Origin of the sequence: Pseudomonas sp. BN607 (genome assembly GCF_029871175.1) — a bacterium.
Taxonomy (GTDB): Bacteria; Pseudomonadota; Gammaproteobacteria; order Pseudomonadales; family Pseudomonadaceae; genus Aquipseudomonas.
This window is the reverse complement of record NZ_SSOE01000028.1, coordinates 173,015-229,901: the sequence shown is the minus strand read 5'-3', so window position 1 is coordinate 229,901 and position 56,887 is coordinate 173,015. Positions and strand designations below refer to the sequence as shown.

Annotated in this window: 51 protein-coding genes and 1 riboswitch (2 of these 52 cut by a window edge); of the genes, 30 read left to right on the top strand and 21 right to left on the bottom strand. The window is 63.2% G+C overall.

What is annotated here, in order from left to right:
- From E8E68_RS07340 to tkt, 5 genes are all read right to left on the bottom strand, one after another.
- Positions 1-247: the 5' portion of an MliC family protein gene (locus E8E68_RS07340; RefSeq protein WP_266032369.1), read on the bottom strand. It extends 83 nt beyond the left edge of the window; the window shows 247 of its 330 coding nt (coding positions 1-247); the start codon lies at positions 245-247; the stop codon falls past the left edge of the window.
- A gap of 116 nt (positions 248-363) precedes the next feature.
- Entirely contained in the window at positions 364-618 is a 255-nt protein-coding gene (locus E8E68_RS07335; RefSeq protein ID WP_110746585.1) for a hypothetical protein, read from the bottom strand.
- Entirely contained in the window at positions 618-1,781 is a 1,164-nt protein-coding gene (locus E8E68_RS07330) for a phosphoglycerate kinase (RefSeq protein ID WP_110746583.1), read from the bottom strand. Before E8E68_RS07330 ends, E8E68_RS07335 begins: the two co-directional genes overlap by 1 nt.
- Positions 1,782-1,793: 12 nt before the next feature.
- The gene (epd, locus tag E8E68_RS07325; protein ID WP_266032371.1) at positions 1,794-2,855 is read right to left on the bottom strand and encodes an erythrose-4-phosphate dehydrogenase; all 1,062 of its coding nucleotides are present in this window, start codon (positions 2,853-2,855) and stop codon (positions 1,794-1,796) included.
- 151 nt (positions 2,856-3,006) lie between these two features.
- Positions 3,007-5,004: a transketolase gene (gene tkt, locus E8E68_RS07320; RefSeq protein ID WP_266032373.1), complete on the bottom strand. Its 1,998-nt coding sequence runs from the start codon at positions 5,002-5,004 to the stop codon at positions 3,007-3,009.
- A gap of 228 nt (positions 5,005-5,232) precedes the next feature.
- Between tkt and E8E68_RS07315 the strand changes: the two genes are divergently transcribed.
- The 5 genes from E8E68_RS07315 (at position 5,233) to E8E68_RS07295 (ending at position 10,714) form a co-directional block, all read left to right on the top strand.
- The gene (locus E8E68_RS07315; RefSeq protein ID WP_110746577.1) at positions 5,233-6,225 is read left to right on the top strand and encodes a metalloregulator ArsR/SmtB family transcription factor; all 993 of its coding nucleotides are present in this window, start codon (positions 5,233-5,235) and stop codon (positions 6,223-6,225) included.
- A gap of 18 nt (positions 6,226-6,243) precedes the next feature.
- Positions 6,244-7,434, top strand: a complete 1,191-nt coding sequence (gene metK, locus E8E68_RS07310; RefSeq protein ID WP_003249375.1) for a methionine adenosyltransferase — start codon at positions 6,244-6,246, stop codon at positions 7,432-7,434.
- A gap of 308 nt (positions 7,435-7,742) precedes the next feature.
- Complete coding sequence (locus tag E8E68_RS07305) at positions 7,743-8,018, top strand: hypothetical protein (protein WP_266032375.1); 276 nt, start codon at positions 7,743-7,745, stop codon at positions 8,016-8,018.
- A gap of 470 nt (positions 8,019-8,488) precedes the next feature.
- Positions 8,489-10,189, top strand: coding sequence for an NAD-dependent DNA ligase LigB (gene ligB, locus E8E68_RS07300; protein WP_280340404.1), 1,701 nt, complete (start codon positions 8,489-8,491; stop codon positions 10,187-10,189).
- A 132-nt stretch (positions 10,190-10,321) separates the two neighbouring features.
- Positions 10,322-10,714, top strand: coding sequence for a DUF1090 domain-containing protein (locus E8E68_RS07295; RefSeq protein ID WP_280340402.1), 393 nt, complete (start codon positions 10,322-10,324; stop codon positions 10,712-10,714).
- Between the two features lie 188 nt (positions 10,715-10,902).
- Here the strand turns inward: E8E68_RS07295 and E8E68_RS07290 are convergent, their stop codons facing one another.
- A complete protein-coding gene (locus E8E68_RS07290) occupies positions 10,903-11,361 on the bottom strand; it encodes a cytochrome c (protein ID WP_280340400.1) in 459 nt (152 codons plus the stop codon).
- Between the two features lie 119 nt (positions 11,362-11,480).
- On the opposite strand from E8E68_RS07290, the gene E8E68_RS07285 reads away from it, so the two are divergent.
- Positions 11,481-12,632, top strand: a complete 1,152-nt coding sequence (locus E8E68_RS07285) for an MltA domain-containing protein (RefSeq protein ID WP_266032383.1) — start codon at positions 11,481-11,483, stop codon at positions 12,630-12,632.
- 50 nt (positions 12,633-12,682) lie between these two features.
- Here E8E68_RS07285 and E8E68_RS07280 read toward each other — a convergent pair whose 3' ends face one another.
- A complete protein-coding gene (locus E8E68_RS07280; protein ID WP_280340398.1) occupies positions 12,683-13,069 on the bottom strand; it encodes an MAPEG family protein in 387 nt (128 codons plus the stop codon).
- A 26-nt stretch (positions 13,070-13,095) separates the two neighbouring features.
- On the bottom strand, positions 13,096-13,929 hold the full coding sequence (locus E8E68_RS07275) for an EamA family transporter (protein ID WP_266032388.1): 834 nt from the start codon (positions 13,927-13,929) through the stop codon (positions 13,096-13,098).
- 191 nt (positions 13,930-14,120) lie between these two features.
- Here E8E68_RS07275 and E8E68_RS07270 point away from each other — a divergent pair, with 191 nt between their 5' ends.
- Positions 14,121-15,356 (top strand): sodium:proton antiporter, encoded by a 1,236-nt coding sequence (locus E8E68_RS07270; protein ID WP_110746551.1) that lies wholly within the window; start codon positions 14,121-14,123, stop codon positions 15,354-15,356.
- Positions 15,357-15,392: 36 nt separating this feature from the next.
- On the opposite strand, the gene E8E68_RS07265 is transcribed toward E8E68_RS07270, so the two are convergent.
- Positions 15,393-15,794 (bottom strand): hotdog domain-containing protein, encoded by a 402-nt coding sequence (locus E8E68_RS07265; protein ID WP_012274534.1) that lies wholly within the window; start codon positions 15,792-15,794, stop codon positions 15,393-15,395.
- A gap of 178 nt (positions 15,795-15,972) precedes the next feature.
- A riboswitch (S-adenosyl-L-homocysteine riboswitch) is annotated at positions 15,973-16,069 on the top strand.
- 20 nt (positions 16,070-16,089) lie between these two features.
- Here E8E68_RS07265 and ahcY point away from each other — a divergent pair.
- The 5 genes from ahcY to E8E68_RS07240 all read left to right on the top strand — a co-directional run bounded on the left by ahcY (position 16,090) and on the right by E8E68_RS07240 (position 22,673).
- On the top strand, positions 16,090-17,499 hold the full coding sequence (gene ahcY / locus E8E68_RS07260) for an adenosylhomocysteinase (protein WP_110746548.1): 1,410 nt from the start codon (positions 16,090-16,092) through the stop codon (positions 17,497-17,499).
- Positions 17,500-17,665: 166 nt separating this feature from the next.
- A complete protein-coding gene (gene metF, locus E8E68_RS07255; RefSeq protein WP_201202188.1) occupies positions 17,666-18,511 on the top strand; it encodes a methylenetetrahydrofolate reductase [NAD(P)H] in 846 nt (281 codons plus the stop codon).
- Positions 18,512-18,604: 93 nt separating this feature from the next.
- Complete coding sequence (locus E8E68_RS07250) at positions 18,605-19,681, top strand: hypothetical protein (protein ID WP_266032394.1); 1,077 nt, start codon at positions 18,605-18,607, stop codon at positions 19,679-19,681.
- Positions 19,682-19,769: 88 nt separating this feature from the next.
- The gene (locus tag E8E68_RS07245) at positions 19,770-20,558 is read left to right on the top strand and encodes a transporter substrate-binding domain-containing protein (protein ID WP_266032397.1); all 789 of its coding nucleotides are present in this window, start codon (positions 19,770-19,772) and stop codon (positions 20,556-20,558) included.
- Between the two features lie 219 nt (positions 20,559-20,777).
- Positions 20,778-22,673 (top strand): DEAD/DEAH box helicase, encoded by a 1,896-nt coding sequence (locus E8E68_RS07240; protein WP_266032400.1) that lies wholly within the window; start codon positions 20,778-20,780, stop codon positions 22,671-22,673.
- 150 nt (positions 22,674-22,823) lie between these two features.
- On the opposite strand, the gene E8E68_RS07235 is transcribed toward E8E68_RS07240, so the two are convergent.
- From E8E68_RS07235 to E8E68_RS07225, 3 genes are all read right to left on the bottom strand, one after another.
- Positions 22,824-23,402 carry a YceI family protein gene (locus tag E8E68_RS07235; protein ID WP_266032403.1) on the bottom strand — a complete coding sequence of 193 codons (579 nt, stop codon included), beginning with the start codon at positions 23,400-23,402 and terminating at the stop codon, positions 22,824-22,826.
- 32 nt (positions 23,403-23,434) lie between these two features.
- Positions 23,435-23,986, bottom strand: a complete 552-nt coding sequence (locus E8E68_RS07230; protein ID WP_110746536.1) for a cytochrome b — start codon at positions 23,984-23,986, stop codon at positions 23,435-23,437.
- Between the two features lie 190 nt (positions 23,987-24,176).
- Positions 24,177-26,036 (bottom strand): flavin monoamine oxidase family protein, encoded by a 1,860-nt coding sequence (locus E8E68_RS07225; RefSeq protein ID WP_280340386.1) that lies wholly within the window; start codon positions 26,034-26,036, stop codon positions 24,177-24,179.
- A 210-nt stretch (positions 26,037-26,246) separates the two neighbouring features.
- Between E8E68_RS07225 and E8E68_RS07220 the strand changes: the two genes are divergently transcribed.
- From E8E68_RS07220 to E8E68_RS07210, 3 genes are all read left to right on the top strand, one after another.
- Positions 26,247-26,738, top strand: a complete 492-nt coding sequence (locus tag E8E68_RS07220; protein ID WP_110746532.1) for a hypothetical protein — start codon at positions 26,247-26,249, stop codon at positions 26,736-26,738.
- Between the two features lie 79 nt (positions 26,739-26,817).
- Positions 26,818-28,224 (top strand): adenosylmethionine--8-amino-7-oxononanoate transaminase, encoded by a 1,407-nt coding sequence (locus E8E68_RS07215; protein WP_280340384.1) that lies wholly within the window; start codon positions 26,818-26,820, stop codon positions 28,222-28,224.
- A gap of 77 nt (positions 28,225-28,301) precedes the next feature.
- A complete protein-coding gene (locus E8E68_RS07210; RefSeq protein ID WP_266032413.1) occupies positions 28,302-29,021 on the top strand; it encodes a 16S rRNA (uracil(1498)-N(3))-methyltransferase in 720 nt (239 codons plus the stop codon).
- Here E8E68_RS07210 and E8E68_RS07205 read toward each other — a convergent pair whose 3' ends face one another.
- The 7 genes from E8E68_RS07205 to E8E68_RS07175 form a co-directional block, all read right to left on the bottom strand.
- A complete protein-coding gene (locus E8E68_RS07205; RefSeq protein WP_110746525.1) occupies positions 29,022-29,639 on the bottom strand; it encodes a hemolysin III family protein in 618 nt (205 codons plus the stop codon).
- 154 nt (positions 29,640-29,793) lie between these two features.
- Positions 29,794-30,267 carry a chemotaxis protein CheW gene (locus E8E68_RS07200; protein WP_266032417.1) on the bottom strand — a complete coding sequence of 158 codons (474 nt, stop codon included), beginning with the start codon at positions 30,265-30,267 and terminating at the stop codon, positions 29,794-29,796.
- Complete coding sequence (locus E8E68_RS07195; RefSeq protein WP_280340380.1) at positions 30,260-35,197, bottom strand: Hpt domain-containing protein; 4,938 nt, start codon at positions 35,195-35,197, stop codon at positions 30,260-30,262. The genes E8E68_RS07200 and E8E68_RS07195 overlap by 8 nt, the downstream gene beginning before the upstream one ends.
- Before the next feature lie 9 nt (positions 35,198-35,206).
- Positions 35,207-37,243 carry a methyl-accepting chemotaxis protein gene (locus E8E68_RS07190; protein ID WP_266032455.1) on the bottom strand — a complete coding sequence of 679 codons (2,037 nt, stop codon included), beginning with the start codon at positions 37,241-37,243 and terminating at the stop codon, positions 35,207-35,209.
- Positions 37,244-37,290: 47 nt separating this feature from the next.
- Positions 37,291-37,845 carry a chemotaxis protein CheW gene (locus E8E68_RS07185; RefSeq protein ID WP_110746515.1) on the bottom strand — a complete coding sequence of 185 codons (555 nt, stop codon included), beginning with the start codon at positions 37,843-37,845 and terminating at the stop codon, positions 37,291-37,293.
- Entirely contained in the window at positions 37,842-38,207 is a 366-nt protein-coding gene (pilH, locus tag E8E68_RS07180; protein ID WP_110746513.1) for a twitching motility response regulator PilH, read from the bottom strand. The genes E8E68_RS07185 and pilH overlap by 4 nt, the downstream gene beginning before the upstream one ends.
- 46 nt (positions 38,208-38,253) lie before the next feature.
- Positions 38,254-38,655 carry a response regulator gene (locus E8E68_RS07175; RefSeq protein ID WP_110746511.1) on the bottom strand — a complete coding sequence of 134 codons (402 nt, stop codon included), beginning with the start codon at positions 38,653-38,655 and terminating at the stop codon, positions 38,254-38,256.
- 252 nt (positions 38,656-38,907) lie between these two features.
- Here E8E68_RS07175 and gshB point away from each other — a divergent pair, with 252 nt between their 5' ends.
- The 14 genes from gshB to E8E68_RS07105 all read left to right on the top strand — a co-directional run bounded on the left by gshB (position 38,908) and on the right by E8E68_RS07105 (position 52,826).
- A complete protein-coding gene (gene gshB / locus E8E68_RS07170) occupies positions 38,908-39,861 on the top strand; it encodes a glutathione synthase (protein ID WP_266032426.1) in 954 nt (317 codons plus the stop codon).
- A 91-nt stretch (positions 39,862-39,952) separates the two neighbouring features.
- Positions 39,953-40,858 carry an energy transducer TonB gene (locus E8E68_RS07165; RefSeq protein ID WP_266032429.1) on the top strand — a complete coding sequence of 302 codons (906 nt, stop codon included), beginning with the start codon at positions 39,953-39,955 and terminating at the stop codon, positions 40,856-40,858.
- Positions 40,859-41,023: 165 nt separating this feature from the next.
- Complete coding sequence (locus tag E8E68_RS07160) at positions 41,024-41,593, top strand: YqgE/AlgH family protein (RefSeq protein WP_266032432.1); 570 nt, start codon at positions 41,024-41,026, stop codon at positions 41,591-41,593.
- Positions 41,593-42,018: a Holliday junction resolvase RuvX gene (gene ruvX, locus E8E68_RS07155; RefSeq protein WP_110748630.1), complete on the top strand. Its 426-nt coding sequence runs from the start codon at positions 41,593-41,595 to the stop codon at positions 42,016-42,018. The genes E8E68_RS07160 and ruvX overlap by 1 nt, the downstream gene beginning before the upstream one ends.
- 49 nt (positions 42,019-42,067) lie before the next feature.
- Complete coding sequence (gene pyrR, locus E8E68_RS07150) at positions 42,068-42,586, top strand: bifunctional pyr operon transcriptional regulator/uracil phosphoribosyltransferase PyrR (RefSeq protein WP_266032435.1); 519 nt, start codon at positions 42,068-42,070, stop codon at positions 42,584-42,586.
- Positions 42,587-42,597: 11 nt separating this feature from the next.
- Complete coding sequence (locus E8E68_RS07145) at positions 42,598-43,602, top strand: aspartate carbamoyltransferase catalytic subunit (RefSeq protein ID WP_003257774.1); 1,005 nt, start codon at positions 42,598-42,600, stop codon at positions 43,600-43,602.
- Positions 43,599-44,870 (top strand): dihydroorotase, encoded by a 1,272-nt coding sequence (locus tag E8E68_RS07140; protein ID WP_280340369.1) that lies wholly within the window; start codon positions 43,599-43,601, stop codon positions 44,868-44,870. The genes E8E68_RS07145 and E8E68_RS07140 overlap by 4 nt, the downstream gene beginning before the upstream one ends.
- A gap of 245 nt (positions 44,871-45,115) precedes the next feature.
- The gene (hslV, locus tag E8E68_RS07135) at positions 45,116-45,646 is read left to right on the top strand and encodes an ATP-dependent protease subunit HslV (RefSeq protein WP_003249309.1); all 531 of its coding nucleotides are present in this window, start codon (positions 45,116-45,118) and stop codon (positions 45,644-45,646) included.
- 76 nt (positions 45,647-45,722) lie between these two features.
- Positions 45,723-47,066 (top strand): ATP-dependent protease ATPase subunit HslU, encoded by a 1,344-nt coding sequence (gene hslU, locus E8E68_RS07130; protein ID WP_280340368.1) that lies wholly within the window; start codon positions 45,723-45,725, stop codon positions 47,064-47,066.
- Positions 47,067-47,224: 158 nt separating this feature from the next.
- Complete coding sequence (locus E8E68_RS07125; protein WP_266029122.1) at positions 47,225-47,602, top strand: DUF971 domain-containing protein; 378 nt, start codon at positions 47,225-47,227, stop codon at positions 47,600-47,602.
- Positions 47,603-47,870: 268 nt separating this feature from the next.
- Positions 47,871-49,550 carry a class II poly(R)-hydroxyalkanoic acid synthase gene (gene phaC, locus E8E68_RS07120; protein WP_280340367.1) on the top strand — a complete coding sequence of 560 codons (1,680 nt, stop codon included), beginning with the start codon at positions 47,871-47,873 and terminating at the stop codon, positions 49,548-49,550.
- 61 nt (positions 49,551-49,611) lie between these two features.
- Positions 49,612-50,463, top strand: coding sequence for a poly(3-hydroxyalkanoate) depolymerase (gene phaZ / locus E8E68_RS07115; RefSeq protein ID WP_110745090.1), 852 nt, complete (start codon positions 49,612-49,614; stop codon positions 50,461-50,463).
- A gap of 52 nt (positions 50,464-50,515) precedes the next feature.
- Complete coding sequence (gene phaC, locus E8E68_RS07110) at positions 50,516-52,198, top strand: class II poly(R)-hydroxyalkanoic acid synthase (RefSeq protein WP_266029107.1); 1,683 nt, start codon at positions 50,516-50,518, stop codon at positions 52,196-52,198.
- A 13-nt stretch (positions 52,199-52,211) separates the two neighbouring features.
- Positions 52,212-52,826: a TetR/AcrR family transcriptional regulator gene (locus tag E8E68_RS07105; protein ID WP_110745092.1), complete on the top strand. Its 615-nt coding sequence runs from the start codon at positions 52,212-52,214 to the stop codon at positions 52,824-52,826.
- Between the two features lie 121 nt (positions 52,827-52,947).
- On the opposite strand, the gene E8E68_RS07100 is transcribed toward E8E68_RS07105, so the two are convergent.
- Together E8E68_RS07100 and E8E68_RS07095 are read right to left on the bottom strand one after the other, a co-directional pair.
- A complete protein-coding gene (locus tag E8E68_RS07100; protein WP_266029106.1) occupies positions 52,948-53,739 on the bottom strand; it encodes a phasin family protein in 792 nt (263 codons plus the stop codon).
- A 10-nt stretch (positions 53,740-53,749) separates the two neighbouring features.
- Entirely contained in the window at positions 53,750-54,169 is a 420-nt protein-coding gene (locus E8E68_RS07095) for a phasin family protein (RefSeq protein WP_110745094.1), read from the bottom strand.
- A gap of 179 nt (positions 54,170-54,348) precedes the next feature.
- Between E8E68_RS07095 and E8E68_RS07090 the strand changes: the two genes are divergently transcribed.
- Positions 54,349-56,887, top strand: partial view of a DUF6543 domain-containing protein gene (locus tag E8E68_RS07090; RefSeq protein WP_280340366.1) — the 5' portion only. Its footprint extends 2,222 nt past the window's final position; the window shows 2,539 of its 4,761 coding nt (coding positions 1-2,539); it begins with the start codon at positions 54,349-54,351; the stop codon falls past the right edge of the window.

Sequence of the window (56,887 nt, the reverse complement as noted above, 5' to 3'; positions counted from 1 at the left end):
CCAGCATGCCATCGCTGTACAGCGTACCCGAGGCACCCGGTTCGGCCTTGAGCCGGTAGACCTGGTCACCGCCGCCGAGGCGCACGTCGACCTGGTCACGTTGCGTATCGGCGAAGCGCCACAGCACTTCGGCCTGGGTGTCACAGACCCAACGGGTCCAGTCGTCTGCCGGGGCGGGTTGCGCCGGCTGCAGCAGTGAGCATCCTGCCAGTGTCGCCAGGGCCGTCACGGCCAAAAGCGCTTTCATTCAGTTTCCTCGATTTGGGGCTGCTGTGCAGCCCTTCGCGGACAAGCCCACAAAGGCCCGCACAGCGGCCCCTTCTTCAAGACCACAAACCAACCTTCAGGTTGCCTGTTACCCGATCAAGGGCAACCCGGCGCCTTGCGCTGGTGGTCTTCGTCGTACTTTTCCAGGCCTTCCGGGCCCACGCGCTTGCTGATCACCGGTACGGTCTCGGCCTGCCATTCGGACTGGTAGCACCCGCCCTTGGGCGGCTGCGCCGGGTCGTCGGCATTAGAAGACGGGCTGCCGGAGCAAGCGCTCAGCAGGCCAGCCACGATCATCACAGGCAATTGCTTGACCATCAGGCCACTCCCTTTGCCAAGCGCCGAGGTCATCAGGCCTTGGCCCGCTCTTCCAGGATTGCCACGGCTGGCAGGACCTTGCCTTCGACGAACTCGAGGAAGGCACCGCCACCGGTAGAAATGTAGGAGATTTCCTTGCTGACGCCATACTTGTCGATCGCTGCCAGGGTGTCACCACCACCGGCGATGGAGAACGCGGCGCTGTCGGCGATGGCCTTGGCCAGCACCTTGGTGCCATTGCCGAATTGGTCGAACTCGAACACGCCGACCGGGCCGTTCCACAGGATGGTCTTCGACGATTTCAGCAGTTCGGCGAAGTTGGCTGCGGTCTGCGGGCCGATGTCCAGGATCATGTCGTCGGCAGCAACGTCGGCGATGGCCTTGACAGTGGCTTCGGCGGTCTCGGCGAACTCCTTGGCAACTACCACGTCGACTGGCAGCGGTACGCTGACCTTGGCAGCGATGGCCTTGGCGGTGTCAACCAGGTCAGGCTCGTACAGCGACTTGCCAACCGGGTGGCCAGCAGCGGCCAGGAAGGTGTTGGCAATGCCGCCACCGACGATCAGCTGGTCGCAGACCGAGCTCAGGCTGTTCAGTACGTCCAGCTTGGTCGATACCTTGGAACCGGCAACGATGGCTGCCATTGGCTTGGCCGGGGCCTTCAGGGCCTTGCCCAGGGCGTCCAGTTCGGCGGCCAGCAGCGGGCCTGCAGCAGCGACTTTGGCGAACTTGGCTACACCGTGAGTGGAACCTTCGGCGCGGTGGGCGGTGCCGAAGGCGTCCATGACGAACACGTCACACAGGGCAGCGTACTTCTGCGCCAGCTCGTCGGCGTTCTTTTTCTCGCCCTTGTTGAAGCGCACGTTCTCGAACAGCACCAGCTCACCGGCCTTCAACTCGACACCGTCGAGGTAGTCGGCAACCAGCGGCACTTCGCGGCCCAGCGCCTTGCTCAGGTACTCGGCAACCGGCTTGAGGCTGTTCTCGGCCGAGAACTCGCCTTCGGTCGGGCGGCCCAGGTGCGAGCAGACCATTACCGCCGCACCCTTCTCGAGGGCCAGCTTGATGGTCGGCAGCGCTGCCAGGATACGCGCGTCGCTGGCTACCACACCGTCCTTCACAGGCACGTTGAGGTCTTCGCGGATCAGTACGCGCTTACCTTGCAGGTCGAGGTCGGTCATCTTCAACACGGTCATGAATGCAGTCCTTCAGGGCTGTTTGTTGCGGGTTGGTTGTACGACGTGCAGATAGTGTTCGGCAACGTCGAGCATACGGTTGGCGAACCCCCATTCGTTGTCGAACCAAGCCAGCAGGTTCACCAGCCGGGGGCCGGAAACGCGGGTCTGGCTGGCATCGACGATCGCCGAATGCGGGTCATGGTTGAAATCACAGCTGGCATGCGGCAGCTCGGTATAGGCCAGCAAGCCTTTCAGCGGGCCGTCCAGCGCCGCCTCGCGCAGCACCCGGTTGACCTCGGCCGCGCTGGTATCGCGGGCGGTCTGCAGGGTAATGTCCAGGCACGAGACGTTGACGGTCGGTACGCGTACCGCTTTGGCCTGGATTCGCCCGGCAAGTTCCGGAAGCAGTCGCTCGATGCCACGCGCCAGACCAGTGGATACCGGAATCACCGACTGGAAGGCCGAACGCGTGCGGCGCAGGTCCTCATGGTGGTAGGCGTCGATCACCGGCTGGTCGTTCATTGCCGAGTGGATGGTGGTGATCTGCACGTATTCGATGCCGAACGCCTGGTCCAGTACCCGTAGCAGGGGCACGCCGCAGTTGGTGGTGCACGAGGCGTTGGACACCAGGCGCTCGCTGCCGGTAAGGCAGGCCTGGTTCACACCGTAGACCACCGTGGCATCGACGTCGGCTTCGCTGGCCATCGGCTGCGAGAACAGCACCCGCGGCGCGCCGGCATCGAGGAAGCGCTGGCCATCGGCACGGGTGTGGTAGGCGCCGGAGCACTCCAGCACCAGGTCGATATCCAGGGCGGCCCAGTCGATGCCTTCGGGGGTGGCACTGCGCATTACCTTCACGCAGTCGCCATTGATATGCAGACAGTCACCGTCGACCTTCACCTCACCGGGGAAACGCCCGTGGGTGGAGTCGAAGCGTGTCAGGTATTCCAGGCTGGCCTGGTCGGCCAGGTCGTTCAGCGCGACGATCTCGAAACCGGCCTTTGCCCCCCGCTCGAACAGCGCGCGCAGGACACAGCGGCCGATACGACCATAACCGTTGAGTGCAACTTTGTAGGGACGCAGGTGGGACATTCGGGGCTCACGAGACAGTTCAATTGTCGTCAGCCTGCGGAGTTTGCGGTGTGGCATTCGCGGGCAAGCCCGCTCCCACAGAGGTTGCATGAAACCCTGTGGGAGCGGGCTTGCCCGCGAATGAAGGCGACACCGCCCGCAGATCGTTAAATCAGTCTTCCAGCAGCTCTTCGGCGGTACCGAGGATGTTCTCCAGGGTGAAGCCGAACTCTTCGAACAGTGCCGAAGCCGGCGCCGACTCGCCGTAGGTGGTCATACCGATGATACGGCCTTCCAGGCCGACGTACTTGTACCAGAAGTCGGCGTGGGCAGCTTCGATGGCGATACGCGCACCCACTTCCAGCGGCAGCACGGACTGCTTGTAGGCCGCGTCCTGGGCGTCGAACACGCTGGTGCACGGCATGGAAACCACGCGTACCTTGCGGCCTTGCTCGGTCAGCTTGTCGAAGGCCTGAACCGCCAGGCCCACTTCGGAGCCGGTGGAAATCAGGATCAGCTCAGGCTCGCCTGCGCAGTCCTTGAGCACATAGCCGCCACGGCTGATGTCAGCGATCTGCTGGGCATCGCGGTCCTGGTGCTGCAGGTTCTGGCGCGAGAAGATCAGCGCCGATGGGCCGTCCTTGCGCTCCAGGGCGTTTTTCCAGGACACGGCGGATTCCACCGCGTCAGCCGGGCGCCAGGTGTCCAGGTTCGGGGTGCTGCGCAGGCTGGTCAGCTGCTCGATCGGCTGGTGCGTCGGGCCATCTTCGCCCAGGCCGATGGAGTCATGGGTGTACACGTGAATCACGCGCTGCTTCATCAGGGCCGACATGCGCACGGCGTTGCGGGCGTATTCCATGAACATCAGGAAGGTCGCGCCGTAAGGCACCAGGCCACCGTGCAGGGCAACGCCGTTCATGATGGCGGTCATGCCGAACTCGCGCACGCCGTAGAACACGTAGTTGCCGCTGGCGTCATTGGCTTCGACGCCCTTGCAACCTTTCCACAGGGTCAGGTTGGAACCGGCCAGGTCAGCCGAACCGCCGAGGAACTCGGGCAGCAGCGGGCCGAAGGCGTTGAGGGCGTTCTGGCTGGCCTTGCGGCTGGCGATGGTTTCGCCTTTGGCAGCCACTTCGTTGATGTAAGCCTGGGCCTTGGCGCTGAAGTCGGCCGGCAGCTCGCCGCTGGCACGGCGCTTGAACTCGGCAGCCAGCTCCGGGTAGGCCTTGGCGTAGGCGTCGAAGCGCTGGTTCCACTCGGCTTCAGCCTTGGCACCGGCGGCCTTGGCATCCCACTCGGCATAGATGTCGGCCGGGATTTCGAACGGGCCATGGTTCCAGTTCAGGGCCTGGCGGGTCAGGGCGATTTCGTCGTTGCCCAGCGGGGCGCCGTGGCAGTCTTCCTTGCCCTGCTTGTTCGGCGAACCGAAACCGATGGTGGTCTTGCAGCAGATCAAGGTCGGGCGATCGCTCTTGCGGGCGGTCTCGATGGCCATCTTGATTTCTTCGGCATCGTGGCCGTCGACGTTGCGGATCACCTGCCAGTTGTAGGCCTCGAAGCGCGCCGGGGTGTTGTCGGTGAACCAGCCGTGCACTTCGCCATCGATGGAGATGCCGTTGTCGTCGTAGAAGGCGATCAGCTTGTTCAGGCCCAGGGTGCCGGCCAGCGAGGCGACTTCATGGGAGATACCTTCCATCATGCAGCCGTCGCCGAGGAACACGTAGGTGTTGTGGTCGACGATGTTGTGGCCGTCACGGTTGAACTGGGCTGCCAGCACTTTTTCTGCCAGGGCGAAGCCCACGGCGTTGGCGATACCCTGGCCCAGCGGGCCGGTGGTGGTCTCGACGCCTGGGGTGTAGCCGTACTCCGGGTGGCCCGGGGTGCGGCTGTGCAGCTGGCGGAAGGCCTTGAGGTCGTCGATCGACAGGTCGTAGCCGGTCAGGTGCAGCAGCGAGTAGATCAGCATCGAACCGTGGCCGTTGGACAGCACGAAGCGGTCACGGTCGGCGAAACTCGGGTTGCTCGGGTTGTGCTTCAGATAGTCGCGCCAAAGCACTTCGGCGATATCCGCCATGCCCATGGGGGCACCTGGGTGGCCGCTGTTGGCCTTTTGCACGGCATCCATGCTGAGGGCACGAATGGCGTTGGCACGTTCACGACGGCTGGGCATCGCTGATCTCCTGGGGGGCTTGAATAGGTGGTGTCACGAAAAAGGCGGCTATTTTCGCCCACTGGGGGGGCTTGGGGCAATGACGTATGGTCGCAGTCGGGGGATTTTCCTGTGATTGGCCTTCAATCCGGGGCAAAACCGGCTTAACCGCTCCACCCATCAGCCAATATCAAAACTTTTTGATATTGGCCTTGCTAGGGCATCAATGCCTGTCTAGACTGCCGCCCCATGAACCTCCGTGCGCAATCGATCCCCGAGCAACGCGAAGCATTGGCCGCCCTGTGCAAGGCCAGTGGTGACGAGTTGCGCCTGAATGTATTGCGCGCCTTGGCCAACGACTCGTTCGGTGTGCTGGAGCTGGCACAGATCTTCGACGTTGGCCAGTCGGGCATGAGCCACCATTTGAAGGTGCTGGCCCAGGCCGAACTGGTGGCAACCCGCCGCGAAGGCAATGCCATCTTCTACCGCCGCGCGCTGCCAGACAGCCTGCGCCTGGGTGGCCGGCTGCATGCAGCGTTGCTTGAAGAGGTCGATGACCTGACCCTGCCGCCAGACGTGCAGGCTCGCATCGCCCAGGTACAACAGCGCCGCGCCGCCACCAGCCAGGACTTCTTCCTGCGCGTGGAAGAGAAGTTCCGTGCCCAGCAAGACCTGATCGCCGGCTTGCCGCAATACCGCGAAAGCCTGCTGGCGCTGCTCGACAAACTGCATTTCGACCCGGCTGCCAGTGCCCTGGAGGTCGGCCCCGGCGACGGTGGCTTCCTCCCCGACCTGGCCCGGCGCTTCGCCCAGGTCACAGCCCTGGACAATAGCCCGACCATGCTCGAACTGGCGCGCCAGGTGTGCCAGCGCGAAGGGCTCGACAACGTGAACCTGCAGTTGGCCGATGCACTGGGTGCAACGGATGTGGCCGCCGACTGCGTTGTGCTGAACATGGTGCTGCACCATTTCAGCGACCCGGCCCTGGCCTTGCGCCAGCTGGCCAAACGGGTGAAGGCAGGCGGCAGCCTGCTGGTCACCGAACTGTGCAGCCATGACCAGGGGTGGGCGCGCGAAGCCTGCGGCGACCTGTGGCTTGGCTTCGAACAGGACGACCTGGCCCGCTGGGCCAACGCTGCCGGGCTGGCCCATGCGGACAGCCTGTACGTGGGCTTGCGTAACGGTTTCCAGATTCAGGTCCGCCATTTCCAGCGGACGGCTGGCGACATACACCATCGGTAAATTTCAGGAACCTTCGAGATGAGCGAATACTCCCTTTTCACCTCCGAGTCCGTGTCCGAAGGGCATCCGGACAAGATCGCCGACCAGATTTCGGACGCGGTCCTCGATGCCATCATCGCCCAGGACAAATACGCCCGCGTGGCCTGCGAAACCCTGGTCAAGACCGGTGTCGCCATCATCGCTGGCGAAGTCACCACCTCGGCCTGGGTCGATCTTGAAGACCTGGTGCGCAAGGTCATCATCGACATCGGCTACAACAGCTCCGACGTCGGCTTCGACGGCGCCACCTGCGCCGTGATGAACATCATCGGCAAGCAGTCGGTGGACATCGCCCAGGGCGTCGACCGCTCCAAGCCGGAAGACCAGGGTGCCGGCGACCAAGGCCTGATGTTCGGTTATGCCAGCAACGAAACCGAAGTGCTGATGCCAGCACCGATCTGCTTCTCGCACCGTCTGGTCGAGCGCCAGGCCGAAGCACGCAAGTCCGGCCTGCTGCCATGGCTGCGCCCAGACGCCAAGTCGCAGGTCACCTGCCGCTACGAAAACGGCAAGGTAGTCGGCATCGACGCCGTAGTGCTGTCGACCCAACACAACCCTGAGGTTTCGCAGAAAGACCTGCAGGAAGCCGTGATGGAGCTGATCGTCAAGCACACGCTGCCTGCCGAACTGCTGCACAAGGGCACCCAGTACCACATCAACCCGACCGGCAACTTCATCATCGGTGGCCCGGTGGGTGACTGCGGCCTGACTGGCCGCAAGATCATCGTCGACTCTTACGGCGGCATGGCCCGCCACGGTGGTGGCGCGTTCTCCGGCAAGGATCCGTCCAAGGTCGACCGCTCCGCCGCCTACGCCGGCCGCTACGTGGCCAAGAACATCGTCGCCGCCGGCCTGGCCGAGCGTTGCGAGATCCAGGTGTCGTACGCCATCGGCGTGGCCCAGCCGACCTCCATCTCGATCAACACCTTCGGCACCGGCAAGGTCTCCGACGACAAGATCATCCAGCTGGTGCGTGAGTGCTTCGACCTGCGTCCATACGCCATCACCACCATGCTCGACCTGCTGCACCCGATGTATCAGGAAACCGCTGCCTACGGCCACTTCGGCCGCACACCGCAGCAGAAGACTGTCGGCGACGACACCTTCACCACCTTCACCTGGGAGCGCACCGACCGCGCCCAGTCGCTGCGTGACGCTGCCGGCCTGTAAGCCTCCTACAGCGCCAGACGAAAGCCCCTGCCGAGCAATCGGCAGGGGCTTTTTTATATTGCGCGCAGCAATCTGACCCCAAATGCTGGATTAAATCCTGAATGGGGTCGAGCGCTGCTTTTCAACGCTGAGCGAGAAATACGACAAGCGACAGGCACATGCAAGTATCAAAGATCAGGGAGACGTGTTGGCGAGACGAGCCTTATAAGTGTGTGTAGCGGCACCTGATAAAAATGCTAGTTGTGGTAAATTTTTTCGGTGCGTAGAGTCAAAAAGCTTCTGCAGTTCTTCTACTTCTGGAGGTTGCCATGAACAAACACGAGCTGATTTTGCCTAATGAATGGCTGGTACATGCTGTCGAAATTAACCTTTTAGCTTACGACTCCTCCCGGGAGGGCTATCAAGATCTTCTGTTCCTTTTCGCAACCGACAAAGATGGCACAGCACATGAATTCACCGTGACGGCGCCAGCGATGCGGTACGTGGCAATGGAGGCATACAATGCTCTTAAAACCGGCTCGGTAGATGAAGTCGTGTTACGCATTACGGATATCGATAACCATCTGTACGCGCTATATATCTAATAGTTAAAGTTTTGCAGATCGCGCCCTAGAATGTGGCGTAACAGAACCAGCCAAATGTACCCTGCGGACGAAAGACGATGGTCATCGTGGTCCTTGGCTAATATTGAGCTTGCGGCCTTAAACTTAACGGAGAAAACCACGATGACCAAGCCCACTATCGCATTGAGTGAGTGGGTTTTATAAAGCGGCAGACGCTGGCCTTTCTCACGCATTGACGTGGTCGTCGAAAACAACTTCCACCACTTCACCTGTATCACTCAGTCACGCCCAAATAAAAAATCCGCGTATGTCTTGAAATTGGGGTTGGGCTGCCAGGGGTTCGCCACAACCTTTCCCGCGCAAGTGAGATCGAGCGCCACCTCAATCCCCAAGACGGCCCCTTCGGACATATCACCTGACAACCTCGCACCTCACCCACCGCACTACCTGCCTACGCTGAGGACTCACCCCGCCAAGCAAGGATGCTGGCCATGCCGCTGATGCTGTTACTAACTCTGCTGCTGTTGCTAAACGCCCCCCAGGCCTGGGCCACCTCATGCCCCGACTGGAGCCCGCAACAGGCCAAGGCCGAAGTTGCGCAACTGCGCGCCACGCTTACCCGATGGGACGAGCACTACCATCGTCAGGGCATAGCCCTGGTGGCCGACGAACTGTACGACCAGAGCCGCGAGCGCCTGAACCACCTGCAGCAGTGCTTCGCGGTTGGCACCAGCCCCTCCCCCCTGGCCAGCGCTCGCGGGCCGGTCCCCCACCCCGTGCCGCATACCGGCGTCGACAAGCTGGCAGACCGCCAGGCCGTGGCGCGATGGATGGCCGGCAAGACCGGCGTGTGGGTACAACCCAAGGTCGACGGCGTAGCCGTTTCCCTCACCTACCAACAGGGCCGATTGGTGCAGTTGACCAGCCGGGGGGACGGTGTACACGGCCATGACTGGAGCCGACACATCAAACAGCTCGGCGCTGTCACCCGGCAGTTGCCTGAGGCGGTCGACCTGCACTTGCAAGGTGAGCTGTATCTGCGCCTGAACGATCATGTACAAGCCAAGGCCGGCAGTGCCAACGCCCGGGGTACCGTGGCAGGGCTGCTCGCACGCAAGCAACTGACTGGCGCACAAGGCAACGCTATCGGCCTGTTCGTGTGGGGCTGGCCGCACGGCCCCGAGCAACAGGCCGAACGCCTCGCCCAACTGGCACGGCTGGGGTTTCCGGACAGCCAGCTTTACAGCATCGCCATCGACACGCTGGAGGATGCAGCACACTGGCGCGAGCACTGGTATCGCTCTGCTCTGCCCTTCGCCACCGACGGTGTGATCCTGCGCCAGGGCAGCCGGCCGCCTGCCGAGCGCTGGCAGGCCAAGGCACCTTACTGGATCGCGGCCTGGAAGTACCCTTATGCACAAGCCTTGGCTGAAGTACGCGACGTGCGCTTTCGGGTCGGCCGCACTGGCAGGGTCACGCCCGTTCTGCAAGTGCAACCCGTTACCCTCGATGACCGGCGCATTACCCAAGTCAGCCTTGGGTCGCTGGCGCGCTGGCAACGCCTGGATATTCGCCCCGGCGATCAGGTGGCCATCAGCCTCGCCGGGCTGACCATTCCGCGGCTCGAACACGTCGTGCACCGCGCTGTAGAGCGCCAACCAATAACCGCGCCAGCACCCGACCAGCATCATGCCCACAGCTGCTGGCAGGCCAGCGAGGGCTGTGATGAGCAGTTCATTGCCCGCCTCACCTGGCTTGGCGGTAAACAGGGCCTGGCTTTGCCGCGCACCGGGCCCGGCACATGGCGTCGGCTGGTCGAAGCTGGCGTGGTAACGTCCATGACCGATTGGCTGCAACTCGATGCCGAGCGCCTGCAGCAGGCCCCCGGCATCAGCAGACTCACTGCGGCACACCTGCTGGGCAGTTTCGACGAAGCCCGCTCACGCCCCTTCGATCAATGGCTGCGGGCCCTTGGCGTGCCCATTGGCAAGCATTTGCCACTGACTGGCGACTGGGAGGCGCTGGCTTCACGCAGCGCCAGGCAATGGCAAACTGTGCCCGGCATCGGCGCAAAACGCTCGCGCCAACTTGTGGAATTTTTCGCGGCCTCTGAGGTGCAAGCCATCGCCGCACAGTTGGCCGAAACCGGCATAGAAGGTTTCCGGCCCCCACTCCAGCGCATTGAGCAATGATTTTTTACCAAATAGTGCGTAGGAAAAACCTGAGACTCGAGCAGAAAACCTCACCAAGGGTTTCTAAATGGGCAAAACCAAGGCAGGATTTCCCCCAACTTTTGCTGCCCCGCCCCGTTCAGGAGGCTTTTCATGAAACGCATTTCGACTCTTTTCCTGCTCGCATCACTGGGCTTGGCTGCAGGTGCCGTGCAAGCCGCCCAGCCAGACCCAGGCCTGACCGGCTGCGCCGCCAAGCGCAGCGCCATCGAGAACCAGCTGAAAATTGCCCGTGACCACGGCAACAGCGGCCAGGTTGCAGGACTGGAAGAAGCTCTGCGCGGTGTGGACAACTGCACCGACGCCAGCCTGCGCAAGGAACGTGAGCAGAAGGTGCTCGATGCACGTCACGAAGTGGCGCAGCGGGAAAAGGACTTGAAGAAGGCCGAGAAGAAAGGCGACGCCGAGAAGATCAACAAGCGCAAGGACAAGCTGGCCGATTCGCGTAAAGAGCTGCAGGAAGCGGTCGACGATCTCGACCGTTAAGGCATCTGGCCAGCAAGCCTGGTCTTTGTGGGAGCGGCCTTGTGTCGCGATAGGGCCGCGCAGCGGCTCTAGCTATGCACGCATTTTTGCTGAAATCCTGGGGCCGCTGAGCGGCCCTATCGCGACACAAGGCCGCTCCCACAGGAATTTGTACAAGCCTCGAAGGTTTGCGCGAACAGCACAGCCATTCAATGATTACGAAATTCGCTATGACAGGCCTTGCATGCAGACTCGACCTTGTCCATCGGTACCTTCAGTTGCGCAGCATCCAGTGGCTGGTTGCGGGAAACATCGACCAATTCGCCGGTGACGCCTTCCAGCTGCCGGGCCAGGTCGTGAAAACGCGCCTGGCGCTCCCACACTTCGGCGCGGGCGGCGCTATCCCCACCATCCCGCACCTGTGGAAAATGCTGCCATGGCTGATGCGACAGGCTGTCCAGCTTCAGCGCACCGTCGGCAAACTTCAGCCCGTCGAACGGCAACCGGCCACGCAGCATGCCGCCCAGGTCTTCGCTGGTCCTGAGCATGTCCTTGAAGATCACCTTGCGCTTGCCCAGCGGCGAGTTCGGGTCGACCCGGTCGCAACCACTCAGGGCAGCGCCAAAGGCCAGTGCTGCCAGCATAACAACGGTCAATCGCTTCAACATCACACTCACTTCGGCCTGCGCAAATGGGCGGCCAGTATCGCTGCCCCAGGGCCAAAGACCAATAGCCATACAAATAACAGGGGTGAATGTTCATTTTCACCCATGACAGGAATGCACACATGAAACCTGCCCTGCGCCACCTGGCCTGGACATTGCCGGTGCTGGCCCTGCTGGCCGGCTGCAATGGCGGCGAGAACGCCAAGCCCGAGCCCCACGCCATCGCTACCTACGCCCCGGCCACCTGGAAAGACCTGCCCGCAGTCAGCGACGAAGACCTGCTGGCCGGTTTCTACGCCTGGCGCAGCGGCTGTGAGAAGCTCAAGCGCGATCCGGTGTGGGCCGCCACCTGCGAAGCCGCCGGCAGCGCTACTGCAAGCGCCGCCCAGGTACGTAGCTTCCTGGAGCAGAACCTGGAGGTATACGGCCTTCGTTCCGCCGAGAACAACGCCAACGGCCTGATTACCGGCTATTACGAGCCGGTCTACCCAGGCAGCCTGAGCCAATCGGCAACCAACCATGTGGCGGTATACGGCATCCCTGATGACATGATCGTGGTCGACCTGGCCAGCGTGTACCCCGAACTGAAGGGTAAACGCCTACGTGGCCGTCTTGACGGTCGGGTGCTCAAACCATACGACACTGCCGAAGTCATCAACCGTGACGGCGTGAAGGCCCCGGTGCTGGCCTGGCTGACCGACCCCATGGACCTGCAATTCCTGCAGATCCAGGGTTCTGGCCGGGTACAACTGGAAGACGGGCGTCAGCTGCGCCTGGGCTACGCCGACCAGAACGGCCACCCCTACCGGCCGATTGGCCGCTGGCTGGTGGAACAGGGCCAGTTGAAAAAAGAAGAAGTGAGCATGGGCGCCATTCATGCCTGGGCCCAGGCCAACCCGCAGCGCGTACCAGAACTGCTGGCCAGCAACCCAAGCTACGTCTTCTTCAGCACCCGCCCGGACAGCAACGAAGGCCCGCGCGGCTCACTTAACGTACCGCTGACAGCGGGCTACAGCGTGGCCATCGACCGCAAGGTGATTCCGCTGGGCAGCCTGTTGTGGCTTTCCACCACTCGCCCGGACGGCTCGCCAGTGGTGCGCCCGGTGGGTGCGCAGGACACTGGTGGGGCGATTGCGGGTGAAGTGCGTGCCGACCTGTTCTGGGGCACCGGGCCAGAAGCCGGCGAGCTGGCCGGGAACATGAAGCAGCAAGGGCAGATCTGGATGCTGTGGCCCAAGGGCCAACCACTGCCTGAGGTGCCAAAGGTACCTTGATCGTTGTGGCCTTCTTCGCGGGAGCTGCCCGCGAAGAAGGCCACCGGGTTTCAGATGGAAACCACGAAGAACGACACGATCAGTGCCAAACCGGCAAACCACACCAGCGACCGCAAGGCCGCCCAATCGGCCAAGTAGCAGATGATGTAAAGCAAGCGGCTGGTGATGTACATCACCCCCAGCACATCCTGCGTCACCTGCTCGGCATTGCCGACGATATCCGCCACCAGCACCGCAGCCGCAAACGCCGGGAATGCCTCGTAGCCATTCTGCTGAGCCGCATGGGCCCGCCGTGGCAAGCCCGACAAGGCATCTAGGAAGGCTCGCGGGTCGTGATTGTCCTTGAGACCGAACCGGCCGCTAGCCACCTTGGCGATCAAGGCACACAGCGGGTTCAGCAGCAGCGCGATCAGGATGCACCACAGGGCAACGGTCATGCTCAGACTCCTTGTTCGATAATGGGTTAGAGCTTCATCACCAGCATGCCTGCCAGGACCAGCCCGCAAGCTAGGAGTCTCGGCCCGCCAAAAGGTTCTTTGAGGTAGCGCATACCCAGCAGCACCACCAGAATCACGCTCAACTCCCGCAATGCGGCCGCCTCGGCCACTGACCCCAGGTGCATGGCCCACAGCACCAGGGCATAGCTGAACAATACGCAGAACCCTACCGCCAACCCGAGACGCCATTGAGTTCGCCAGAACAGTACGAATGGCGCCCGCCGCGCTACCCCCGCCAACAACGGGAATTGCCAGGCGCTGAGCAGGGTCAGCCATACCAGGTAATCCCACGGTTTTCCCCACAGGCGGACGGCCTGGCCGTCGAACCAGGTGTAGCAGCCGATGCACAGGCCGATCAGGGCCACCACCGGCAGCATCGACCAGGGCAGCCGGTCACCGCCACCGCCCTGCCACAACAGGCAGGCCATGCCACAGGGGATCAGCAGGATGCCGATGATCTGCTGCTGGCTAAGCGACTCCCCGGCAAAGGCCAGGGTCAGCCCCAGCACCACCAGCGGTGACAGCCCGCGCATCAGAGGATAGACCAGACCCAGATCGCCCACGCGATAGGCCTGGATCAGCAAATAGCGGTACAACTGCTCAGCCAGTGCCGAAGCTACCAACCAAGGCCAGATTTCAGCAGGCGGAACATCCACGAAAGGCACCGCCAGCACAGCGAAGGCCAGCGCTACCGTGTCCATGCTGGCAATGACCAGCAGGCGCTCGCCGCTGAATTTGATCAATGTATTCCAGGTCGCATGCAGCAGGGCGGCAACCAGCACCAGAGATGTTGCCAACACGCCTTCTTATCCTTGTGAGGGTTTCAAAGGTTGAATATATAGCGTTCCCAAGCGTCGCTGCGCGCCTCTTGTTTGGGAACGTTTCAGACGAAATCGGTCAAACCCTGTGCCCCGAACCCCGTGCCAGGTCATCAAAGAACTGCCCGAGTCACTCGGGTAACGACTTGGAAGCCACTGTTACAGGATTCGGGATGCTTGAATTAGTTGCCGCGTTTATCTGCCTCACCACACTTCTCACCTATGTGAACTACCGATTCATCGGCCTACCCCCCGCCATCGGCGTAATGGTCACGGCGCTGCTGTTTTCCCTGATGCTACAAGGCCTGAGCCTTATCGGCTTCCCTGGCCTGGAAGAACGCGTCGAAGGGCTGATGAACCAGATCGACTTCAACGACCTGCTGATGCACTGGATGCTGGCGTTCCTGCTGTTTGCCGGCGCCCTGCACGTCAACCTCAGCGACCTGCGCAGCTACCGCTGGCCCATCGGCCTGCTGGCCACCTTGGGCGTGCTGATCGCCACCGTGGTCATCGGTTACCTGTCGCATTGGGTGTTTGCCATGTTCGGCTGGCAGGTGCCCCTGATCTACTGCCTGCTGTTCGGTGCGCTGATCTCACCGACCGACCCGATTGCGGTGCTTGGCGCCCTGCGTACCGCCAATGCCTCCAAGCCGCTTAAAACCACCATCGTCGGCGAGTCACTGTTCAACGACGGCACGGCAGTCGTGGTTTTCACCGTGTTGCTGGGCATCATCCAGCTGGGTGAAACGCCGAGCATGGCCGACACCGCCCTCCTGTTCGCCCGCGAGGCCATTGGCGGCGTGGTGTTCGGAGGCCTGATCGGCTACGCCACCTACCGCATGATCAAGAGCGTCGAGCAGTACCAGGTGGAGGTCATGCTGACCCTGGCGTTGGTCATCGGCGGCTCGGCAATGTGCTACGAGCTGCATGTTTCGGCGCCGATCGCCATGGTGGTGGCGGGTCTGATCATTGGTAACCTGGGGCGCAACCTGGCGATGAATGACATGACCCGACGCTACATGGACGGCTTCTGGGAGCTGATCGATGACATGCTCAATGCCCTGCTGTTCGCACTGATTGGGCTGGAACTGTTGCTGCTGCCGTTCAACTGGATGCACCTGGCGGCCGGTGGCGTTCTGGCGTTGGCGGTGCTGCTGTCGCGGTTGCTGACCGTGGCCCCGGCAATCGTGCTGCTGCGGCGCTGGCGCCCGGTGCCCAAAGGGACGGTGCGGGTGCTGACCTGGGGTGGCCTGCGTGGTGGCGTGTCGGTGGCACTGGCGCTGTCGCTCCCGCTGGGCGAAGAGCGAGACCTGCTGCTGTCGATCACCTACATCGTGGTGTTGTCGTCGATTCTGGTGCAGGGGTTGAGCATTGGCCGAGTGGTGCGCAAGGTCAGCGCCCAGCCTTGAGAATGTCGGGGGCTGCTCTGCAGCAGCCCCAGAAAATCACTCTACAGCAGAATCCGGGAACTGGTCCTGCACATACTTGATCTCGGTACGCCCATGGGCCGCCGGCAAGCCATCCTCACCCAGGTTGACGAACACCATCTTGTCGACGGTCAGGATGCTCTTGCGGGTGATTTTGTTACGCACTTCGCACTTGAGGGTGATCGAGGTACGGCCGAACTCGGTGGCGGTGATGCCCAGCTCGATGATGTCGCCCTGGCGGGAAGCACTGACGAAGTTGATTTCCGACATGTACTTGGTCACCACGCGCTGGTTGCCCAGTTGGACGATGGCGTAGATCGCCGCTTCTTCGTCGATCCAGCGCAACAGACTGCCACCGAACAGGGTGCCGTTGGGGTTGAGGTCTTCGGGTTTAACCCACTTGCGGGTGTGAAAGTTCATCTGTACTCCTGACCTGCTTGGCTAACGTGTAGCAATGATGGCAGAGCGGCCGCCATCGCTCCATTGAACATCGACTATCGTCGCGATTAATCGACAGAAAACCTTGGGCAAGCCGGCAGGCACGGCTATAATCTTCGCCGTTTTACATGGTTGCCCACCGCGGAGCCATGCCCGCCACCTGTCCGAGGGGCGCTGCAGCAGGCTAGGCCTGTCAGGCTCGGATGGGGCGTTGCTCGCTCTTGCGGGCGCTTAACGCACAACGGCGCCCATTCGCACACTACGAATGGAGGCTCTCATGAGCGCTGCAAACATGCCTGCTGGTTTTACCGATTACAAAGTCGCCGACATCTCCCTGGCCGCCTGGGGTCGTCGCGAAACCATCATCGCCGAATCGGAAATGCCTGCACTGATGGGCCTGCGTCGCAAGTACCTGGCCGAGCAACCGCTCAAGGGTGCGAAGATCCTGGGCTGCATTCACATGACCATCCAGACTGCCGTGCTGATCGAAACCCTGGTTGCCCTGGGTGCCGAAGTGCGCTGGTCGTCCTGCAACATCTTCTCCACTCAGGACCAGGCCGCTGCCTCCATCGCCGCAGCCGGTATCCCGGTGTTCGCCTGGAAAGGTGAAACCGAAGAAGAGTACGAGTGGTGCCTGGAGCAAACCATCCTGAAAGATGGCCAGCCATGGGACGCCAACATGATCCTCGACGACGGTGGCGACCTGACCGAACTGCTGCACAAGAAGTACCCACAGGTACTGGACCGCGTGCACGGCGTGACCGAAGAGACCACCACCGGCGTGCACCGCCTGCTGGACATGCTGGCCAAGGGCGAGCTGAAAGTCCCGGCAATCAACGTCAACGACTCGGTCACCAAGAGCAAGAACGACAACAAGTACGGCTGCCGTCACAGCCTGAACGACGCCATCAAGCGTGGTACCGACCACCTGCTGTCGGGCAAGCAAGCCCTGGTGATCGGCTACGGTGACGTGGGCAAGGGCTCGGCCCAGTCCCTGCGCCAGGAAGGCATGATCGTCAAGGTCACCGAAGTTGACCCGATCTGCGCCATGCAGGCCTGCATGGATGGCTTCGAGCTGGTTTCGCCGTTCATCGACGGCATCAACGACGGTACCGAAGCCAGCATCGACAAGGCCCTGCTGGGCAAGATCGACCTGATCGTGACCACCACCGGCAACGTCAACGTCTGCGATGCCAACATGCTCAAGGCCCTGAAGAAGCGTGCCGTTGTGTGCAACATCGGCCACTTCGACAACGAGATCGACACCGCCTTCATGCGCAAGAACTGGGCCTGGGAAGAGGTCAAGCCGCAGGTGCACAAGATCCACCGTACCGGCGCTGGCAGCTTCGACCCGCAGAACGACGACTACCTGATCCTGCTTGCCGAAGGTCGCCTGGTCAACCTGGGTAACGCCACTGGCCACCCAAGCCGCATCATGGACGGCTCGTTCGCCAACCAGGTCCTGGCACAGATCTTCCTGTTCGAACAGAAGTTCGCTGACCTGTCGGCCGAGAAGAAAGCCGAGCGCCTGACTGTTGAAGTGCTGCCGAAGAAGCTCGACGAAGAAGTGGCCCTGGAAATGGTCCGCGGCTTCGGCGGCGTGGTCACCCAACTGACCAAGCAGCAAGCTGACTACATCGGCGTGACCGTCGAAGGCCCGTTCAAGCCGCACGCCTACCGCTACTAAGCGGCAAGCTTGAAGCTGCAAGCGGCGAGCAAAGGCAGACCGTGCCGTTGCCACTTGCAGCTCTGTAATTACAGATCTTGAACGACGCCCAAGCCAGACCGGCCATCACCGATCTGGCTTTTACTTGCAGCTTGCCGCTAGACGCTTGTTGCCAGAGGAACGCCTGATGTCACAAGAACGCCGCTACAGTTTCGAGTTCTTCCCGACCAAGACCGACGCCGGTCACGAAAAGCTGATGGGCGTAGCCCGCCAGCTGGCCGCCTGCAACCCGGATTTCTTCTCCTGCACCTACGGTGCCGGTGGCTCTACCCGCGACCGCACGCTGAACACTGTGCTGCAGCTGGAAAACGAAGTGAAGGTACCTGCCGCACCGCACCTGTCGTGCGTGGGCGACACCAAGGCCGAACTGCGCGCCCTGCTGGCCGAGTACAAGGCTGCCGGCATCAAGCGCATCGTTGCCCTGCGTGGTGACCTGCCGTCGGGCATGGGCATGGCCAGTGGCGAACTGCGCTACGCCAGCGACCTGGTGGAGTTCATCCGTCAGGAAACCGCTGACCACTTCCACCTGGAAGTGGCCGCCTATCCGGAAATGCACCCACAGGCGCGCAATTTCGAAGCCGACCTGGGTAATTTCGTGCACAAGGTCAAGGCCGGTGCCGACAGCGCCATTACCCAGTATTTCTTCAATGCCGATAGCTACTTCTACTTTGTAGAGCGCGCGCAGAAGCTGGGCGTAGACATCCCGGTGGTACCCGGCATCATGCCGATCACCAACTACAGCAAGCTGGCACGCTTCTCCGACGCTTGCGGCGCCGAGATCCCGCGCTGGATCCGCAAGCAACTGGAAGCCTATGGCGACGACACTGCCAGCATCCAGGCCTTCGGCGAAGAAGTAATCACCCGCATGTGCGAACAGCTGCTGCAAGGCGGCGCACCGGGCCTGCACTTCTATACCTTGAACCAGGCCGAAGCGAGCCTGGCGCTGTGGAACAACCTGAAGCTGCCGCGCTGAAATCTTTTGGTAAAGTCTGCTTAAGAAATGATTAAGGCTTTGGTCATAGACTAAAGCCTTATTTATTTCCGGGTTACACAGGTCTTACCTGCCATGCAGCATTCCCAGCCATCGCGCCCCCAGCTTGTCTACCTGGCTTTTGGCCCGGCAACCTACCATCAGGAAGCCTGTTTCAGCATCGTCAGCGCCCTCGCCCAGCTGGGCCCGGCAGCGCACGACGCCATGGACATCCAGGTCTACACCGACAACCCGCAGCCATATGCAGGGCTACCCGTTAACCTCCACGTGCTGGATGAGGCCACACGCCAGGCCTGGAATGCCCCTCACGGCTACCACTTTCGCAGCAAGCATGTGCTTTTGCGCCAAGTGCTGCAGCAACACCCGCTGGCCGTGCTGATCGACACCGATACCTTCTTCCGCAAATCGCCGCTGCAATTGTTCGCCCGGGTGGCGCCCGGCAAGCTTTTGTGTAACGCCATCGGCCCACGCTACGGGGCGAACCAGAAGTGCCTGCTGTACAAGAACCTGCTGACCATCCTCCAGTCCCGAGACCTGGCCGACGGCCAGATGCCACTGGTCAACTCAGGGGTGATCGGCCTCACTGCCGATGACGCCAGCACCCTGGACCGCTCCATCGCCATGATGGATGAGTTCTACCCCTTGGCCCGGGAGGCCTATACCCTCGAAGAGTTCTGCCTGGCGGTAGCGGCCTATCGCAAGCTGGAGCTGGCCGGATGCACCGACGTCATTCACCACTACTGGAGCCGCAAGGCGCAGTTTCGCGCCAAGATCCAGGCCTGGCTGCGCAAGCACGGCCACGACCCGCTAAGCCAGGCCGCGCTGGCCGACGTGGCCCTGGTCAACGACCAGTTACCGCGGCCACCGGCCCTGCATCGGCTGGGCTACAAGGCACTGAGCCTGACCCTGCCCAGCCAGGAACGCCAGTTCGCCCGCGAACTGCTGTATGGCTGCTATCCCTACCCCAACGAGTTCGACCGTGCCTGTGCACCGGCCTGGTGGGACAAGGCCCTGGAGAACCTCAATGCCCGCCATGGGCGCATGGAGCCCGAGCGGCTTCGCCAGTGTCTGCGTCATCCGGGGTTGCGGCTGTCGCTGGGCGAGCGACGCAAGGATATCGAGGCCCATCTGCTGCGAACCTCCCAGGGCTGAGGTGCTCGCAAGCCCCATTGCCTTGCGCGACCCCACATCGATCGCGCATGTCTTTACCATGCCCCGGCCGAACGCGTAATCTCCGGCCATGTCCCACATCGCCCGGTTGTTCTGGATCCTGCTGCTCGTTTGCCTGAGCCCGTTGGCTCTGGGCGAACGCTTGCGCCTGGTATCCGATGACTGGGCCCCATATGTGTATCAGCACGACGGCCAGCCGCGCGGTATCGACTACGAAGTCACCAATCAGGTGTTCGCGCGCCTGGGGGTCGAGGTGGAGTGGCAGTTCCTGCCGTGGAAGCGCTGCCTGGTAATGATCGAGCAAGGCCTGGCCGATGGCATTCTCGATATCTTCCAGACCGAATCGCGCCAACCGTATCTCATATACGCGCAAGAGCCCATGTCGGAGGTCGAGTTCGTCCTGTTCCAGGCCAGCGCACGTCGCCATGCCGTTACCCACCTGCAAGACCTCGCCGGCCTCACGGTCGGCACATCGCCGGGCTACGCCTATGGCGATGCGTTCAATGGGGCCAAGTACTTCACGCGCGAAGCCGCCCCCACCCACGAAGCCAACTTGGGCAAGCTGGTGCTGGGCCGTATCGACCTGGCCATCACCGACCGCAGGGTCGGGCGGTATCTGCTGCACCAACTGGGCATGCAACGGCAAGTCGAAGAGCTGCCACTGGTCATCAGCCGCCAGACACAATACCTGGGCCTGGTGCGTAAACCCGGGCGCGAGGAACTGGCCGTGGCCTTTGCCGAAGAGTTGCGGCGCTTCAAGCAGGAACCGGCCTATGCGGCAATCAGCAACCACTACATAGGCGACATTGGAAACATTCTCAACGCCGTTGAGCAGCAGGAAAGCAGCACAGCGCGATAGCTCTGTTATACTCGGGCCTTCCCGCCCGGCTCACGCCCGGACGCTCGGCCTCGCAACAGGCATCCCGATCGGCACCGACGCCCCTTCGCGTCCAGCCTCCGTTTCCCGGATGTGCAGTGAAAGCCCAGCTGGACCGGACGCGATCGCATCCCACCGATGCCCGTCGCGCCAGGCAGAACATCCCAAACGGGCCCAGCCCAAACGAGAACAGGATCGCCCATGTCCTTTGCTTCCCTCGGTCTCTCCGAGGCTCTTGTCCGCGCTATCGAGGCTGCGGGCTATACCCAGCCGACCCCCGTGCAACAGCGGGCAATTCCCGCCGTGTTGCAAGGCCGCGACCTTATGGTGGCCGCCCAGACGGGTACTGGTAAAACCGGTGGCTTCGCCCTGCCGATTCTCGAGCGCCTGTTCCCGGCCGGCCACCCTGACAAGTCGCAGCGCCATGGCCCGCGCCAGCCCCGCGTACTGGTCCTGACCCCGACCCGCGAACTGGCCGCCCAGGTGCATGACAGCTTCAAGGTGTATGCACGGGACCTGCCGCTGGTCAGCGCCTGCATCTTCGGCGGTGTCGGCATGAACCCACAGATCCAGGCCATTGCCAAGGGTGTCGATGTACTGGTCGCCTGCCCGGGCCGCCTGCTCGACCTGGCCGGTCAGGGCAAGGTCGACCTGGCCCACGTTGAAATCCTCGTGCTCGACGAAGCCGACCGCATGCTCGACATGGGCTTCATCCACGACGTCAAGAAGGTACTTGCCCGTTTGCCGGCCAAACGCCAGAACCTGCTGTTCTCGGCCACCTTCTCCAAGGACATCACCGACCTTGCCGACAAGCTCCTGCACAACCCGGAGCGTATCGAGGTCACCCCGCCGAACACCACCGTCGAGCGTATCGAGCAGCGCGTCTACCGCCTGCCGGCCAGCCACAAGCGCGCGCTGCTGGCACACCTGATCACCCTGGGCGCCTGGGAGCAGGTGCTGGTGTTCACCCGTACCAAGCACGGTGCCAACCGCCTGGCCGAATACCTGGAAAAGCACGGCCTGACCGCCGCCGCCATCCACGGCAACAAAAGCCAGAACGCCCGCACCAAGGCCCTTGCCGACTTCAAGGCGAACAGCGTCCGCGTGCTGGTTGCCACCGACATCGCTGCCCGCGGCCTGGACATCGATCAGCTGCCACACGTGGTCAACTTCGAGTTGCCGAATGTCGAAGAAGACTACGTACACCGTATTGGCCGTACTGGCCGTGCCGGTCGTTCGGGCGAGGCCATTTCCATGGTCGCGCCGGATGAAGAAAAGCTGCTCAAAAGCATCGAGCGGGTCACCAAGCAGCGCATCCCGGATGGCGACCTGATGGGCTTCGACGCCAGCCAGGTTGAAGCCGAAAAGCCCGAAGTACGCGAGCGCCCGCAGAATAACGGCCGCGGTGGCCGTAACCAGCAGGCCCGTGGCGAAGGCGGCAAAGACGCCAACGGCGGCCGCAAGGACAAGGGCAAGGATAAAGGCAAGGCCAAGCAGCAGGCTGCTGAAAAGCCGGCCGACAAGGAAAAGAGCGGCGACAAGCAACAGCAGCCGCGCAAGCCGCGTGACAAGAAACCGCGCCAGCAGCAGGCCGGCAGTGGCAATGTGCCGAAAGCACCGGCTGACCGTGACCCGGAAGAGTTCCTGGACGACGAGATCGACAACTTCGGTAACCGTGCCGACTATGTCAGCCCATACCAAGGCAAGAACCAAGGCCGTAACCGCCGCCCAGGGGGTGGTGCCGGCCAAGCTCAAGGCCAAGGTAGTGGCCAGCGCAGCAACGGCGGTGGTCAGGGCCAGGCCCGCAACGGCGGCCAGCAGCGCAGCGGTGGTAGCAGCGGTGAAAAACGCCCGCCTCGCGCCAATAACGGTGGTGGTGCCCGTCGTGATGGCGGCGCTGGCCGTGGTCGCCCGGCACGTGATGACGCTGCCCGGCCAGAGCCGGCGGTGCGCAACCCGCGCCAGCCGGAAAAACAGCCGGTTATCATCCGCAAGGAATCCAAGCTCGACCGTTACCCGACGCCAGAACAGCTGGACGACCTGCCAAGCCGCCCGCGCGGTGAGCGCCCGGCACTGCTGACCCGCAAGGGCTCATAGAAGTAAAGGGGGCCGCTTTGCGGCCCTTTCACTAAAAAGGCCGCCCCCACAGGTATTGCGCAGTTTTCACGTACTGCGTCATACCTGTGGGGGCGGCCTTTTTAGCGAAAGGGCTGCACAGCAGCCCCTCGGTATTTCAGCTACCGCAGATTACTTCTGCTTCACACCTTCAACACTGATATCCAGGTCCAGGGTTTGCGAAGTCGGGCCTGGGCCCTTGATGCCGAAGTCGTTCAGGTTAAGCGTGGTGGCGGCATTGAAGCCGGCGCGCTCGCCACCCCATGGGTCCTTGCCTTCACCGTTGAAGGTAGCCTTGAAGGTGACAGGTTTGGTCACGCCGTGCAGGGTCAGGTCGCCGGTCACGTCGGCAGTCTTTTCGCCAGTCGATTTGACGCTGGTGGAAACGAACTTGGCTTCCGGGTACTTCTTGACGTCGAGGAAGTCAGCGCTGGCAATGTGCTTGTCGCGCTCGGCATGGTTCGACCACAGGCTGGCGGTTTTCAGGTCGACATTGATCTTGCTGGCTTCAGGCTTGGCGCTGTCCCAAGTGAAGTTGCCATCGAAGTCCTTGAAGGTACCGTGGATGAAGCTGTAGCCCAGGTGGCTGATTTTCCAATCAACGAACGCGTGCTGCCCTTCCTTGTCGATCTTGTACTCGGCAGCCATGGCCTGGCCAGCGGAGAGCAGAGCGGTACCGAGCGCCAGAGCGGCAAAAGTCTTTTTCAACATCCTGTTCATTCCTATGCAATTGAGGTTGAGAGTCAAGCTTTGCGGCCCAGCATGCGGCTCAGGGTCGCGTCACGGTCGATGAAATGGTGCTTGAGCGCGGCCAGGGCATGCAACACGGCAAAAATCACCAAGCCCCAGGCCAGCCAGAGATGTATCACGCCAGCCACATCTGCCTGGTCGGGCAGGTCACTGATCAAGGCCGGCACTTCGAACAGGCCGAACACCGGGATACCGACGCCATCAGCGGTGGAAATGAGGTAACCGGCGCCCATCACTGCAAACAGCCCAAGGTAAAGTGCCAGATGGCCCAGTTTGGCCGCGGTGCGGGTGAACGCACCGTGGGTGGCCGGTGCCGGTGGTGGCGGGCTGACGAAGCGCCAGAGCACCCGCAGGAGCATCACCGCCAACAGCACCAGGCCGATGCTCTTGTGCAGGTCCGGGCCGGATTTGCGCCACGGGCTGTAGTAGTCAAGGCCGACCATCCACAGGCCCAGGCCGAACAAACCGAAAACCGCCAGCGCCACGCCCCAGTGCAGGACGATACTGACCACGCCGTAGCGAGAAGGTGAATTGCGCAGTTGCATGTTGGCGTGTTTCCCCGTGAAAGCTGTGCACAGACTATCGCGTAACGTATCGAATAAAAGCGGAAAAAATTGCTTTGGATTATCGAGAAATCCGATATTTATTGTGTAAGCGTCCCATTAAGGAAACATTAACGATAGACGCAGGGTTCAGGGTTGCCAGTGCCGGCCCATGGCCGGCGCTGGCAATGATTCAACCGGCCTTGGCCTGGGTATTGGCCACGGTTTTTTTCGCCGGCTCAGACTTGGCAGTAGCCTTCTTGCTCTCGGCAGGTTTTTGCGCTGGCTTGTGCGCCGGCGCATGCTTGGCCGGGGCAGCCTTGGTCGCAGCTGGCTTGGCTGCCGCTTCCTTCACGACTGGCGCAGGTGCAGCTTGCGGCGCAGGCGCTGGAGCAGGCGCAACTGCTGGTGCCACTTCATCAGCCTTGGCAATCGGCTCGGCCTTTACCTCGGGCTTGTCCGCCCCACCGAACAGACGCTTGAAGAAGCCTGGCTTGTCCTGCTTGGCCTCATCGACCGGCTTCGCCTCGGTCTTGGCTGGCACCTGCTCAGCCTTGCCCGACTTGTCGGACGAACCCCCGAACATATTCGAGAAGAAGCCACCCTTGTTCTCCTTGGCCGCCGCGCCTGCCGCAGCAGCCGCCGCGACCGGCGCCGCCTTGGCGGGGTCGAACGACTTGCCAGCCAGCAGGTCCTGCGCCTGGCTGGCGGCCCGCTGGCCACTGCGCAGGGCACCTTCCAGCGTGCCTGGGTACAGCGCATCGGTGTGCTCACCCGCAAAGGTGATGCGCTGCACCGGGCGCTCCCACAGGCGCCAGTACTTGCTGATCTGCCCCGGGCCGTAGGCCAGGTAAGCACCACCAGTACTGGCATCGACGCTGTAGCGCTTGACCTCATAGCCAGTGAACGCACCACGTGCCTGCGGGTAGAACGCATGCAGGCGGATCAGCACCTGGTCAACCATCTGCTTGTCGCCAAAGGCCTGCAACAGGCGGGCATTGTCGCCGGACAGGTTGATAACCACGTTGGCACCGCCCTTGAGCGCCGGTTCGATCCACAGCATGCCAAGCCCGGTGTTACTGAAGATTTCCCCCGACATCCGCGCGCGGCTTTCCCATACCGGCTTCTTGAACTTCAGCATGAGCTGGTCGCGCCAGCCATAGTTGGTGCCCTTGAGCGCCGCCAGGTGCTTGGCGTCCAGGCCTGGGGTCATCTGGATCTTGGCCAGGGCGCGCAACGGCACGGCCATGACCAGGTAATCGGCCTGATAACCGACACTGCCGACTTTGACCGTGACACTGTCCTTGTCCTGCACAATCGCGGTGACCGGCGAGCTGGTCTTGATGGTCTTCAACTGCTTGACGAAAGCCTGGGCCAGTACCGGGCTACCGCCGGGCAGGCGTGCGGCACGCAGATCGCGGTCACTGACGCCACGGTAGACGCGGTTCTGCTGGGCAAAGTACAGCAGCGACAGGCGCGACGGTTCATCGTAGCGGGTACGGATCTGCTGGTTGACCAATTGGCGGGCGGTGGCCGGCAGTTGCAGCTTGTCCAGCCAGGTGGAAACGTTGATCTGGTCGAGGGCGAACAGCGTGCTGGTGGCCTGCGGGTTCAGCGGGTCGTCGATCGAACGCGCCAGGTCGTCGAGGGTTTTTTCGTAGCGCTTGAGTGCCTCGGCTGTGGCCGGCTGCTTGGTTGCCAGGTCGGTGGCGCTGAAATATTCGCCGTCGATCAGGTAACCAGGGGTGCGTACGAACTCGGGCGCCGGCAGTGTTTCAAGCTTGAAACGGTCAAGGTACTGGTTGAGCACCGGCTGCGCCTTGGCGTTGCCGATCCACTCGCTGGTGGCAAGGCCCGAGCGCCCGCCCATGCCGGCCTTGGCTTCCAGCAGGGTCACCTGCCAGCCTTTGTTCTGCAGTTCATAGGCCGCGGTCAGGCCCGCCAGGCCACCACCCACGACGATCGCGGTGGGCGTTTTATCCTTCGCCAGCGCAGTGCCGCTGGAAACACCAATCAATATCAACGCGCACAGACGCACCCAAGCAGCAGCCATGTCGGCGAACTCCGAGTCAGAGGTTACGGAAACGGGGAGAGGCAGAAATGCCCCGGGGAGATGCGTTAAGAATACGTCAGCTCCGCCAACCCTGCCAGCGCAGTGACATCAAGTGCCTTTCGCAACTGACATTTTTGCCAGTAGCCATGTCACACCGCAGCAGGCGAAGCTGGCGAAGATGGCCATCAGCCCCACCAGGAGGGCATGCGCATGATCTTCGAGGAGCATTTCCAGCACGTCGAACGGCAGTTTCTGTGGCACAGGCAGACCCTGTTCACGCCCTCGGGCCTGAGCATCCGCTCCAACAGCACCTCGTGGACCGGCTTCCACGAGGCGTTCAAAGGCGAGGACGGCACCGAGCTGGTAATCGGCGAGCACAGCGACGTGGAAATATCCTTTGCCCAGGAGGTCGAGTGCCTGCGCCTGGAATACTACGTGGTCAGCGACTTCCTGTGTGACGACCTGCACATGCTGTTCGATGCCGAGAACCTTGATTACGACCTGTGCGCCCCTGTCCCCCGCAACTTTTACTGGCTCACGCTTGAAGGTAGCGGTTTTCGCGATTTGCGCCCGGGGCCCATTGCCACACAACCTTACCACCAGGTAATCGACGGGCCATTCCGGCGTCTGACCATCTCCACCTCGCAGGCCGGTACCGTCCACATCCGCCGCCTCGAATGGACCGGCACCCGACGCCACTGAACGGCAGCGGTTGTGGTGCCCTGCAGCATTGCTTAGGCTTACGCGGTCGAACCACGCCGTAAAGCCAGGAGAAGTGCCCATGGGCCTGAATGATCAGTGGATGCAACGCGACCTCAAGGTCCTGTGGCACCCCTGCACCCAGATGAAAGACCACGAGCAATTACCGCTGATCCCTATCAGGCGCGGCGAGGGCGTGTGGCTGGAAGACTTCGAAGGCAAGCGCTACCTGGATGCTGTGAGCAGCTGGTGGGTCAACGTATTCGGCCACGCCAACCCGCGCATCAACCAGCGCATCAAGGACCAGGTCGACCAACTGGAGCACGTGATCCTGGCCGGCTTCAGCCATCAGCCGGTGATCGAACTGTCCGAGCGCCTGGTGGCGATGACCCCGGCCGGGCTTGACCGGGTGTTCTATGCCGACAACGGCTCGTCGTGCATCGAAGTCGCGCTGAAGATGAGCTTCCACTACTGGCAGAACGTCGGCAAACCGGGCAAGAAGCGCTTCGTCACCCTCACCAACAGCTACCACGGCGAAACCATCGCCGCGATGTCGGTCGGCGATGTGCCGCTGTTCACCGAGACCTACAAGGCGCTGCTGCTCGATACGATCAAAGTGCCGAGCCCGGACTGTTACCTGCGCCCCGAAGGCATGGGCTGGGAGGAGCATTCGCGCAACATGTTCGCAGACATGGAACAGACCTTGGCCGAACACCACCAGAGCATTTCCGCGGTGATCATCGAGCCGCTGATCCAGGGCGCCGGCGGCATGCGCATGTACCACCCGGTGTACCTCAAGCTGCTGCGTGAAGCCTGCGACCGCTACGACGTGCACTTGATCCATGACGAAATCGCCGTGGGTTTCGGCCGTACCGGTACCATGTTCGCCTGCGAACAGGCCGGCATCCGCCCCGATTTCCTGTGCCTGTCCAAGGCATTGACCGGCGGTTATCTGCCGCTGGCCGCCTGCCTGACCACCGACAAGGTGTACCAGGCGTTCTACGACGACTACCCGACCCTGCGCGCGTTCCTCCACTCACACAGCTATACCGGCAACCCGCTGGCTTGTGCTGCCGCGCTGGCGACGCTGGACATCTTCGCGCAAGACAACGTGATCGAGGCCAACAAGGCCTTGGCCACGCGCATGGCCAGCGCCACTGCCCACCTGGCCGATCATGCCCACGTGGCCGAAATTCGCCAGACCGGCATGGCCCTGGCCATCGAGATGGTCCAGGACAAGGCGGGCAAGGTCGCTTACCCCTGGCAGGAGCGGCGCGGCCTGAAGGTGTTCGAACATGCGCTGACCCGCGGCGCCCTGCTGCGGCCGCTGGGCAGCGTGGTGTACTTCCTGCCACCGTATGTAATTACGCCAGAGCAGATCGACTTCCTGGCCGAGGTCGCCAGCGAAGGCATCGACATTGCCACCCGCGACAGCGTCAGTGTGGCAGTGCCGGCCAACTTCCATCCCGATTTCCGCGATCCGGGCTAGGCCCGAAAGCCCCGCCGCCAAACCCTGTGGGAGCGCTCCCACAGGGTCACATGATCCCTTTTCGTCCGAGCAGAACCATGAGACTGTCCCGCTTCTTCATCGACGCCCCCTTGAGCCTTGGCGAGCATGACCTGCCCGAAGCCCAGGCCCACTACATTGGCCGCGTACTGCGCATGGCCCCCGGCGATGCCGTACAGCTGTTCGACGGCAGCGGCCAGGAATACCTCGGCCAGTTGCTTGAAGTGGGCAAGAAAACCGTCCGCGTCAGCCTCGACCAGGCCTTCGTCGGCCAGGCCGACTCCCCGCTGCACGTCCACCTCGGCCAAGGACTGTCGCGTGGCGAGCGCATGGACTGGGCAATTCAGAAGGCCACCGAACTGGGCGCCAACGAAATCACCCCCATCGTCAGCGAGCGCTGCGAAGTGCGCCTGAAGGACGAACGCGCCGACAAGCGCCTGGCCCACTGGCGGCAAGTGGCAATCAGCGCCTGCGAGCAATGTGGCCGCTCGACCTTGCCAGTCATCCACCCGCCAGTGACCCTGGCCGAATGGCTAAGCAGCAGCCAGGCTGACCTGAAGCTGGTCCTGCACCCGGTGGCCGAACCACTTACCCGCCATGCCAAGCCTGCGACCCTGGCCTTTTTGATCGGGCCCGAAGGCGGCCTGAGCGAAGCCGAAGTGGAGCAGGCCAAGGCCGCCGGTTTCCACGCAGCCCGCCTCGGCCCACGTGTGCTGCGCACAGAGACGGCGCCAGTGGTGGCCTTGTCGGTGGCGCAGCAGTTGTGGGGCGACTTTTAACTAGCGTACGTAGAACGACACCGCCACGAAGTGCATCAGGCTGCCTGCGATCACGAACAGGTGCCAGATGCCATGCGCGTGGCGCAGGCGGCTGTCCAGGGCGAAAAAGATGATGCCCACGGTGTACAACACCCCGCCCGCGGCCAGCCAGACGAAGCCGGCGGTGCCCAGCGAGTGCAGCAGCGGCTTGACGGCTACCAGTACGATCCAGCCCATCACCGCGTAGATGATGATTGAAAGGATACGTGCCTCGGAACGTGGCTTGATCTCTTGCAGCATGCCGAGCACCGCCAGCCCCCAGACAACGCCGAACAGGCTCCAGCCCCAGGGACCACGCAGGCTGACCAGGCAGAACGGCGTGTAGCTGCCGGCAATCAGCAGGTAGATCGACAGGTGGTCGAGCTTTCGCATGATCACCTTCGCTCGCCCACGCGTGCTGTGGTAAAGGGTGGATATGCTGTACAGCAACAGCAAGGTGCTGCCGTAGATGGAAAAACTGACGATCTTCCACGGGTCACCTTGCAGGCCCGCAACCACGATCAGCCAGATGGCCCCGATACAGGCCAGGACAGCCCCTACCAGGTGAGTCCAGGCGTTGAAGCGTTCACCGTAATACATGCAAACACAGACCTCCTGAGGTGGGCTGGGTTCCTGATGTGATGCTTATGGCCTCTTCGCGGGCATGCCCGCCACAGGTTATCCACTTGTCTTGAAGAGCATGATTTCCCTGTGGGAGCGGGCGTGCCCGCGAAAGGGCCCTGTATCTGACACCCTACCCAAGATCAGGTTGCAGATCGGCGTCACGCACCAGCCTTTCCAACGCGACCAGGTCTGGCACCCGCGCTACCTGCTCGCCCACCTGCACCGCTGCCAGCTCCAACCTGCCCAGCGCCACATCCACGTAGTTCAGCTGACTGTCGAGCTTGCACGAGCGCGGAATGTCTTGCAGCAACAGCGCCAGGTACCGCAAACCGGTATCGCCCAAAGCATTGAGCACCACCACGCGCGCCCGTTCACCGCAAGGCGTCTCGCCACCGCACGCAGCCTCGAAGCCGATCAGCGGCAAGCGCTGCTGGCGCCAGTCTATCCAGCCCAGGTGCCAAGCCGGTTCATTTAGCTGGCACATCAGGTTGCGCTGACCGCTCAACTCGGCGACCGCCACGTTGGGCAGCACCAGGGTGCGGTCACCCAACGGCAACAACAACCCGGTCAGGCTGCTGCGCTGGCCGGCGATCAGTTCAAGCATGGGTCTGGCTCCAGTGAGCAATGCTCTGCAGCAGCAGCGATTCCTGATACGGCTTGCCCAGGTATTCGTTGACGCCGATGGCCATGGCGCGGTCGCGGTGCTTCTGCCCGGTGCGCGAGGTAATCATGATGATCGGCAGGTCTTTGAGCCGTTCATCACGGCGAATCCGCGTAGCCACCTCAAAGCCATCCATGCGCGGCATCTCGATGTCCAGCAGCAACACATCGGGCCGGTGCTCTTCTAAAAGTGCCATTGCATCGACACCGTCCTTGGCCGTGAGCACACTCATGCCGTGACGTTCCAGCAGGCGGCTGGTGACCTTGCGCACGGTTACCGAATCGTCCACCACCATCACCAACAAGGCGCGGCGCGGGGCCGGGCCGAGCAGCGGGTGCTGGGCACCGCCACCGGGCAGGCGCGCCAGACGGCGCTGCTGGCCACGCAGCTGGCCCAGCAGGTCGAGAATCAGCACCACCCGGCCATCGCCCAGCAGCGTCGCCCCCGATAGCCCGGCAACTGCGGCAAACTGTGGGCCCAGGCTCTTGACCACGATCTCGCGGCTGGGAGACAGGCCATCGGCCTGGATAGCGAACGATTGCTCCTTGGAGTGCACCAGCAGCACCGGCAATGGTACGCTCACACCCAGCAAGGCGGGGCGCGGCAACCCCTGTAGCAACTCACCCAGGTAGCGCAGCTCGTATTCGTGGCCGGCGTAGACATAACGCGGCGAGCCCAGCTGGTAGCAGGCCGCCAGTTCTGCCGGCGGCACGCGGACGATACCCTCGATGGTATTCAGCGGAATGGCATACTGTTCTTCGCCCAGGTGCACCATCAGCGCACGGTTGATCGACACGGTGAATGGCAGGCGGATCAAGAAGCGAGCACCCTTGCCCTGGGCCGATTCGATGCTCATCGAGCCACCCAGTTGCTTGACCTCCTCGTGCACCACGTCCATACCCAGACCGCGCCCGGAAATCTGGGTGATCTTCTCGGCAGTGGAAAAGCCAGGGCGCAGGATGAACTGCAGAATCTCGTGATCGCTCAAGTGCGCCTGCGGGTCCAGCAGGCCGCGCTTGATGGCTTTGCGACGCACTGCTTCCAGCGGCACACCGGCACCGTCGTCAGTCATTTCGATGACAATATCGGCACCTTCGTGCAGCAGGTTCAGGTGGATCGTGCCCTGCTCCGGCTTGCCTGCAGCCAGGCGCATTTCGCGGCTTTCCAGGCCATGATCGACGGCATTGCGCAGCATGTGTTCCAAAGGCGCCACCATGCGTTCGAGCACGCTGCGGTCCAGCTCGCCCTCGGCGTTGCCGACCACCAGCTCTACCTGCTTGCCCAACTCGCTGGCCACCTGCCGCACCACCCGCTGCAAGCGTGGCACCAGGCGTTCGAACGGTACCATCAGTGTGGCGGTCAGGCCTTCCTGCAACTGGCTGTTTACCCGTGCCTGCTGCTGCAGCAGGCTATAGGCCTCATGGGCGCGCTGGGCCAGGGTTTCTTTCAGGTCGAGCATGTCCGAGGCGGATTCGAACAACGCCCGCGACAGCTGCTGCAACTGCGAGTGGCGGTCCATTTCCAGCGGGTCGAAGTCGTCATAGGCATCACCTTCGAATTGCTGGCGACTGGAGATCCGCCCCTGGGTCTCGATGTCCAGGCGCAGCAACTGGTCGCGCATGCGCTCAAGCGTGGTTTCCATCTCGTTGAGGGTGAACTGCGCGTCGTTGACCTGCTGCTCGATGCGCCCACGGATGATCGAGTGCTCGCCGGCCAGGTTACCCAGCTCGTCGAGCAGCTCGGCATCGACCTTGACCATGTCGCCCGGGGCCCGTTCCGGGGCAGCTGCCGGCACATCGGCACTGGCAGCCTCCAACGGCCCCTGGCCAGCCGCACTGTCGGTGAGCGCCGCACTGCTGAAATTGCGAATGTAGTCGATCAGTGCCGTGGCAGCATGCAACGGCTGGCCCAGGCGCACGGCATCGAGCATGTGCGCCAGGCGGTCGTGGCAGTTCTGCAGCAGGGCGAACAGCGGCGGGCTCGGTGGCAGGCGGCCGACGGCCAACAGTTCGTAGAGAAACTCCAGTTCGTGGGCCAGATCACCGATCGGGGCGATTTCGACCATGCGCGCCACGCCTTTGAGGGTGTGCAGGTCGCGCATGAGGTTGTCCACCTCGACGCTGTTGCGCGGGTCACCTTGCCAGCGCGCCAAGGCAGCTGCGGCGCTCTCGACAATGTCCGAGCTTTCTTCAAGAAACACTTCCAGCAGCTCTTCGCCGGGGCTTTCCGGCGCATGCGCCGGCGGCTCGTCCAGCTCCGTGAGCAAGGGCGGGCGTGGCATTCCCAAGCCCAGGGTATCGGCAAAGTCCATGTCCGGGTGCAACGGCGTTACCGTATCGATGCCCACCAGGCCGGTGGCATCCGGCGCCAGGGCCTGGTCCAGCAAGCTGCGCAGGCTGTCGACCAGTTCCACGCGCGGCGGAATATCTTGCCCGGCCGCTACTTCATCGAGCATGTCCAGCAAGGCTTCCTGGGCACGCTGAGCCTGGGCGAAGAAACGCCCATCGGCCGGTAGGCTGCCCTCCTCCACCGCACCGTACAGATCAAGCAGGGCTTCGCACACATCATCCATCTGCCACAGGTCAGCCAGGTGCGCGGCATGGCCCAGGGTAGTCATTTCATCAAGCAGGGTGTCCAGCGCACCACGCTGGCCGGGTTGTTGCTGCCAGTGCGCCAGCGACGATTCGGCGTTGAGCAGGATATCCATGGCTTGCGCCAGGAAGCTGGCGAGCTGCTGCGGGTCACGCTTGCCGAGCCGGGCATGCTGCGGAGCCTGATGCAGGGCCGCCAGGCGCCCGTCCACGGCCTGGCCGACCTGTTCGATCAGCTCGGCGGCGCCGGGAATGGCTGCCAGCGGCGTGCTGTCGAGTTGCGCCAAGCCCAGGTGGAACAGCGAACGCGCAGCCTCCAGCCATTCAAGCTCGGCCATTTCCAACGGCAACTGGTGGCCCTTGTACTCTCGGGCCAGGCGGTCGAAGGCGGTAGCCAGTTCAGCGACCGGCATGACCCCGGCCATTGCCGCGCTGCCCTTGAGCGTGTGCAGCGCGCGTTGCAGGCCATCGCTGACCGGCGTTTCCTGGCTGTCGGCCCCTTGCAGGAAAGCATCGAGGCTGGCCAGGTGGCCCTGCGCCTCGCTGCGGAATATGTCCAGCAGCTGAGGGTCGAGGCCGTCGATATCAGCAACGGCCGGCACGTCGTTTTCAGCCAGCGCATGCAGGTGCCCGGCCAGTTGCTCGATCTCGCTGAGTTGGGGCAGCTGACCGGCAGCGAAGTCGGCCAGCAGGTCAGGCAGGTGAACGAATGCCTGCTGCAAGGCCACCACACCTTCCGGGCTGAGCACGCTGCGCCCTTCCAGCACCCGGTTCAACAGGTGCTCCGCGCCCCAGGCCAGCTCGGCCACCGCTTCGGCATGCACCATACGGCCACTGCCTTTGAGCGTGTGCAGCGCCCGGCGTACTTCGCCCAGCGCCTCACGCTGCTGGTTGTCGGCGCGCCAGCGCAACCAGTGGCGCTCGATGTCCGGCAGCAGCTCGCCTGCCTCGTCGAGAAACACTTCGCGCAGTTCGTCATCGATACCATCCAGGCCTGTACTGGCTTCGACCAGCGCACAGTGCACCCCTAGCTTCGCCAGACTGGCTCGCGCCATATCGATAAAGGGTTGGCCATCGGCCAGCGGGTCAGCCACCCGCCATTGCAGGTACCATTCGGCGGCGCTCAAGGCCTCGGCCAAGTGCGCCAGTTCATCGGCAGGTGGCTCCACCTCCAGGTGTTGCAACCAGCGCTGCACATAGCCGGCACAGCCGGCGAACACTTCGGCCACGGCTGGCAGCATCAACATCGCCAGCGCGCCACGCACCTGCTGCAACAAACCCGGCAAGGGTTGCAGACGTTGCCGCGGCCAGCCGGACTCGAGGCAATCGCCGATCAGGTCCTTGGCCTGCTGCAGCACGTTCAGCGACTCGTTCAGCACCAACTGGCGAATTTCCGCGAGGTCCGAGCCCGGCAGGCCGCCCTGGCCGTTTTCTTCCAGCGGGCCGACCATGCCGTTGAGCGTGGCCTCGACATAGAGCAAGGCGCCTGCCACGTCCATCAGCACCGCATCGTCCACTGCCCGCTCGCCCTGGGACAGTGCCTGCAGCACCAGTACCTGGTCGATGATGACCCGCCGCGGTTGCTGGAAACCCAGCACGGCCAGGGTGTCGGCCACGTGCCGCAGCGGCGCCAGCAAGGCGTCGAGCTGCTCGCTGTGCTGGCGGTCACCGCGCCCGAACAGGTCAAGACGCTCCTTGATGCGCATCAGGTCGTCGCACAGTGCGCTCACCACCGAGCGCAGGGCATCGCGACCCGGACCGGCCTGCAGTTGGTCACGCCAGTTACCCAGGGACAGGTCGAGGTTGGCCAGGTCATCGGAGCCGGCAAAGCGCTGCGCGGCACCCCTGATCAGGCTGGCCTGGGCCAATGGCTCGACGCCACGGCAGGCACGCAGCTGGTTGAGCAACGGCAGCATGACCAACGGCAAGTCGTGGCGCGCACCGCGCAACCGCTCAAGGTATGAAGGCAGTTGCTCCAGGCCGCGGAACAATGCTCCCAGGCAATCACCCCTTGGGCTGACCTGGCCTTCGGCCAACGCCCGGGCAAACAGTTCCAGCTCCTCGGCCAGGCGCGTGGCGCCACGCAGTTCGAGCATGCGCAGGCAACCGTGCACCTGGTGCAGGTTGTCGACCACGAAGGCCAGCATCGACAGGTCGCCCGGCTCCCCGGCAAAGCGCTCCAGTGCCTGGCGCGCCTGGCCGAGGCAGTCGAGGATGGCGGCCTTGGTCCAGGCCAGCGCCACCGTGTCGTGGCGCTCTGGGCTTAGTGCTGCTACAGCCATGGGCACTCCTCAGCGCGGCTCTTCGGTTGGGCTCTGCAGTGGTGGCAGGGTGAAGCCGGACACCGAACGGCGCATCTCGCTGGCCATGCGCGCCAGGTGGCGGATGCTGTCTGCGGTGGCACCGGAGCCAGCGGAGGTCTGCGCGGTAATCTGCTGGATCACCGCCATGGTGTGGGAAATCTGCCCGGCCGACGATGTCTGCAACTGGGCGGCGTCGGAAATGCTGTGGATAAGGTCAGCAAGGTTCTGCGACACGCCTTCGATCTCGGCCAGCGCCACCCCCGCATCCTGGGCCAAACGCGCGCCGCGCACCACCTCGGCGGTTGTCTGTTCCATGGAGATCACCGCCTCGTTGGTATCGGCCTGGATCGTGCGCACCAGCGCCTCGATCTGGCGGGTGGCCGACGACGAGCGTTCGGCCAGGCGCTGCACCTCGTCGGCAACCACGGCAAAGCCGCGCCCGGCTTCACCGGCCAGGGAGGCCTGGATGGCTGCATTGAGGGCGAGGATGTTGGTCTGGTCGGCAATGTCGTCGATCAGGCTGACGATATCGCCGATTTCCTGGGACGACTCGCCCAGGCGCTTGATCCGCTTGGCGGTGTCCTGAATCTGCTCGCGAATGTTGTCCATGCCGTTGATGGTGTTGTGCACCACCTCGTTGCCCTTGTTGGCGATGGCCACCGAGCGCTCGGCCACTTTGGCTGACTCGTAGGCGTGCGCAGAAACCCGGTCGATCGACTCGACCATGTCGCCGACCGCCTCGGACGCCTCGCTGATCTGTTCGGCCTGGTGCTCCGAGGCCTTGGCCAACTGCCGTGCGGTGTTCTGCGTGTCCTGCACGGCGGCGGCAACCTGCACGGCGCTGTGGTTGATGGTGGCGACCAGGTCGCGCAACTGGTCCACGGAATAATTGATCGAGTCGGCAATGGCGCCGGTGAAGTCTTCGGTTACCGAGACGGTCACGGTCAGGTCACCATCGGCCAGTTCTTCGATTTCGTCGAGCAGGCGCATGATCGCCTGCTGGTTGCGTTCGTTCTTTTCCGCGGTCTCGCGCAACTGGCGGTTGGTGGTGCGTACCATGACCAGGCCGATGAGAATGATCGAGGCCAGCGCCAGCAGGCCCAGTGCGTAGCCGCCGACGGTGTCGAGAGTGCGCCCACCGGCCAGGTTCTCGAAACCATTCGCCAGGTGCGAGGCCTCGTCGAGCAGGGTCTGCGACAGGCTGAAGATGTTGCCTGCGGCCTCCCGCACACGGAACAGCTCTGGCGAGGTTTCGAGGATTTCGTCCACCGAACCGGCAACGAACTGGAACAATTCGGCGATTTCGGCCAGCCGCGCACGGGCGTCGGCATCCTCCACACGGGATATCTGGATCGCCGGATCGCCGTTGAGCATGCCCTCCAGCACCTGACCAAAGCGCCCGGCATCGCGGCCAAAGGCGTCGGCTGCCTGCGCGGCCGCGTCATCACCGGCCAGTACGGTATTGACCGACCCGAGGATGCGCTCGGCCAGCAACAGCTGGCGCTGGGCCACCGCCACCTGGTTGGCGGGTGCACCGCTCTGCAGCAGGATCTCGACCACTTTTTCATATTCCACCTGCAACTGCGGCACGGTCTCGGCCAGGGTCGCGGCCACCTGGTGCAGCGACAGCACAGTCTGCTCACTGGCCAGGATGGTGTCGGTGTTCTTGCGCAGGTTTTCCCAGTCGCGGCGCACCGCTTCCATCTCGTCGCGCACGTTCGGCGGTGCGGCAGGCAAGCCGGTGGACGGGTCACCCTGACGCAGGTAGCCCCAGCGCCGCTCGAAGTCGTTGCGTGCATCCGACAGCAGCTTGAACGCCAGGGCCTTGCCGGTTGCCGCCTCGGTGGCGTTCTTGGCAATACGCTGCGACAGCACGCGCAGTTCGCCAGCATGGCCGATGTACTGCTTGTCGTAGTTGGACTGGGTGTTCAGATAGGCGAAGTTGGCGAACAGCAGGATGATCGACAGGATCAGGATAAGGAACAGCACGGTGATCTGCGCGATGCTGCGGGTACGTGGGGTCACGGTGGTAGCTGTGACGGGGGCGGCAGGCTTGTTCACGTTCGCATGTCCTATAACGCCACATCGAGAAAGCCCGGCGCCTGGGCCAGGGCGAAGGGGCTGAAAATCGCCCAGTTGCGTTCACGCGGGAAGTGCCCCTGCACAAAGCGCGCAGCGGCGGAGATCAGTGGCTGTGGCGGCGACAGCTGCAGGCTGTCCAGGGCAAAGTGCTGCAGGCCGAGCACCTCGTCCACCAGCAAGCCGACGAACAGGTCGTCGTGGTCCAGCACCAATACCCGACGCTGCTTGCCCGGGGCAACGTGGCCAAGGCCGAAGAAGCTGCTCAGGTCCATCACCGGCAACAGCCGGCCCCGCAGGTTGGCCACCCCGCATACCCAGGGCTGTACACCGGGAACGCGGCTGCTGCGTGGCTCGCGCAGCACCTCAGCCACTTCGCCCATGGGCGCGACGAACCACTGCCCGGCAATACGAAAGCCGATGCCGCTCCACTGCTGCAGGCGGTTGTCCTGCGGCGGCTGGTCAGCCACCAGCAAGCGGCAGCGCCGGTCGATGTCCAGCAATAACTCGAAGGCGGTCAACGACGCGCCCTGCGGGCGGGTGGTCAAGCCCCCAGCACTTCTTTGAGCTTGGCGATCAACGCGTGTTCTTCTACCGGTTTGGTGAGGAAGTCACGGGCGCCCTGACGCGTGGCCCAGATCCGGTCGGTTTCCTGGTCCTTGGTGGTAACCACGATCACCGGGATGGCGCTGGTTTCCGGGTCCTTGCTGAGCTGGCGGGTAGCCTGGAAACCGTTCATGCCAGGCATGACGATATCCATCAGTACGGCATCAGGCTTGTCCTGCCGGGCCAGGGCCACGCCATCGGCACCGTTGCTGGCCTTGAGCACCTGGTGGCCGTGCTTTTCCAGCCACTCGGTCAAGCGGTACATCTCTGTCGGCGAGTCGTCGACAATCAGAACTCGGGCCATGCTGGTTCCCCATCAGGAAGTAGGACCGTGCCATGGCGGGGCGCGGTCAGGGTGCGTGTTGTTGAGGTGCGGCAAACCCGGGCACATGGGCACGGATCGCGTCGAGCAGTTCTTCCTTGCTGAACGGCTTGGTCAGGAACTGATCGGACCCGACCACCCGGCCGCGGGCCTTGTCGAACAAGCCATCACGCGACGACAGCAGGATCACCGGGGTGTCCTTGAAGGCGCTGTTGTGCTTGATCACCGCGCAGGTCTGGTAGCCGTCCAGGCGCGGCATCAGCACATCGACGAAGATGATGCCCGGCTGGTGGTCGACGATCTTGGCCAGGGCATCGAAACCATCGCTGGCCGTGATCACTTCGCAGCCCGCTTCACCGAGCAACATCTGCGCGGTGCGGCGGATCGTGCGCGAATCGTCGATCACCATCACCTTCAGGGGTTGTTCCATCACTTGGGCTACCGTCGCTGTTTATGCCGAAATCGTGGGGCCGCTGCGCGCCCTATCGCGACACAAGGCCGCTCCCGAACAGATCGCGCGCCCCTCTGGGCCTGCTGCACAGCGCTATGACTGGCATTTTTAGCACACTCCGGGTGAGCGTTCCATCTGCGCCGCCCCTTGACCAGCGGCGTTCACAGCGCCACCCTGAGCCACTTTTCTTTCGATCCATCGCGGCCACCTGCCGCCAAGAGGAACCACCCCATGAGCGTTCGCCTCGGCATTGTCATGGACCCCATCGCGTCCATCTCCTACAAGAAGGACAGCTCGCTGGCCATGCTGCTGGCCGCCCAGGCACGCGGCTGGAGCCTGTTCTACATGGAACAGCGCGACTTGTACCAGGGTGAAGGCAAGGCCCGTGCGCGCATGCGCCCGCTGAAAGTGTTCGCCGACCCCAGCCGCTGGTTCGAGCTGGGCGAGGAGCAGGACAGCACCCTGGCCGAGCTGGATGTGATCCTGATGCGCAAGGACCCGCCGTTCGACATGGAGTTCGTCTACAGCACCTACCTGCTGGAACAAGCCGAGAACGACGGCGTGCTGGTGGTGAACCGCCCACAAAGCCTGCGTGACTGCAACGAAAAACTGTTTGCCACGCTGTTCCCGCAGTGCACGCCGCCAACGCTGGTCAGCCGTCGCCCGGACATCATCCGCGAGTTCGCAGCCGCGCATGGCGATGTGATTCTCAAGCCATTGGACGGCATGGGTGGCACTTCGATTTTCCGCCACCGGGTGGGCGATCCCAACCTGTCGGTGATCCTCGAAACCCTGACTGCATTGGGCGCCCAACAGATCATGGCCCAAGCCTATCTGCCGGCGATCAAGGACGGCGACAAGCGCATCCTGATGATCGACGGCGAGCCGGTCGACTACTGCCTGGCGCGCATCCCGGCCAGCGGCGAAACCCGAGGCAACCTGGCCGCCGGCGGCCGTGGCGAAGCGCGCCCGCTGAGCGAGCGTGACCGCTGGATCGCCGCCCAGGTCGGCCCGACCCTGCGCGAGAAGGGCCTGCTGTTCGTTGGCCTGGACGTGATCGGCGACTACCTCACCGAAATCAACGTCACCAGCCCTACTTGCATCCGCGAAATCGACAACGCCTACAACACCGATATCGGTGGCAAGCTGATGGACGCCATTGATCGACAGCTGAAGGCGCGCTGACCGGCAACGCGCGGCACAATCACAGAGTGGGGTATGATGCGGGTCCTATTTACCTGACCCGCTGCCCCGCCCAGCGGTTGCTGGATACCTGATGACGCTGCCCGCTGACATCCCCTCCGACCTGCTGCCACCCCGCGTCCGCCCGATGGACAGGCTCGGCTTCACCTTGTTCCTGGCTGCCCTGGTGCACCTGGCGCTGATCCTTGGCGTCGGTTTCAGCGTGGTCAAACCGGCCGAAATCCGCCACACCATGGATATCACCCTGGCCACCTTCAAGAGCGAGAAGCCGCCGGAGAAAGCCGACTTCCAGGCCCAGGACAACCAGCAAGGCAGCGGGACACTGGACAAGAAGGCGGTGCCCAAGACCACCGAGCTGGCGCCGTTCCAGGACAGCAAGATCAACAAGATCACCCCACCGCCCGCCGCGAGGCCCGAGGTGGTGCCACCGCCAACCCCACAGAAGTCGGCGGTAGTGACCACAGCACCGAAGGCGCAAAAGGTCGAACCCAAGCCTAAGGAAAGCAAACCGCAGCCCAAGCCGGCCGCACCCGCGCCGGACTTCGACAGCTCACAGTTGTCCAGCCAGATCGCCAGCCTGGAGGCGGAGCTGTCCAATGAGCAGCAGATGTATGCCAAGCGCCCGCGCATCCACCGCCTGAATGCCGCCTCGACCATGCGCGACAAGGGTGCCTGGTACAAGGAAGAGTGGCGCAAGAAGGTCGAGCGGGTCGGTAACCTGAACTACCCCGACGAAGCCCGTCGCCAACAGATTTACGGCAACTTGCGCATGATGGTGTCGATCAACCGGGATGGTTCACTGTACGAGGTGCTGGTGCTGGAATCATCGGGGCAGCCAGTGCTGGACCAGGCGGCGCAGCGTATCGTGCGGTTGGCGGCCCCCTTTGCACCGTTTACCGGGGACATGGCCGAGTTTGACCGGCTGGAGATCATCCGCACCTGGCGCTTTGCCCGTGGGGACCGTTTGTCCAGTAACTGATTGTTGCTTTGGGGGTAGGGCTTTCGGTATGGGGCGGCGCGGATATCGAGCGCCGCGCGGGCGGCGCTCGATCTCGAAGGCGCCAAAAACCTCACGACAAGCACCAACCAGACGACACAAATCCGCACCTTGTCAGCCTCGCCGCCTGGCGCCACACTATCCCCCATGAAAACCCTCGCCCCGAGCTACCTCAAGCACCAGTTCCTGATCGCCATGCCGCACATGGCCGACCCGAACTTTGCCCAGACCCTCACGTACATCGTCGAGCACAATGAGCATGGCGCCATGGGCCTGGTGGTCAACCGGCCACAGGAACTGAGCCTGGCCGACATCCTCGAGCAACTGCGCCCGGACGAAATGCCGCCGGCCAGCACTTTGCAGGTGCCTATCTACCAGGGAGGCCCGGTCCAAACTGACCGCGGCTTCGTGCTGCACAGCAGCGAATGCAGCTTCCAGGCCACCGTGGCCCTGGAAGGGCTGTCACTGACCACTTCGCAGGACATCTTGCTGGCCATCGCCGCCGGCGTAGGCCCGAAGCAATGCCTGATCACCCTCGGCTACGCCGGCTGGGAAGCCGGTCAACTGGAAGCGGAGCTGGCCGATAACGCCTGGCTTAACTGCCCGTTCGACCCGGAAATCGTCTTCGGCATGGCCAGCGACCTGCGCCTGGAAGCTGCGGCTGCCAGCCTGGGCATCAACTTGCACCTGCTGACCAGCCAGGCGGGCCACGCCTGATGGCCGAGCTACGCCTCCTGCTGGGCTTCGACTATGGCAGCAAACAGATCGGCGTGGCCGTCGGCCAGGTAATCACCGGCCAGGCGCGTGAGCTGTGCACGCTGAAGGCACAGAACGGCGTACCAGACTGGGCTCAGGTCGAAAAACTCATCAATGAGTGGAAACCCGATGCCATTGTCGTCGGCCTGCCGCTGAACATGGACGGCACGCCCAGCGAAATGAGCGCCCGCGCCGAAAAGTTCGCCCGCCGCCTGAACGGCCGCTTCAACCTGCCTGTGCACACCCACGACGAGCGCCTGACTACCTTCGAGGCCAAAGGCGAGCGCCTGGCCCGCGGCGGCCAGCGCGGCAGCTACCGCGACAACCCGGTCGATGCCATTGCTGCGGCCCTGCTGCTGCAAGGCTGGCTGGAGGCCAACACCTGATCATCTTTGCCGCCGGGCCCGCCCGGCGCACCCTTCCGAGGAGCCCGCAATGAGCCTACCCAACCCCGCCGAGCTGATCCGGCAGATGGCTGTCGACCTTCGCGCCCACCTGGCCCGCCGCAACATCAGCGAGCCCCGCTACATCGGTATCCGCACCGGCGGCGTCTGGGTTGCCCAGGCCCTGCAGGAAGCCATGGGCGACACCAGCCCCATGGGCACCCTGGACGTGTCTTTCTACCGCGACGACTTCAGCCAGAACGGCCTGCACCCCCAAGTGCGCCCGTCCGAACTGCCGTTCGAGGTCGAGGGCCAGCACCTGGTGCTGGTGGATGACGTGCTGATGAGCGGTCGCACCATTCGCGCAGCGCTCAATGAACTGTTCGATTATGGCCGCCCGGCCAGCGTCACCCTGGTCTGCCTGCTGGACCTGGATGCCGGCGAATTGCCGATCCGTCCGAATGTGCTCGGTGCCACCCTGTCGCTCGCCGCCCATGAACGGGTAAAATTGACCGGACCCGCACCGCTCGCCCTCGAGCGCCAGGACCTCGCCTCCGCTTCCGCCCTTTAAGAGTCCCCGCGATGACGCCAATCGACGCCAAGCGCCCGCTGCAGCTCAATGATCAGGGCCAGCTGCGCCACTTCCTCTCGCTCGACGGTTTGCCCCGCGAACTGCTCACCGAGATCCTCGACACCGCCGACTCCTTCCTGGAAGTCGGTGCCCGGGCCGTGAAGAAAGTCCCGCTGCTGCGCGGCAAGACCGTATGCAACGTATTCTTCGAAAACTCGACCCGCACCCGAACCACTTTCGAACTGGCGGCCCAGCGCCTGTCAGCCGACGTGATTAGCCTGAACGTGTCGACCTCCTCGACCAGCAAGGGCGAAACCCTGTTCGACACCCTGCGCAACCTGGAGGCCATGGCCGCCGACATGTTCGTCGTGCGCCACTCCGACTCGGGCGCTGCGCACTTCATCGCCGAGCATGTATGCCCGGAGGTTGCCGTGATCAACGGCGGTGACGGCCGCCATGCACACCCGACCCAGGGCATGCTCGATATGCTCACCATCCGCCGCCACAAGGGCAGCTTCGAGAACCTGTCGGTGGCCATCGTCGGCGATATCCTGCACTCCCGCGTGGCCCGTTCCGACATGCTCGCGCTGAAAGCGCTGGGTTGCCCGGACATCCGCGTGATCGGGCCGAAAACCCTGATCCCGATCGGCATCGAGCAATATGGCGTGAAGGTCTACACCGACCTCGCCGAAGGCCTGAAAGACGTCGACGTGGTGATCATGCTGCGCCTGCAGCGTGAGCGCATGGCCGGTGGCCTGCTGCCCAGCGAAGGCGAGTTCTACCGCCTGTTCGGCCTGACCACGGCGCGCCTGGCCGGGGCCAAGCCCGATGCCATCGTCATGCACCCGGGCCCGATCAACCGTGGCGTGGAAATCGAGTCGGCGGTGGCCGACGGCAAGCACTCGGTGATCCTCAACCAGGTCACCTACGGCATCGCAGTGCGCATGGCCGTGCTGTCCATGGCCATGAGCGGGCAGAACGCGCAACGTCAATTCGACCAGGAGAACGCCCAGTGACCATCAGTATTCTCGGCGCCCGGGTCATCGACCCCAAAAGCGGTCTGGACCAGGTCACCGATCTGCACCTGGACGGTGGCCGCATTGCCGCGATCGGCACCGCCCCGGCCGGGTTCAGCGCCAGCCGCACGATCCAGGCTGATGGCCTGGTTGCCGCGCCTGGCCTGGTAGACCTTGGCGTGTCCCTGCGCGAGCCGGGCTACAGCCGCAAAGGCAACATCGCCAGCGAAACCCGCGCCGCCGTGGCTGGCGGCGTTACCAGCCTGTGCTGCCCACCGCAGACCAAGCCGGTGCTGGACACCTCGGCAGTGGCCGAACTGATCCTCGACCGCGCCCGCGAGGCGGCCAACAGCAAGGTCTACCCGATCGGCGCCCTGACCAAAGGCCTGGAAGGTGAGCAACTGGCCGAGCTGGTGGCCCTGCGTGACACGGGTTGCGTGGCCTTCGGCAATGGCCTGAAGGAAATCCCCAACAACCGTACCCTGGCCCGCGCCCTGGAGTACGCGGCTACCTTCGACCTGACAGTGGTGTTCCACTCCCAGGACCGCGACCTCGCCCAAGGCGGCCTGGCCCATGAGGGCGCCATGGCCAGTTTCCTCGGCCTGCCGGGCATCCCGGAAAGCGCCGAGACTGTGGCCCTGGCGCGTAACCTGCTGCTGGTGGAACAGTCTGGCGTGCGTGCGCACTTCAGCCAGATCACCAGCGCCCGTGGCGCGCGACTGATCGCCCAGGCCCAGGCACTTGGCCTGCCGGTGACCGCTGACGTGGCGCTATACCAGCTGATTCTCACCGACGAATCGCTGCGCGAGTTCTCCAGCCTGTACCACGTGCAGCCGCCGCTGCGCACTGCTGCCGACCGTGACGGCCTGCGCGAGGCGGTGAAGTCGGGGGTGATCCAGGCGATCTCCAGCCACCACCAGCCGCACGAGCGCGACGCCAAGCTGGCACCGTTCGGTGCCACCGAGCCGGGTATCAGCAGCGTCGAGCTGTTGCTGCCACTGGCCATGACCCTGGTGCAGGACGGCCTGCTCGACCTGCCAACCTTGCTGGCCCGCCTGAGCAGCGGCCCGGCGGCCGCCCTGCGCCTGCCGGCGGGCGAGCTGAAGGTGGGTGGCGCAGCTGACCTGGTGCTGTTCGACCCGCAAGCCTCGACCGTGGCTGGCGAGCAGTGGTTGTCGCGTGGCGAGAACTGCCCGTTCATCGGCCACTGCCTGCCGGGTGCGGTGCGTTATACCTTGGTCGATGGGCACATCTGCCACGAGGCCTGAGTAACGTCTGTGGGAGCGGCCTTGTGTCGCGATAGGGCCGCAAAGCGGCCCCAGCAATCTATGCATGATGCCGAGATCCTGGGGCCGCTGCGCGGCCCTTTCGCGACGCAAGGCCGCTCCCACATTGACCGCGTACAACCTTGAGCCTGTACCAACCATTCATCCCCCCCGGTTGAAATCCTTCCCCCCACCCCCATATGAGTCTGCATCAGGCACTTTCGCCCCGCTGCGTGGAGACTCTCCCCTTGACCACCATCGTTTCTGTCCGCCGTAACGGCAAAGTCGTCATGGGCGGCGACGGCCAGGTATCTCTCGGCAACACCGTGATGAAAGGCAACGCCAAGAAAGTCCGCCGCCTGTACCACGGCCAGGTCATCGCAGGCTTTGCCGGTGCCACCGCCGACGCCTTCACCCTGTTCGAGCGCTTTGAAGGCCAGCTTGAGAAACACCAGGGCCACCTGGTCCGCGCCGCCGTCGAGCTGGCCAAGGAATGGCGTACCGACCGTTCCCTGAGCCGCCTGGAAGCCATGCTGGCTGTGGCCAACAAAGACGCATCGCTGATCATCACCGGCAACGGTGACGTGGTCGAACCTGAAGACGGCCTGATCGCCATGGGTTCCGGTGGCGCCTATGCCCAGGCCGCAGCCCGTGCCCTGCTGAACAAGACCGATCTCTCGGCCCGTGAAATCGCCGAAACCGCCCTGAACATCGCTGGCGACATCTGCGTGTTCACCAACCACAACCTGACCATCGAGGAGCAGGACCTGGCCGACTGATTCAGCTGTTCTGGCGCCCCATCCCGGTGACGGGGCTTTTCCACGCTGACTCACCTGCCCAAGGACCATTTTCATCATGTCCATGACCCCCCGCGAGATTGTCCACGAACTCAACCGCCACATCATCGGCCAGGACGACGCCAAGCGCGCCGTGGCCATTGCCCTGCGCAACCGCTGGCGGCGCATGCAGCTGCCTGCCGAGCTGCGTGCCGAAGTCACCCCGAAAAACATCCTGATGATTGGCCCTACCGGTGTCGGCAAGACTGAAATCGCCCGCCGCCTGGCCAAGCTGGCCAACGCGCCGTTCCTCAAGGTCGAAGCCACCAAGTTCACCGAAGTGGGCTACGTTGGTCGTGACGTCGAGTCGATCATCCGTGACCTGGCCGATGCCGCACTGAAGATGTTGCGCGAGCAGGAGATCATCCGCGTGCGCCACCGCGCCGAAGACGCTGCCGAAGACCGCATCCTCGACGCCTTGCTGCCGCAGGCCCGCGTCACCAGCTTCAGCGAAGAAGCCGCGCAGAGCAGCAGCGACTCCAACACCCGCCAGCTGTTCCGCAAGCGCCTGCGCGAAGGCCAGCTGGACGACAAGGAAATCGAGATTGAAGTGGCCGATGCCGTAGGTGTGGAAATTGCCGCACCGCCAGGCATGGAAGAAATGACCAACCAGCTGCAAAGCCTGTTTGCCAACATGGGCAAAGGCAAGCGCAAGGCGCGCAAGCTGAAGGTGAAAGAAGCGCTGAAGATGGTTCGTGATGAAGAAGCGAGCCGCCTGGTCAACGAGGAAGAGCTCAAGGCCAAGGCCCTGGAAGCGGTCGAGCAGCACGGTATCGTGTTCATCGACGAGATCGACAAGGTTGCCAAACGCGGCAATGTGGGCGGCGCCGATGTGTCCCGTGAAGGCGTGCAGCGTGACCTGCTGCCACTGATCGAAGGCTGCACCGTCAATACCAAACTGGGCATGGTCAAGACCGACCACATCCTGTTCATTGCCTCGGGTGCGTTCCACCTGAGCAAGCCAAGCGATCTGGTGCCCGAGCTGCAAGGCCGCCTGCCGATTCGCGTGGAGCTCAAGGCACTGACCCCGGAGGACTTCGAGCGCATCCTGCAAGAGCCGCATGCATCGCTGACCGAACAGTATCAGGCGTTGCTGAAGACCGAAGGCCTGAACATCGAGTTTGTCGCCGACGGCATCAAGCGTCTTGCCGAAATTGCCTACCAGGTCAACGAAAAAACCGAGAACATCGGCGCCCGCCGCCTGCACACCCTGCTCGAGCGCTTGCTGGAAGAGGTGTCGTTCAGTGCCGGTGACCTGGCCAGCACCCATGACGAAGCGCCGATCCAGATCGACGCGGCGTATGTGAACAGCCACCTGGGTGAGCTGGCGCAGAACGAAGACCTGTCGCGTTACATCTTGTAAGACCGGTTTCGCGGACAAGCCCGCGCCTGTACACGTCACCCCATCCCTTGGGCCTGCGGTGATCGGTGCAGGCGCGGGCTTGTCCGCGAAGAGGCCCCTTGAATCCCTCCACCATAAGCTGGAAGCTGTGCTTCATCAGCTCCCGAGAGATTCTGCCCATGGCCCGCCTGCCCACCGCCATCAACCTGCACAAAGCCTCGAAAACCCTCAGCCTTACGTACGCCCCCGGCGAGGTCTACACCCTGCCCGCCGAATTCCTGCGCGTGCACTCCCCCTCCGCCGAGGTCCAAGGCCACGGTAACCCGATCCTCCAGTTCGGCAAGATCAACGTCGGCCTCAGTGGCCTTGAACCCGCCGGCCAATATGCACTGAAACTGACCTTCGACGACGGCCATGACAGCGGTCTGTTCACCTGGGAATACCTCGAGCAGCTGTGTTTGCGCCAGCAACAGCTGTGGGCCGAATACCTCGACGAGCTGCACAAGGCCGGAAAATCGCGCGACCCGGCCGAATCCGTTGTCAAACTCATGCTCTAGCGCAAGCCCTGCGGGGTTTAGAGCGCATTTTCTAAATACATCTGTTTGAATGACTTACAGACAGCCCAGTGACGGGCTGTCTTGCGCATTACATGAAAGTCGGGTAACCAATGGGTATGGCAAGATCCCTGCATCAACTTGCAGGCAGTCAGAGCCCCAGCAGCACCGCTGTTCCTTATCACTGGTCACCCGAGTAGCAGTACCGGGCTCAGGGCTGTGCGCCCGCCACAGCAACCGGTACTCGTCTCAGGACAACGGAGCGTCGTAGATGAGTAACAAGAACAACGATGAGCTGCAGCGACAGGCCTCGGAAAACACCCTGGGGCTGAACCCGGTCATCGGCATTCGCCGCAAGGACCTGTTGAGCTCGGCACGTACCGTACTACGCCAGGCCGTGCGCCAACCGCTTCACAGCGCCAAGCATGTGGCCCACTTCGGCCTGGAGCTGAAGAACGTGTTGCTGGGCAAGTCCAGCCTGGCCCCGGAAAGCGACGACCGTCGCTTCAATGACCCAGCCTGGAGCAACAACCCCCTATACCGTCGCTACCTGCAAACCTACCTGGCCTGGCGCAAGGAGCTGCAGGACTGGATCGGCAGCAGCGACCTCTCTCCCCAGGACATCAGCCGCGGCCAGTTCGTCATCAACCTGATGACCGAGGCCATGGCACCGACCAACACCCTGTCCAACCCGGCAGCGGTCAAGCGCTTCTTCGAAACCGGCGGCAAGAGCCTGCTGGACGGCCTGTCGAACCTGGCCAAGGACATGGTCAACAACGGCGGCATGCCCAGCCAGGTCAACATGGACGCGTTCGAAGTGGGCAAGAACCTGGGCACCAGCGAAGGTGCAGTGGTGTACCGCAACGATGTACTGGAGCTGATCCAGTACAGCCCCATCACCGAACAGGTGCACGCCCGCCCGCTGCTGGTGGTGCCACCGCAGATCAACAAATTCTACGTGTTCGACCTGAGCCCGGAGAAAAGCCTCGCCCGCTATTGCCTGCGCTCGCAGCAGCAAACCTTCATCATCAGCTGGCGCAACCCGACCAAGGCCCAGCGCGAGTGGGGCCTGTCCACCTACATCGACGCGCTCAAGGAAGCGGTCGACGCGGTGCTGGCGATTACCGGCAGCAAGGACCTGAACATGCTCGGTGCCTGCTCCGGCGGCATCACCTGCACCGCGCTGGTGGGCCACTATGCCGCCATTGGCGAACACAAGGTCAATGCCCTGACCCTGCTGGTCAGCGTGCTGGACACCACGGTGGACACCCAAGTGGCACTGTTCGTCGACGAACAGACCCTGGAGGCGGCCAAGCGCCATTCTTACCAGGCGGGCGTGCTGGAAGGCAGCGAGATGGCCAAGGTGTTCGCCTGGATGCGCCCCAACGACCTGATCTGGAATTACTGGGTCAACAACTACCTGCTGGGCAACGAGCCGCCAGTGTTCGACATCCTGTTCTGGAACAACGACACCACACGCCTGCCGGCCGCCTTCCATGGCGACCTGATCGAAATGTTCAAGAGCAACCCGCTGACCCGCGCAGACGCCCTGGAAGTGTGCGGCACGCCCATCGACCTGAAGCAAGTTCAGTGTGACATCTTCAGCGTTGCCGGCACCGCCGACCACATCACCCCCTGGCAGTCGTGCTACCGCTCGGCGCACCTGTTCGGCGGCAAGATCGAATTCGTGTTGTCCAACAGCGGCCATATCCAGAGCATTCTGAACCCGCCGGGCAACCCCAAGGCGCGCTTCATGACCGGTGCCGATCGCCCGGGCGACCCAGTGGCCTGGCAGGAAAATGCCACCAAACACGCCGACTCCTGGTGGCTGCACTGGCAAAGCTGGCTGTCCGAGCGTGCCGGCGAGCTGAAAAAGGCGCCAACCCGGCTGGGTAACCGTGCCTATGCCGCTGGCGAAGCCGCACCGGGCACCTACGTTCACGAGCGTTGAGTTGCAGCGCCGTGGCGGCCTGCGGGCGCCACGGTGTTCATTTCACCCAAGAGTCACGCGCATGCCGCAACCCTATATCTTCAGGACCGTCGAGCTGGACGACCAGTCCATTCGTACCGCCGTCCGCCCGGGCAAGCCACACCTGACGCCGTTGCTGATCTTCAACGGCATCGGCGCCAACCTGGAGCTGGTGTTTCCGTTCATCGAAGCACTGGATCCGGACCTGGAAGTGATCGCCTTCGATGTACCCGGGGTCGGAGGCTCATCCACGCCCCGCCGCCCGTACCGCTTCCCCGGGCTGGCCAAGCTGACGGCACGCATGCTCGACTACCTCGACTACGGCCAGGTGAATGTCATCGGCGTGTCCTGGGGTGGCGCCCTGGCCCAGCAGTTCGCCCACGACTACCCCGAGCGCTGCAAGAAGCTGGTGCTGGCTGCCACTGCCGCTGGTGCGGTGATGGTGCCCGGCAAGCCCAAGGTGCTGTGGATGATGGCCAGCCCAAGGCGCTACGTGCAGCCGTCGCATGTCATCCGCATTGCACCGATGATCTATGGCGGCGGCTTCCGGCGTGACCCGGACCTGGCCATGCACCATGCCGCCAAGGTGCGCTCTGGCGGCAAGCTGGGCTATTACTGGCAGCTGTTTGCCGGGCTGGGCTGGACCAGCATCCACTGGCTACACAAGATCCAGCAACCAACCCTGGTACTGGCCGGCGACGACGACCCGCTGATCCCGCTGATCAACATGCGCCTGCTGGCTTGGCGGATTCCCAATGCCCAGCTACATATTATCGACGACGGCCATTTGTTCTTGATTACCCGGGCCGAGGCCGTCGCCCCGATCATCATGAAGTTCCTCCAACAAGAACGTCAGCGCGCAGTCATGCACCCTCGCCCGGCATCGGGCGTATAGGAGCGGGCTTGCCCGCGAAGCGGCGCCATGGCCAGAACGAGGGAGTGTTGCCATGAAAGACAAACCGGCCAAAGGATCGACTACGCTCCCCGCCACCAGCATGAACGTGCAGAACGCCATGCTCGGCCTGCGCGGCCGCGACCTGCTTTCCACACTGCGCAATGTCGGCCGCCACGGCCTGCGCCACCCGCTGCACACGGCCCATCATCTGCTGGCCCTTGGCGGGCAACTGGGCCGGGTGATGCTGGGCGACACGCCCTACCAGCCGAACCCACGTGACGCGCGCTTCAGTGACCCGACCTGGAGCCAGAACCCTTTCTACCGCCGCGGCCTGCAGGCCTACCTGGCGTGGCAGAAGCAGACCCGCCAGTGGATCGACGAAAGCCACCTGCACGACGATGATCGCGCACGCGCGCATTTCCTGTTCAACCTGATCAACGATGCGCTGGCACCCAGCAACTCGCTGCTCAACCCACTGGCGGTCAAGGAGCTGTTCAACACCGGTGGTCAGAGCCTGGTGCGTGGCGTAGCGCACCTGCTCGACGACCTGCGCCACAACGATGGCCTTCCACGGCAGGTCGACGAGCGTGCCTTCGAAGTGGGCGGCAACCTGGCAGCGACCCCGGGCGCGGTGGTGTTTCGCAACGAACTGCTGGAGCTGATCCAGTACAAGCCGATGAGCGAAAAACAGCACGCTCGCCCGTTGCTGGTCGTGCCGCCGCAAATCAACAAGTTCTACATCTTCGACCTGAGCACGACCAACAGCTTCGTCCAGTACATGCTCAAGAACGGCCTGCAGGTGTTCATGGTCAGCTGGCGCAACCCTGATCCGCGCCACCGTGAATGGGGCCTGTCCAGCTATGTGCAGGCCCTGGAAGAAGCGCTGAATGCCTGCCGCAGCATCAGCGGCAACCGCGACCCCAATCTGATGGGCGCCTGCGCTGGCGGCCTGACCATGGCGGCCCTGCAAGGCCACCTGCAAGCCAGGAAACAGTTGCGTCGGGTGCGCAGTGCGACCTATCTGGTCAGCCTGCTGGACAGCAAGTTCGAAAGCCCCGCCAGCCTGTTCGCCGATGAGCAGACGATCGAAGCCGCCAAGCGCCGCTCGTATCAACGCGGCGTACTGGACGGCGCCGAGGTGGCGCGGATCTTTGCCTGGATGCGGCCCAACGACCTGATCTGGAACTATTGGGTCAACAACTACCTGCTCGGCAAGACACCCCCGGCCTTCGACATCCTTTACTGGAATGCCGACAGCACTCGCCTACCTGCCGCGCTGCATGGCGACCTGCTGGAGTTCTTCAAGCTGAACCCGTTGACCCACCCGGCCGGGCTTGAAGTGTGCGGCACGCCGATCGACCTGCAGCAGGTCAACCTGGACAGTTTTACCGTGGCCGGCAGCAACGACCACATCACCCCGTGGGACGCGGTGTACCGCTCGGCCTTGCTGCTGGGCGGCGAACGGCGTTTCGTGCTGGCCAACAGCGGGCATATCCAGAGCATCATCAACCCGCCCGGCAACCCCAAGGCCTACTACCTGGCCAACCCCAGGCTGAGCAGCGACCCGCGTGCGTGGTTTCATGACGCCAAGCGCAGCGAAGGCAGCTGGTGGCCGCTGTGGCTGGAGTGGATCACTCCGCGATCGGGCCCGCTCAAGGCACCACGGACGGAGCTGGGCAACGCCACCTACCCACCGCTAGGCCCCGCGCCAGGCACCTATGTCCTGACCCGATGAGCACGCTGACTGGATGAAGACCCGCGACCGTATCCTCGAATGCGCCCTGCAACTGTTCAACCAGCAGGGCGAGCCGAACGTTTCTACCCTGGAGATTGCCAACGAACTGGGCATCAGCCCAGGCAACCTGTACTACCACTTCCACGGCAAGGAGCCGTTGGTGCTGGGGCTGTTCGAGCGTTTCGAGGAGGCACTGATGCCTCTGCTCGATCCGCCTCTGGAGGTGCGCCTGGACGCTGAGGATTACTGGCTGTTCCTGCACCTGATCGTCGAGCGGATGGCGCAATACCGGTTTCTGTTCCAGGACCTGTCGAACCTGACCGGGCGTCTGCCCAAGCTGGCGCGGGGCATGCGCAGCCTGATCAATGCGCTCAAGCGTACGCTGGCGGCGTTGCTGGCCAGCCTCAAGAGCCAGGGGCTGGTGGAGAGTGACACCCCGGCGCTGGGGCAACTGGTGGAACAGATCACCCTGACCCTGATGTTCTCGCTGGATTACCAGCGGGTGCTGGGGCGCGAGGGGGATGTGGGGATTGTGGTGTACCAGGTGATGATGCTGGTGGCGCCGCATCTGCAGGCCCAGGCCCGGGCGGCGGCGGAGCAACTGGCTGTGCGGTATCTGGAGGGGTAGGCCGGTTGATTCGGCGCTGGGGCCTTCGCGGGCATGCCCGCTCCCACAGTGCTTGCGCTGACCTGCTGATCTGCGCTGTGACTGTGGGAGCGGGCAAGCCCGCGAAGAAGGCGACGCGGTATCAGATCAGGGTACCGGTGCCGTTTGGTGCCGACGGGGCGCTGCTGGCCGGGGCAGTGGCAGGTGTCGGTGCTGCGGTAGCGGCCGGTGCGGCGCTGGCCGCAGGGGCTGCGGGTTTTGCGGCTGCGGGTTTGGCCGGTGCTTTCTTCACCGCAGGTTTCTTCGCTGCCGCTGGCTTGGCCGCCGCAGGCTTGGCGGCGGCAGGTTTGGCGGCAGCAGGTTTGGCCGCCGGCTTGGCAGCAGGTTTGGCCGCTGCCGTTTTAGCTGCAGGCTTGGCCGCCGCGGTTTTGGCCGCTGGCTTGGCTGCCGCTGCCTTGGCCAGCGGTTTGGCCGCAGTCTTGCTGGCTGCAGGCTTGGCCGCAGCGGCGCGCGACGAGATCGGCGTAACCGAAGCACCGGTCAGTTTCTCGATCTGCTTGGTCAGGCTGTCGACCTGCTGGTGCAGAGCCTTGATCTCGTTGCGGCTCGGCACACCAAGCCGCGAGATGGCGCTGTTCAGGCGCTTGTCGAAGGCTTCCTCGAGCTCACTCCACTTGCCCAGTGCACGGTCCTTCACGCCAGACACACGCGAAGTGGTCGAGGACTTGGCAGTGTCAGCAACATCTTCGGCGGTCTTCTTCGCCTGCTTCTCGGCCTTCTCGCCATCCTTCACCAGCGAGTCGAACAGCTTCGGGCCGTCCTGGTCGATCTTCGAATAGATACCCAGCCCCGCCAGCCAGATCTTGCGGGAGTACTTCTCGATCCCGCCGACCCAGGAGCTGCCTTCTTTGTCGGTGTTCTTCTTGCCAGCCATCCTGCTCTCCTTATGGTTTGTGCGCGACGCGCTCAAGCAGCTCGTGCAGCTGTTCAAGCTTGATCGACAGCGCCTCAACGTCATGTTTAGACGGAATGCCAAGGCGATTCAAGGCGCGTCCTACCCGTGCGTCGAAAGCTTTTTCGATCTTGTCGAGTTGAATTTCGACCTTGCCGCGTACGCGGCTGACTTCCTCGGCAGCTTCATCGAGCTGGTTGTTGGCAGCATCGAGCTCTTTGTCGATGCGCTTCTTGCCCCGCTTCTCGACACCCTCGCCGGCCTTGACCAGCTCCTGGAAGTAGTCGGAGCCTTCCTGGCCGACGCGGGCGTAGGCGCCGATACCGGCCAACCAGATTTTGCGCGCGTAGCCGCGCACCTCACCAAGCGTGCCCAGGGCTTCGTCTTTTTTCTTCACATTCACTTTGGCCATGCTGTGTACCTCATGCTCATGAGTGGTGGGAAACCGCCCACGGAGGCTGGGCTTGAGCCTAAGGTAGGGAAGAAAATTAGAAACCTCACCCTAAGGTGTTGGTTGGAGCACTTATATACCGCAAACCATTTTGACCACAGCGCTAGCGTCGCAGGCCTCATTTCACGGACATCGACGCCATGACTGCTGTAGCAACCCCACCCAGGCTCACGTTCAAGCAAAGCGTGGCAGCCTGTTTCTCCAATCGCCCGCGCCTGCGGGACGTACTATCCAAGGAAGCATTCGAGACTTTCGCCGACCGCTATCCATGGTTACAGCGCAACCATCCTCACCTGACGTCGCTCGACCCATTCGTCATCCTGCATGCACCGGCCAGTACAGATGACCCAGCACGTCAGAGCGGGCTGCTGGACGAGCTGCTGCGGCATTTTCTAGCAAAGGAACCCGTGCAACTGGGCACCGCGGACACGCTAAGCATCAGCCCACCCCAGGTGTTTCAAATCCAGGAACAAGGCCAGGACAACATCGGCCACCCCGCGATCATGCCGGACCTGGCGAAGCTCAACGATGATTTCGATACGGTGCTCGGCGCATTGATACCCGCCTTCCAACAAGCCCAGATCGGCTTCTGGAACGGGCTTGACGAACACAGCCAAACCTCGCGCATGCTCTGGTTGGAGCACACCCTCCACGCCGCATTGCTTCAGAGCCTCCCTCGCCAGGGGCTCAACGATGATGAAAAAGCTGCCATCTATGCACTGCTCGATGGGGTACCCGACGGCCTGGTCATCGAGGCAGTCCAAGCCACGCTAGGAACGGATGAAGGCACACACACCATCACCCTGCCGGATTTGTTGGTCAGCATCACGACTGGAGGCCGCAGTCTGTTGCTGCAGTGCAGGCCCTGCGGTTCGGTTCATCGCCATGTGGACCTGGCCAGATTCGCTACCGCGCTGCAGCGGCAGTTAGCGCAACGCTATCGCTTCCAGACGTTGTCCTGGGCCCATACACCTGTGCGTGGGCGCCCGTTCGCCTTCCAGGCCCGGCAACTGCTGAACGCTATCCTTGATGACATCGGCCGCCTGCGCATCGGTGGCGTGGCGACCATCGAAGAGCTAGAGCGGCAACTACGTCAAGTGAGCGACCCGTCAGCCTACTTCGTCAACCTGCCTTCGTGGGATCAGGCTGCACCAGCCGTCAGTCCACCGCAATGGCTGGCCAATGCCAACGCCCAGGATCGTTACACCTACCACACCGCACTGCTCGACCTGGCTGCGAACCAAGGGCGGTCGAAGGGCCGCACATCGCTGGGCGATGTCGAAGATATCCGTGATTACGCCGCTCGCCGCTTGCGCGAGACCCTACAGAGCAGCTACCCAGACATGGCGTCGTACGAACCGAACGATGTGCACATCCGCATTTCCCAGGCCATCATTGGCGCCGGCGCACAAGGGCAGTCGCTGTTCTTGCACACGGTGCCCCTCACTGACCTGGCGATTTCACGCCTGCGGCTGCAGGCTGGCGAGGTGATGAGCGGCATCAGTTTCGCGGACGGCTCGCCTGTGACCGGCTGGCTGAGCATCGACCAGATCAGGGGCCTTATTCATCAGGTCGACATAGGCGGTCACTACCCCTCCTACCTCAAGGGCCAAGTCAACACCCAACCGCGCAGGGCCGAGCGAATCCGGCAGCATGCCCGGGAATGGCGTTACGCCCTTCGGTTCAGCACCCTTAAGGCCAAAATCGAGCGACAGCTTGGCGAAACCGCAAGCCAGGCACTCCTCGGGTTCTGCCAAGGCATGGACGTGGGCGCGGACCGACTGCGTATCGCCCCCCTGGCGTTCCTTTGCGCGCCCGGCGCTTCGGCAAGCGATGTAGCGCACGGGATGTTCATCATCGAAATACCGGCGAGCCGCAGCTGGGTTTTGTACCGCCCGTTCTATGCCGACAAGGCGTTGCAGGAATTTTCCAGCCTCGAATTGCTGATGGGCGCAATCCGCAGCAGGGGCGAACTGCAAGAGAGCGTACTGGCTTGGGTTGACGACGAAGCGCGCCCGATTTACCAGAACGACGGGTTCGAGCACCCGCACCTGCACCCGAACATTACCACGCTGACGCACCTGCTCAATGTGCCGGTCGAGCTGCTGGACGGCCTTTTGCAACGCCTCAGAGGCCCGGTCCAGGTCTCGTTCCAGGCGTGGACGGAAGATCTGGACACCCAGCTGTTCAACGCCCGCATCGAGACCATGTTATTGGCCTCAGCCAGCAACAGCGTCTCGAATGCTCAAGAAGTGCGGGCTTTGGTGAAGGAGGCCGCCTGGGCGATCTTCAATACCGTCACCCAACTTTGGCATGGCCCGATGACCACCCTGGTGTGGCTGGTGGTGGCGCTGTCGGCAGCCAAGGAAGACGTGGAGGCGCTGATCAAGCGCAGCGGTGACGACAAGATCGTCGCAGCCATAGACCTGATCACCAACCTGGCCTTGCTCCTTGCCCACCGCCCTGCAACGCCACCCACCAACAGCGAAGAGGCCGCTACGCTCCGTTTTTCAGGCCCTGCGCCGAAGGAAGATTCCCCGCCGCCAGCGGTCGAGCAGCCACAGGAGAAACCCTGGCAGGCCCCCGTCGAGCCGCCGCAGCCCAGGATCATGCGGGTAAATGCCTGGCGTGAGGAGCAGAGCCTGAGCAAGCTGTCGCCCCAGGTGCGTCAGTCAATGG

What these genes read in the sequence shown, in the direction of transcription:
- E8E68_RS07225 (WP_280340386.1), bottom strand. Translation starts at nt 26,036, where the DNA reads ATGGCTGCTGCTTGGGTGCGTCTGTGCGCGTTGATATTGATTGGTGTT.
- E8E68_RS07305 (WP_266032375.1), top strand. Translation starts at nt 7,743, where the DNA reads ATGAACAAACACGAGCTGATTTTGCCTAATGAATGGCTGGTACATGCT.
- E8E68_RS07330 (WP_110746583.1), bottom strand. Translation starts at nt 1,781, where the DNA reads ATGACCGTGTTGAAGATGACCGACCTCGACCTGCAAGGTAAGCGCGTA.
- E8E68_RS07265 (WP_012274534.1), bottom strand. Translation starts at nt 15,794, where the DNA reads ATGAACTTTCACACCCGCAAGTGGGTTAAACCCGAAGACCTCAACCCC.
- tkt (WP_266032373.1), bottom strand. Translation starts at nt 5,004, where the DNA reads ATGCCCAGCCGTCGTGAACGTGCCAACGCCATTCGTGCCCTCAGCATG.
- E8E68_RS07250 (WP_266032394.1), top strand. Translation starts at nt 18,605, where the DNA reads ATGCAGCATTCCCAGCCATCGCGCCCCCAGCTTGTCTACCTGGCTTTT.
- ahcY (WP_110746548.1), top strand. Translation starts at nt 16,090, where the DNA reads ATGAGCGCTGCAAACATGCCTGCTGGTTTTACCGATTACAAAGTCGCC.
- phaZ (WP_110745090.1), top strand. Translation starts at nt 49,612, where the DNA reads ATGCCGCAACCCTATATCTTCAGGACCGTCGAGCTGGACGACCAGTCC.
- E8E68_RS07240 (WP_266032400.1), top strand. Translation starts at nt 20,778, where the DNA reads ATGTCCTTTGCTTCCCTCGGTCTCTCCGAGGCTCTTGTCCGCGCTATC.
- E8E68_RS07165 (WP_266032429.1), top strand. Translation starts at nt 39,953, where the DNA reads ATGACGCTGCCCGCTGACATCCCCTCCGACCTGCTGCCACCCCGCGTC.
- phaC (WP_280340367.1), top strand. Translation starts at nt 47,871, where the DNA reads ATGAGTAACAAGAACAACGATGAGCTGCAGCGACAGGCCTCGGAAAAC.
- E8E68_RS07270 (WP_110746551.1), top strand. Translation starts at nt 14,121, where the DNA reads ATGCTTGAATTAGTTGCCGCGTTTATCTGCCTCACCACACTTCTCACC.
- E8E68_RS07105 (WP_110745092.1), top strand. Translation starts at nt 52,212, where the DNA reads ATGAAGACCCGCGACCGTATCCTCGAATGCGCCCTGCAACTGTTCAAC.
- metK (WP_003249375.1), top strand. Translation starts at nt 6,244, where the DNA reads ATGAGCGAATACTCCCTTTTCACCTCCGAGTCCGTGTCCGAAGGGCAT.
- metF (WP_201202188.1), top strand. Translation starts at nt 17,666, where the DNA reads ATGTCACAAGAACGCCGCTACAGTTTCGAGTTCTTCCCGACCAAGACC.
- E8E68_RS07230 (WP_110746536.1), bottom strand. Translation starts at nt 23,986, where the DNA reads ATGCAACTGCGCAATTCACCTTCTCGCTACGGCGTGGTCAGTATCGTC.
- E8E68_RS07160 (WP_266032432.1), top strand. Translation starts at nt 41,024, where the DNA reads ATGAAAACCCTCGCCCCGAGCTACCTCAAGCACCAGTTCCTGATCGCC.
- gshB (WP_266032426.1), top strand. Translation starts at nt 38,908, where the DNA reads ATGAGCGTTCGCCTCGGCATTGTCATGGACCCCATCGCGTCCATCTCC.
- E8E68_RS07210 (WP_266032413.1), top strand. Translation starts at nt 28,302, where the DNA reads ATGAGACTGTCCCGCTTCTTCATCGACGCCCCCTTGAGCCTTGGCGAG.
- phaC (WP_266029107.1), top strand. Translation starts at nt 50,516, where the DNA reads ATGAAAGACAAACCGGCCAAAGGATCGACTACGCTCCCCGCCACCAGC.
- E8E68_RS07290 (WP_280340400.1), bottom strand. Translation starts at nt 11,361, where the DNA reads ATGTTGAAGCGATTGACCGTTGTTATGCTGGCAGCACTGGCCTTTGGC.
- E8E68_RS07205 (WP_110746525.1), bottom strand. Translation starts at nt 29,639, where the DNA reads ATGTATTACGGTGAACGCTTCAACGCCTGGACTCACCTGGTAGGGGCT.
- E8E68_RS07220 (WP_110746532.1), top strand. Translation starts at nt 26,247, where the DNA reads ATGATCTTCGAGGAGCATTTCCAGCACGTCGAACGGCAGTTTCTGTGG.
- ligB (WP_280340404.1), top strand. Translation starts at nt 8,489, where the DNA reads ATGCCGCTGATGCTGTTACTAACTCTGCTGCTGTTGCTAAACGCCCCC.
- E8E68_RS07285 (WP_266032383.1), top strand. Translation starts at nt 11,481, where the DNA reads ATGAAACCTGCCCTGCGCCACCTGGCCTGGACATTGCCGGTGCTGGCC.
- E8E68_RS07245 (WP_266032397.1), top strand. Translation starts at nt 19,770, where the DNA reads ATGTCCCACATCGCCCGGTTGTTCTGGATCCTGCTGCTCGTTTGCCTG.
- E8E68_RS07200 (WP_266032417.1), bottom strand. Translation starts at nt 30,267, where the DNA reads ATGCTTGAACTGATCGCCGGCCAGCGCAGCAGCCTGACCGGGTTGTTG.
- epd (WP_266032371.1), bottom strand. Translation starts at nt 2,855, where the DNA reads ATGTCCCACCTGCGTCCCTACAAAGTTGCACTCAACGGTTATGGTCGT.
- E8E68_RS07095 (WP_110745094.1), bottom strand. Translation starts at nt 54,169, where the DNA reads ATGGCCAAAGTGAATGTGAAGAAAAAAGACGAAGCCCTGGGCACGCTT.
- E8E68_RS07335 (WP_110746585.1), bottom strand. Translation starts at nt 618, where the DNA reads ATGACCTCGGCGCTTGGCAAAGGGAGTGGCCTGATGGTCAAGCAATTG.
- E8E68_RS07215 (WP_280340384.1), top strand. Translation starts at nt 26,818, where the DNA reads ATGGGCCTGAATGATCAGTGGATGCAACGCGACCTCAAGGTCCTGTGG.
- E8E68_RS07175 (WP_110746511.1), bottom strand. Translation starts at nt 38,655, where the DNA reads ATGGAACAACCCCTGAAGGTGATGGTGATCGACGATTCGCGCACGATC.
- E8E68_RS07125 (WP_266029122.1), top strand. Translation starts at nt 47,225, where the DNA reads ATGGCCCGCCTGCCCACCGCCATCAACCTGCACAAAGCCTCGAAAACC.
- E8E68_RS07100 (WP_266029106.1), bottom strand. Translation starts at nt 53,739, where the DNA reads ATGGCTGGCAAGAAGAACACCGACAAAGAAGGCAGCTCCTGGGTCGGC.
- pilH (WP_110746513.1), bottom strand. Translation starts at nt 38,207, where the DNA reads ATGGCCCGAGTTCTGATTGTCGACGACTCGCCGACAGAGATGTACCGC.
- E8E68_RS07280 (WP_280340398.1), bottom strand. Translation starts at nt 13,069, where the DNA reads ATGACCGTTGCCCTGTGGTGCATCCTGATCGCGCTGCTGCTGAACCCG.
- E8E68_RS07145 (WP_003257774.1), top strand. Translation starts at nt 42,598, where the DNA reads ATGACGCCAATCGACGCCAAGCGCCCGCTGCAGCTCAATGATCAGGGC.
- E8E68_RS07195 (WP_280340380.1), bottom strand. Translation starts at nt 35,197, where the DNA reads ATGGCTGTAGCAGCACTAAGCCCAGAGCGCCACGACACGGTGGCGCTG.
- E8E68_RS07315 (WP_110746577.1), top strand. Translation starts at nt 5,233, where the DNA reads ATGAACCTCCGTGCGCAATCGATCCCCGAGCAACGCGAAGCATTGGCC.
- hslU (WP_280340368.1), top strand. Translation starts at nt 45,723, where the DNA reads ATGTCCATGACCCCCCGCGAGATTGTCCACGAACTCAACCGCCACATC.
- ruvX (WP_110748630.1), top strand. Translation starts at nt 41,593, where the DNA reads ATGGCCGAGCTACGCCTCCTGCTGGGCTTCGACTATGGCAGCAAACAG.
- pyrR (WP_266032435.1), top strand. Translation starts at nt 42,068, where the DNA reads ATGAGCCTACCCAACCCCGCCGAGCTGATCCGGCAGATGGCTGTCGAC.
- E8E68_RS07295 (WP_280340402.1), top strand. Translation starts at nt 10,322, where the DNA reads ATGAAACGCATTTCGACTCTTTTCCTGCTCGCATCACTGGGCTTGGCT.
- E8E68_RS07235 (WP_266032403.1), bottom strand. Translation starts at nt 23,402, where the DNA reads ATGTTGAAAAAGACTTTTGCCGCTCTGGCGCTCGGTACCGCTCTGCTC.